Origin of the sequence: Rhizobium sp. NFR07 (genome assembly GCF_900111905.1) — a bacterium.
Lineage (GTDB): Bacteria > Pseudomonadota > Alphaproteobacteria > Rhizobiales > Rhizobiaceae > Neorhizobium.
Genome location: NZ_FOKM01000007.1, coordinates 166,829 through 224,499 on the forward strand (window position 1 = coordinate 166,829; position 57,671 = coordinate 224,499).

Here is a 57,671-nt window from a genome sequence, read left to right on the forward strand (position 1 = left end):
GCATGACCGGCACGCTCGACGTGGATACACAGGCGGCCCGACTTTCCGCGCGCGGCACGATCGACGAAGTTCCCGCCGAAATCTCGCTCACCGAACCTGTTGACGCGAACTCGCCCATCAAGCGGGAGCGCATCATCAAGGCAAATCTCGACAACCAGCAGCGTGAGAAGCTCGTCCCCGGCTTGTCCGACATCATCAACGGTACGATCACGGCGGAGCTTACCCGCGTCGACGAGAAGCGTCAGTCGGTAACGCTTGATCTCACCCGCGCGGTCCTCACCGCACCCATGGTCGGCTGGACCAAGGGCAGCGGGATCGGTGCCAAGGCGCAGTTTAGCGTCGTCACCGGAGACGCCAAGCAGACCGATATCCGCGACTTCCAGCTCAGCGGCGACAGCTTCGGTGCAAGAGGCGAGTTCCAGCTCTCCGGCGGCAACCTCTCGACGGCCAGCCTCTCGCGTGTCCAGCTCTCCCCGGCCGATGACTACAGCGTCAGCATCAAGCGCAACAAGGGCGCCTATGACGTCTCGATCACCGGTGACAGCGTCGATATCCGGCCGCTTATTACCAAGATGCGAGCGGCCAGCGGCCAGGGCGGCGGCAGCGGCGGTGACGGGCAGAACGACAGCGCCACGCTGCGCGCCAAGGTCGACCGCGCAGTCGGCTTCAACGACGAGGCTCTGTCCAACGTCAACGTCGCCTTCTCCATCCGTAACGACACCATCTCGCGGGCCGACATCACCGCGGTCACGGGAAGCGGTCAGGCGCTGGTGAGCGAAATGACCCGCGGCGACACCATCTCGGTCACCAGCGGCGATGCCGGTGCGATCGTGCGCTTTGCCGATCTTTACGACAATCTGCGCGGCGGCCTGTTGAACCTCAAGCTGAAAGCCCGCGGCGACGACTGGGACGGGGCGGTGGATATCCGCAGCTTCTCCATCAACAATGAAGAGCGCCTGCAGTCACTCGTATCGACGCCCGTCGGGCAAAACGGCCAGAGCCTCAATTCGGCGGTCAAGCGCGACATCGACGTCAGCTCCGCGCGCTTCCAGCGGGCCTATGCCTCACTCATCTATCGCAACGGCGCACTCGGCGTGGCCAATGGTGTCGTCCGAGGGGAGCAGATCGGCGCGACCTTCCAGGGCACCGTCCGCGACGCCAGCGGTAATATGGATTTGACCGGAACCTTCATGCCGGCCTATGGCCTGAACCGCCTGTTCGGCGAATTGCCCCTGATCGGCGCCATCCTTGGTAATGGCCGGGATCGCGGCCTGCTCGGCATCACGTTCAAGATGCAGGGTCCGTTCGACAAGCCGAAGCTCTCGGTCAATCCGCTGTCGATCATCGCACCCGGCGTCTTCCGGCAGATCTTCGAGTTCCAGTAAGAATTCCCGCAAACGAAAAAGGCCGCCCGTAGGCGGCCTCTGATATGTGAATTGCGTGCCGGTCGATCAGACAGGGCGCACGAGGATGTGCTTCTTCTTGCCGAGCGACAGTTTCACGACGCCGTCGGCCGTCACCTCACCCGTACCGATCGTCTTGCGCTCGTCGCTGATCGCAATGTCGTTTATGCGGATCGCGCCACCCTGTACATGGCGGCGGGCTTCGCCGTTCGAAGCTGCGAGGCCTGCCTTGACGACCAGCGCAAGCAGGCCGATGCCGGCTTCCAGCTCACCCGAAGCGATTTCGATGGACGGCAGGTTGTCGGCCAACGCGCCTTCCTCGAAGGTCTTGCGGGCGGTCTCGGCTGCCTGTTCGGCATTTTCCCGGCCGTGCAGCATTGCGGTGACCTCGGTGGCGAGGATCTTCTTGACCTCGTTGAGTTCCGCACCGCCAAGGGCCGAAAGCCGTGCAATCTCGTCCATCGGCAGCGTCGTGTAGAGCTTGAGGAAGCGAGACACGTCGGCATCCTCGGTATTGCGCCAGTACTGCCAGAAATCATAGGCCGACAGCATGTCCGGGTTGAGCCAGACAGCACCGTTCATCGACTTGCCCATCTTGGCGCCCGACGACGTGGTCAGCAGCGGCGAGGTCAGCGCATAGAGCTGCGGCGTCCCCATGCGGTGACCGAGGTCGATGCCGTTGACGATATTGCCCCACTGGTCAGAACCGCCCATCTGCAGCCGCACGTCATAGCGCTTGTTGAGCTCAACGAAGTCGTAGGCCTGGAGGATCATGTAATTGAATTCCAGGAAGGACAGAGACTGCTCGCGGTCGAGGCGCGTCTTGACGCTGTCGAAGGACAGCATCCGGTTGACCGAGAAGTGACGGCCGACATCGCGCAGGAATTCGAGATAATTCAGGCCGCGCAGCCAGTCGGCATTGTTGATCATCAGCGCGTCTTGCGAACCCTCGCCGTAGCTCAGGTAGCTGGCGAAGACACGCTTGATCGAGGCGATATTGCTCTCGATCGTATCCACCGTCATCAGTTGGCGCGCATCATCCTTGAACGAAGGGTCACCGACCATGCCAGTACCGCCCCCCATCAGCGAGATGGGACGATGACCGGTCTTCTGCATCCAGTGCAGCATCATGATCTGGATCAGTCCACCGGCATGCAGGCTGGGCGCCGTCGGATCGAACCCGATATAGGCCGTCACGGTTTCCTTGGCGAACAGTTCGTCGAGACCTGCCTCGTCGGAGATCTGGTGAATGAAGCCGCGCTCGTCGAGCGTATGAAGGAAATCGGACTTGAACCTGGACATCTCTTTACTCTGTGGATGTGTTTGACTGCGAGAGCGCAACTAGCACCGTTTCAGCTGATAATCACTCCAAAAGTGATGATATTTCGCCGACACGGAACTCCACGCGGCAAAGGGCGGCCGCCTAAATAAGCGTTCGTTAACCTTAAGGATGTGTAATCGCCGCGGACAAGCATCGGAATTGACTCGTCTTTCAGGAGCAAAACGTGGCGCAGGGTGCCGGAAACAAGGTCTTTGGCAAACGTACCCAGCAGCATGTCCTGATTCTGGCGAGTGGCGACAAGATCAGGCATCTGACGCTGCGCCCGTGGATGGTCGCCCTCGCCTTCTGCTTTGCGGGCGTGACGACGATCGGCTATCTCGGCGCCACCTCCTACCTCGTCATTCGTGATGACCTGATCGGTGCGACGATCGCTCGCCAGGCCCGCATGCAGCATGACTACGAGGATCGGATCGCCGCGCTGCGGGCGCAGCTCGACCGCATCACTTCCCGTCAGCTCCTTGATCAGCAGGTCGTCGAGAAGAAGGTGGAGAAACTGCTGGAGCAGCAGGACGCGATCTTCTCCCGCCACGGCAAGCTCGGGACGCTCCTCGACCGCGCCGAACAATCCGGACTGGACGCGCCAACGACCAACACACCGGCCTTCGCACCCACTGGCGAAGGACAACAGGCAGCTCTCAGCGGCGGCTCAGCCGCCATTGCCGGCATTCTCTCCGGCGCATCTGCCGCCGCGCCCCTGAATGCCGCGTCCATCATCGGCAATGCGAGCCTTCGCGAAGGCGCGGCGGACCGCGCCGACAGGATCTTTTCCAAGGTCACGCTCTCGCTAAAGGCGCTTGAAAGCCGGCAATTGGCAAAGATTGCCAACCTGACCACCGGCGCATCGGATACCGCCAACGCGATCACGGCGATCCTCAAGCGCAGCGGCGTGCAGGTTGAGAAAGTGGCGGATGCGGGATGGGAAACCCAGGCGGATCAGGGCGTCGGCGGCCCCTATCTGGCCCCGGAGCTCACCGAAAATCGTTTCGACACATCGCTTGGCGAGCTGGATGCGGCCTTGACGCGCCTTGAGAGCGTGCGCGAGACAGCTCGCGATCTTCCTTTTTCGAACCCCGCGCCCGGGAAAGGCATTACCAGCCGCTTCGGAAACCGTATGGATCCGTTTCTCGGCCGGCTCGCGCTACATGCGGGCATCGATTTCCAAGCCCGCACCGGTGACGACGTGAAGAGCACAGGTGCCGGAACGGTCGTGTCCGCCGGTCCCTCCGGCGGCTATGGCAACATGGTCGAAATAGATCATGGCCACGGCATCTCGACCCGCTACGGTCACATGTCGAGGATCCTTGTCAGCGTCGGCGACAAGGTGGAAACCGGCGACGTCGTCGGTCGCGCCGGCTCGACGGGAAGGTCCACGGGCCCGCACGTCCACTATGAAGTCCGGCGCAACGGCATGGCGGTAGACCCGATGCATTTCTTGAACGCCGGAATGAAACTCACCACATATCTCGAATGAAAGACGGGCATTTTGCGCGGCCAATCGCCGCCTGATTGCTTTCATTCACCAAAAAGACCTTGTGCAGGCCCGGTTTCCTTGACTTTCGGGCTTTTTGGTCATATGTCGCGCCCTGTTGTCGCCCCAATTCCGCGTGCCGACGAGTTGTGTTCTCCTTGAATGGAACGGAAACGTATTTCCTTTGACCACTTTTGCTGATCTTGGCCTGAGCCAGAAAGTTCTCTCTGCCGTCACGGACGCCGGCTATACAACGCCGACTCCCATCCAGGCCGGAGCTATTCCGCATGCCCTGCAGCGCCGCGATATCTGCGGCATCGCACAGACTGGCACCGGCAAGACGGCATCCTTCGTGCTGCCTATGCTGACGCTTCTGGAAAAGGGTCGTGCCCGAGCGCGCATGCCGCGCACGCTGATTCTTGAGCCGACGAGAGAACTCGCAGCCCAGGTCGCGGAAAACTTCGACAAGTACGGCAAGAATCACAAGCTGAATGTCGCGCTTCTGATCGGAGGCGTGTCCTTCGACGAGCAGGATCGCAAGCTGGAACGCGGCGCCGATGTCCTGATCTGCACCCCGGGCCGCCTGCTTGACCATTGCGAGCGCGGCAAGTTGCTTATGACTGGCGTCGAAATTCTGGTCATCGACGAAGCCGACCGTATGCTCGACATGGGCTTCATTCCCGATATCGAACGCATCGCCAAGATGATCCCGTTCACCCGCCAGACGCTGTTCTTCTCGGCCACCATGCCGCCGGAGATCCAGAAGCTGGCCGACCGGTTCCTGCAGAACCCGGAGCGCGTCGAGGTTGCCAAGCCCTCTTCCACGGCCAAGACCGTCACCCAGCGCCTCGTCGCAGCGCACAACAAGGACTATGAAAAGCGCGCTGTTTTGCGCGATCTCATCAAGGCCCAGGACGACCTGAAGAACGGCATCATCTTTTGCAATCGCAAGAAGGACGTGGCCGACCTCTTCCGTTCCCTCGAACGTCACGGCTTCTCGGTCGGCGCACTGCATGGCGACATGGACCAGCGCTCCCGCACGACGATGCTGGCCAATTTCAAGGATAACAACATCACGCTTCTGGTGGCATCCGATGTCGCGGCCCGTGGTCTTGATATCCCCGATGTCAGCCATGTCTTCAATTTCGACGTGCCGATTCATGCGGAGGACTATGTCCACCGTATCGGCCGTACCGGCCGCGCCGGACGATCGGGCAAGGCGTTTACCCTGGTAACGCGCGCCGACACCAAATATCTCGATGCGATCGAAAAGCTCATCGGCGAAAAGATCGAATGGCTGAACGGCGACATTTCCGCCCTTCCCGCCCCGATGGAAAGCCATGATCAGGACCGCGGCCGCAAGGGCCGTGATCGCGATCGCGGGCGGGACCGCAGCCGTGGCAGCCGTCACGAGCAGGCCGCCGCTCCCCAGGAAAAGAACACAGTAGTCACGGAAGAAGCAGGCGTGGAAGCAGCTGTAGAGAATACCAAGTCGGATCGTCGTTCTGACAAGAGAAACCAGCCTGCCGGCAACGGCAACCGCGATCGCAATCGCCGTTCTAACCCGAACCCGGCGAATGACGACAACCGCGACCGCCGCCGCCATCGCGACCACGACGATGGCCCGACCCCTGTCGGCTTCGGCGACGACATTCCCGCCTTCATGCTGATCGTTGCCAACGCCGTAAAAGCGTGACGCAAGCTACCCTACCCGGACAGGACTATCCCGGAATAGGGGTCGGCCTGATCATCCGTCGCGAAGACGGAAGGGTCCTCATGTGCCGGCGTCTCAAAGCTCCCGAGGCAGGCCATTGGAGCATTGTTGGCGGCAAGATCGATCTTATGGAACGTGCTGCCGATGCTGCCCGGCGGGAGGCAGAGGAGGAGACCGGCCTGAAAATCGGCCAGGTCAACTTTGTCGGCGTGGTGGAGGCGATCCTTGGGCAGGAAGATCAGCACTGGGTTTCGCTTATCTACCTCACCGAGAACTTCGGCGGGGAGCCGCGGCTAACAGAGCCGGACAAACATTCCGATCTTCAGTGGATCGACACCGATCACCTACCCCAGCCATTGTCAGTGTTCGCAAGACAAGCACTGGAACAATTGAACGGCAAATGAAAAAGCCGTCCTGGATGCCCAGGACGGCCTAGCCTTGATAAAAATCGCTTGCGAGTATCGTCGGATGCTGTCGTCGGCCCAACCGCAGCTGGACCACATCCCCCATTACTCGTGAAGGATACTCGCGCTGCAGCATTTTGCGCAATACGCGAAATCTTGCACTTGCAGCATTTAAATTGAGTGTCTCGATCAGCTTTGCTGACGCGGTGCCCGCCGCGCTGCCTCGAATGCGAGAACCGCCCACTTGCGCATCTCGTCCGGGTCGTCCAACGCCTCGTCGGGTATAGACCAGTAGGGCATCAGCACCGGTTTGCCCTTCTTGCCCTCGTAGGCCCATTGTCTGGCGCCGGCCTCCTCGAATGCCGGAGCGCTCGTAGTATCCGCTTTGAGCATGATCTCGTCCCTGAGGTCGATCGCAATGATCAGTCCCTGGTGATAGATGCCCTTGCCGCCGAACATGCGCTTGATGGTAACCGGCCCAAGCCCCTCGAACATCTCTTCTATTGCCGCGTTATCCATCCCCTGCCCCGATCATTCCTTCAGAACCCCGCCGGCCGCGATCACAGCCTCCGGCGTATCGACGTCTATATGCGCCGAAGGACCTATGTCGACATCGACCACCGGAATGCCGGAGCTTTCGATGATCGCCCTCGCACCGATATCGCCTTCGAGGCGCAGCACGGCCGCGTAGGTAGAACGCGGCAATATGATAGGGTTTCCGCGCTTGCCCTCAAACACCGAGCGCACTATCGACTGGCCACCTTCGTCGCGGAATGCCCGAACAAGCGCCGCAATCTGCTCGGCCGAGATCGCAGGCATGTCGGCAAGCATTACCAATATGCCGTCGTGAGTTACCACATCCCTATCGGAAAAGCCGCAGACCAGCGAGCTCGCCATGCCGCTTTCGTAATCCGAATTGAACTGTATGCGCAGCAGATCGAGGCCGGAAAGCGCCTGCTCAATCTCCGCCCGCCGATATCCTGTGACCGCAACCACCGAGGCCAGATCCGACTGCAGCAGCACTTGCGCCGAGCGCCGGACGAGCGGAATGCCGTCGAACTCAGCCAGAAGCTTGTGCGGCCCGCCGGCCCCCATGCGTCGCGCCTGGCCGGCAGCAAGAAGCACGGCGCCGACGGTGATCGGCCGATCCGCGCCCCCGTCCGTGTCGCGCGGCCGCGGCCTCGTCGGTATCTCCATCAGCAGGCCGCCGACGCCCATGCCGGTGATGTCGGCATCCGTCACCGTTTCGCCAGCCATGATGCGGCTCAGGATCCAGTCGAATCCGTTCTCCTTTGGTGAACGGGCACAACCGGGGGCGCCGATCACGGGCACATCGCCGATATGACCGATCACCAGGAGATTGCCGGGATCGACCGGCATCCCAACACGTTCCACGACCCCGCCGGCGGCGCGGATCGCTGCGGGAATAACATCCTCCGGATCGGCTACCGCGGAGGCCCCGAAAATAACAATCATAGCCGGCTCATTAAAATGAGATGCTGCAAGCTGCTGTAATTGTTCGGCGACCGCCTGCCGCGTATGAGGCACACGCACCTCGTTCACCAGCCGGCTACCGAAAATGGCCAGGCGTTGACGGAGAAGCTTGGCGGTCCGGTCCATGACCGAAGGCTTGAGCGATGGCAATTCGGTCGCGATCAAGGTCACCTGCCGGGGACAGTAGATCTTGACCTGAAAGGGCGTTGCTTCCCGCAGCACACTGACGGCTTCTTCCACCCGATCGCGGGCGACCGACAAAGGGATGATCTTGATCGTTGCGACCATGTCGCCGGCCCTGACCGCAACACGATCCGCAAGACAGGCCATCGTGATCGCCGGATCGACGCGGTTCAATGCATCGACGGCCGCTTTGTTGGCCACGAACAGCCCATCCACGCGGGCATAGATATTCACCCGACCGGTCGCGGCATCGGAGAAGCTTAGATGATCGAGCTCGATTGCGTTTGCGATCTGCGTCGCCGCATCGTCCTCGCCGAGATCATCCGCTTCGAGCTTGACCGCGACCACCGACCGGACGCCCTCGTCCCGCAGACGCAGGAGATCGTCCGCAACTAGGATGCGTCCCTTGGGCAGGCGCCCCTGCTGCAGGCGAATCGAATGGGCAAGCATCGCGCCTTCGGCATCCTCGATCTCGAAGTCGCCATACCTCATGGGCGTTTCCCGCGAGCCGCAAGCTCTCGCTTGCGAAAGGCCCCTATGATTTCGGCAAGCGTTCCGACGGCTATTTCGGCCGGACTGGCGGCTCCGATATCGAGCCCGATCGGCGCTGCGATGCGCGCGATCTCTTCCTCGCTTCGCCCCATTTCCATCAATCGCTCCACGCGCTTTGCATGGGTCTTGCGGCTACCGAGAGCACCGACATAGAAACAGTCGGCCTTCAGGGCCTCGGACAGAGGAAGGTCGTCGATTTTCGGATCGTGAGTAAAAGCCGCAACCGCCGTATAGGCGTCGAAAGGCTCGTTCTTCAGTAAGTCCTCCGGCCATTCCGCCACCACGCGCACGCCGGAAAACCGCTCCTCGGTCGCAAACGCCGTCCTCGGATCGACGATCATCAAGTCATAACCGGCGATCGGCGCCATTCGCGCCAGCGCCTGGCTGATATGGACCGCGCCGATGACGACGATCTTCGGCGGCGGCAGATGGGGATTGATGAAATAATTCGCCTCTTCACGCTCTACAGTCACCGCCTTGCCGCTGCGCATGACGTTGACGATCTCGTCCGATAGAGCCGAGGCGGGAATGGCTCCTTCAACGACGACATCGACGCTTTCGGTAGAGAGGTTCGTTACCACGACCGCGGCCCTGCGGGCTGCTCGCGCCGCATTCAAGGCCACCAGCGTATCGAGCCGCATCAGGCGAGCCTTTCCACGCGGACCCGAATACGCCCGCCGCAGCTGAGCCCGACGCGCCATGCGGTCTCGTCCGCCACACCGAATTCGAGCATCCTCGGTTCACCCGAGCCGATGACATCGAGCGCCTCCGTAATCACGGCGCCTTCCACGCAGCCGCCCGACACCGACCCTTCGAAATTGCCTTCGCCGTCGATCACCAGGTAGCTTCCGGCCGGGCGCGGCGCAGAACCCCATGTCTCGATTACGGTTGCGATCGCCACGTCACGTCCGGCCTCGCGCCAATGCTGCGCGATCAGCAACGGATCCGGAAGGGCGGCTGGGCTCATGACGATATCCTTACAGGAAATAGTGGAATGATTTCATACGAAATGGGGATCGGCGCGGGAAATGGCCAGAGCCTTCAGCATATTTTGATCGCCTAACCGACGGAAATCACACCGTCGTTTGATGCAGACGCCATCCCGAATGTCTCTTTAGCCTGTTACATCCGCAAAACACTTTGACGCCTCTGCCTTCATCGTTAAATGTGCAGCGAATGAAACCAGGGGCCGGCATGCCTTCACCGCGTACCAAACTCGTCGTCTTGCTTGCGTTATCTGTCGCCCTGCCCGGAATGACGCAGAGCGCCCTTGCGACAACGATCGGTGTCGTCGCGCCGAGATCCGGCCCTTATGCATTGCTTGGACAGCAGGTTTTTGACGGCGCGCGGGCCGCAGCTGAGGCCAATGGCGATACGCTTGTCGAAGTGGACGAAACCTGTGACGAGGCGGGCGGCAAGACGGCAGCCCAGGCGCTCGTCGACGGCAGGGCCGAAATCGCCATCGGCTTTCTCTGCGTCGAGACGCTGACCACCGCCATGCCCGACCTCGCGGCACAAGCCATCCCCGCGCTCAGCATCTCGGTGCGCTCGCCCATTCTCATGGAAGACGCACTTCGCAACGACTGGCCTTTTTTCCGCATGGCGCCTGCCGAAGCCGCGGAGGCGGAGCAGGTCGCGGCAGCCATTGCGGCGCGCTGGAAGGCAGATCCCATCGCGCTCGTCGACGACGGGACGATCTACGGGCGCGAACTCGTCAATGCGGTGCGGCAGAAGCTGGCTCCGATCGGCATCACGCCGGTCTTCACCGATACGTTACGCCCTGGCCAGGAACAGCAGATCGCGCTGGTGAAGAGATTGCAGAAGGCCGGTGCAACGCATGTCCTGATCGGCGCCGACCGCAACGATGTCGCGGTCATCATGCGGGATGCGGCTGCCGAGGCCATTCCCTTGGTCGCGCTCGCCGGCGATGTGATGCGCGGGCCGAACAGGCCTGTCGCACTTCGAGACGGCACGCTCGCCGTCACGCTCCCGACTTATCAGTCGCTGCCGGAAGCTGCGGAGGCAAGCGAAGCCCTCAGGCAGCGGGGTAGCGAACCTGAGGGTAACACCCTCCCCGCCTACGCAGCCGCACAGATCGCTCATCAGGCAGCCGCACAGGCGGGCAGCGGCAGACAGATCCGCGACATCCTGCTGGAAACACACTTCCAGACCGTGATCGGCGATATAGGCTTTCAATCTAACCACGAGCTGGCGGACAATCCCTATCGCCTGCTCGAATGGCGCGGCACCGACTTCACCGTTCCGTCGGCGGAAACCGAATGACGATTGCAGCCCGCGATCGGCAATGCTAGTCGGCGCATGACACAGGAGATCCAACAATGACGCTGCCGCTTCGCATCGCCCCCTCCATTCTGGCCTCGAATTTTTCAAAACTCGGTCAGGAGGTAAAGGACGTCGTCGATGCGGGCGCAGACTGGGTGCATCTCGACGTCATGGACGGCCATTTCGTGCCCAATATTTCCTTCGGCCCCGACGTCATCAAGTCGCTGCGGCCCTATACCGATGCGTTCTTCGACTGCCATCTCATGATCGCTCCGGCCGATCCCTACCTTGAAGCTTTCGCCAAGGCCGGTTGCGACGGCATCACCGTCCATGCCGAGTCGGGCGTCCATCTGCATCGGTCACTCCAGACCATCCGTTCCCTCGGCAAGAAGGTCGGCGTGACGCTGAACCCCGCGACCCCTGCGTCGGTCCTTGAAAATGTACTGGACGACGTCGACCTCATCCTGGTCATGAGCGTCAATCCAGGATTCGGCGGCCAGAGCTTCATCCCGGCCTGCCTCGACAAGATCAGTCGCATCAAGTCACTGATCGGTGACCGGCCGATCGAACTGGAAGTCGATGGCGGCATTACGCCAGCAACGATCGGCGATGCGCGCCGCGCCGGCGCCAATGTCTTCGTAGCCGGATCGGCGATCTACAAGGGCGGGGAAAAATCGGCATATGAGGCGAATATCGCCGCCCTGGTTTCGGCAGCGGGCGGGCGCGGCTGAAACCTTCAGCAGTCACCGTGAGCGGGCAGAACTTCTGCTTGCACCATGCCTGACTTAACAGCCTTATACACCTTCGATATCCTAAAAGATTGAGCTTCGCCGTTCTTCTTGATAGAGCGGCGGCAATTACCGTTTTTGTCTAGCAAGCGAGCTGCCCATGATCCCCCGCTACTCCCGACCGGAAATGGTCGCCATCTGGTCGCCGGAAACCAAGTTCCGTATCTGGTTCGAAATCGAGGCGCATGCCTGCGACGCTCTGGCCGCGATTGGCGTAATCCCGAAATCGGCAGCGGAGACGATCTGGGAAAAGGGCGGCAATGCCGTCTTCGACGTCGCCCGCATCGATGAGATCGAAGCGGTCACCAAGCATGACGTTATCGCCTTCCTGACGCATCTGGCCGAGTTCGTCGGTCCCGACAGCCGCTTCATCCACCAGGGCATGACGTCTTCGGATGTCCTGGACACCACGCTCAATGTCCAGCTCGTCCGCGCCACCGATATCCTGCTCGCAGGCGTCGACCGCGTGCTTGCCGCCTTGAAGACGCGCGCCTTCGAGCACAAGGACACCGTCCGTATCGGCCGCAGCCACGGCATCCATGCCGAGCCGACCACGATGGGCCTGACCTTCGCCCGCTTCTACGCCGAGATGGACCGTAACAAGACCCGTCTTCTGGAAGCCCGCGAGGAAATCGCCACCTGCGCCATCTCCGGCGCCGTCGGTACCTTCGCCAACATCGATCCGCGCGTCGAGGAACATGTCGCCGCCGCCCTCGGCCTGAAGGCAGAGCCGGTCTCGACCCAGGTCATCCCGCGCGACCGTCACGCGATGTATTTCGCCACGCTCGGCGTCATCGCCTCGTCGATCGAAAACGTCGCGATCGAAATCCGCCACATGCAGCGCACGGAAGTTCTGGAAGCGGAAGAATTCTTCTCGCCGGGCCAGAAGGGTTCGTCGGCCATGCCGCACAAGCGCAACCCGGTCCTCACCGAAAACCTGACCGGCCTTGCCCGCCTCGTGCGCATGTCGGTCGTTCCGGCCATGGAGAACGTTGCCCTCTGGCACGAGCGCGACATCAGCCATTCCAGCGTGGAACGCGCCATCGGCCCCGACACGACCGTGACCCTCGACTTCGCGCTCAACCGCCTCGCCGGCGTCATCGAGAAGCTGGTGATCTACCCCGAGAACATGTTGAAGAACATGAACAAGTTCAAAGGACTGGTCATGAGCCAGCGCGTCCTCCTGGCGCTCACCCAGGCGGGCGTCTCCCGTGAAGATTCCTATCGCCTCGTTCAGCGCAATGCGATGAAGGTCTGGGAACAGGGCAAGGATTTCCTGGAAGAACTGCTGGCGGACGACGAAGTACGCGCGGCACTCTCGGAAGAAGAAATCCGCGAAAAGTTCGATCTCGGCTACCACACCAAGCATGTCGACACGATCTTCACCCGCGTGTTCGGCGAAGCTTGATATCCAGAGCAGTCAGGTCCATCTAGGCCGCATGAAAGCATCAGAAGCCGATATCCTCATTATCCCGGGTTACACCAATTCCGGCCCGACACACTGGCAGACCCGTTGGGAGCAGAAGCTCGCAACGGCCCGCCGGGTGGAACAGGCGGAATGGGCAAAACCGGTGAAGGAAGACTGGGTCGACAAACTCGTGGAGGAAGTGAACGCCTGCACGAGGCCTGTCGTTCTGGTAGCGCATTCGCTTGGCGTTGCGACGGCCATTCACGCCATCCCCCGCTTTCGCCAGAATGTGGCCGGAGCATTTTTCGTCGCTCCGCCGGAGGTCGACAACCCGAAGATCCGGCCGAAGCACCTGATGACCTTCGGACCCTATCCGCGCGATCCTCTGCCCTTCCCGTCCCTGACGGTGGCCAGCCGTAATGATCCGTTCGGGTCTTACGAGCATGCGGACGATATCACCGCCGCCTGGGGTTCCATGCTGATCGATGCCGGAGAATCGGGTCACATCAACGCGGAATCCGGGCACGGTCCATGGCCGGAGGGTACGATGGTGTTCGCACAGTTCCTCAGTCGGCTGAAGGGCTGAGAATTTGTGGAGACCATCATCTCCACAACCTGTCGTGTGCACATCCATTTGCAAAGACAATTTTAAGGTAGGCTTAATTCAACCTTTCTAAGATACGCCCATGCTTCGAGCACAGGCGATCCGATGTCATCTCCTTCGAATACCCACGACAGTGTGCCGGCCTCTTCCGATATCGGGCTGCTGGTAGCCGTTTTCGAAGCGGTCCCATTCCCGACGGCGTTGATCGACAGGGAAGGCCGTTTGCTCCACCTCAATCGGGCATTCGAGGCAGCATGGGGCGAAGCGCGACCGGCTCTCCTTGCCGATCTTATTCACCACGATGATCGCGAGACGCTACAAGCGCGGCTAAGGGCATATCGGGAAGGATGGAATACCGCGATTGAGCTGCGTCTGCCCCAATCGGACGGAACCCTCCGCTGGGCCAGCGTCACGCTTGCGAGCCCAGCCTCGATACGGGACGAAGCTGCCGCGATCGCCGCATCCTTTGCCGACGTGACGGCTCTCAAGCGGCAGATCTCCGAACTTGCCACCCTGGAATCCCGCTGGAACAATGCCCTGGTAAGCTCCGTCACGGGCGTATGGGACCACAACTGGGCAACCGGACACAAATACTATTCTCCGACATGGCGCCGGATCCGCGGGATGTCACTCGACGATCCCTTGCCCGCCAGCACCGACGCCTGGCTGGACCTTCTCCATCCGGATGATCGCGATCGCGTCCTGCATAGCATCGAGCGTCAGAATGCTGGCGATCCGGACTATGCGGTTTTCGACTACCGAGAACGACACAAGGATGGCCATTGGGTCTGGATCGAATGCCGCGGCAATTGCGTCGCGTGGGATGAGAACGGCATGCCGACCCATATCGTCGGCACCGATACCGATATCACCGCCCGAAAGCTGGCGGAGGAGGATGCCGCCCGCATGTCGCGGCGGCTGGACATGGCTTTGGAGATTTCCGGCGTCGGCGTATACGAGTGCGACCTGACCACCGGTGTCGTTGACTGGGACGAACGAATGTTCCGCATCTACGGCCTATCGCGGCGCGAGGATGTCAGGGTCGGCGGTCTTTGGGAGACGTTGCTGCATCCGGACGACGCGGAGCGCGTGCTCGCCAAGGTCGACGAGCATGTCCGCGAAGGCACCCGTTTTTCCGATCAGTACCGCGTGCTCCTTCGCGATGGCTCCGAACACATCATTCGCGCCCGCACCATGTCCTTCATCGACGGCAATGGTCACGAAATGACCGTAGGCGCCAATTGGGACGTCACCGATGACGTCCGGATGCATCGCGATCTCGAGCGGGCGAAAATTCTGGCCGAAGCGCGCAATATCGAACTCGAGGCAGCCAAGGAGCGGATCGAGCACAGCGCCATGCACGACTATCTGACCGAGCTGCCGAATCGGCGCTATCTGGACGAGATGCTCGACCGCATGAGTGCTGAATGCCGCCGCAGCGGCGATGGCATCGCCGTCCTTCACGTGGATCTCGACCGCTTCAAGCACCTCAATGACAGCTTGGGCCACGGCGCCGGCGATGCCATGCTTCGCCATACGGCCGAGGTGCTGCGATCGGCGGTGCGCAAACAGGATTTCGTGGCCAGGATCGGTGGAGACGAATTCGTGGTCGTCCTGCCCATAGAGGCTTCGGAGGCGCCGCTCTCGGAATCGGCAGACCGCATCATCGAGCGTCGGCAGACCGGTACCTTACGAAGGCTGCCATTGCCGCGTCGGCGCAAGCATAGGCGTCGCCAGCGACTTCGGCCGCGCCATCGACGTGCGCCAGCTCCTGAGAAACTCCGACATCGCTCTTTATCAGGCCAAGCGTCAGGGCCGTAATCGCTGTGTCTTCTTTTCGCCCCAGGCGCAGGCCAGCTGACCACGCCGACGTGCGTTGCCCGCCCTACTCGTTTTCGACGTGACGCGCGGCCTCGTTCAGCAGATCGACCATTTTGATCCGGATGTCCGTATCCGCGATATCGAGACCTGCCTCGGCAAAATCGTCTCTCAGTTTGCGGAAAACGTCCTCGTCGCCCGCCACGATAAAGTCGGCGACAACGACATCACGCGCATAGGCATGCGCATCGGTCTTTCCGAGCAGTCCGGCAGCCCATAGTCCGACCAGCAGGTTACGGCGCGCGAGCACCTTAAACCTAAGCTCCTCATCGTGGGCGAACATGTTCTCGAACGCTTTCTCACGATCACTCATTCCGCTCATTGCGAATTCCTCCCTGAATTCCGGCGAGACCTATAACGCCCGAAGCCGCCAATCGCTCCGTTCGATACCAGGCACCCGCCGACATACATTCGAAACCGACAAATTGCCGACGCATTTCAATGGCTAAACCGCAGTATTGGCAATAGCCGCCGGCACGACAGGCCGCCTGATCCCTGCCGCGGGAGCCTTGGCTTGATGGCCCAAAGCAATAACTGTCGTGGAAAATCGAAAGCTGTCGGACAACACCCAACAAACCAATGTAGCTTGTATGGGCTGATTCTATGTCCGACCAGTATCCGGCAATTTGCTTGCTCTGAGACGCCCGCATTGTGAAAACGAATCTTTTCCGATATGGGACCGCCTCAAACACGATCCACAGCGGCCTCCTGGCCGCCCACAACGAGACAAGAACATCATGAACCGTCGCCGCCGTATTTACGAAGGCAAGGCCAAGATCCTCTATGAAGGTCCGGAGCCGGGCACGCTCATCCAATTCTTCAAGGACGACGCGACCGCTTTCAACAAGAAGAAGCATGACGTCATTGACGGCAAGGGCGTGCTGAACAACCGCATCTCCGAGTATCTCTTCACGCACCTGAACAAGATCGGCATTCCGACGCATTTCATCCGCCGGCTGAACATGCGCGAACAGCTGATCAAGGAAGTGGAGATGATCCCGCTCGAGATCGTCGTGCGCAACGTTGCCGCCGGCTCGCTTTCGGAACGTCTCGGCATCGAGGAAGGCACCGTCCTGCCCCGCTCGATCATCGAATTCTATTACAAGTCCGACCAGCTTGCCGATCCGATGGTGTCCGAAGAGCACATCACCGCCTTCGGCTGGGCCAACCCGGCTGAGCTCGATGACGTCATGGCGCTGGCGATCCGCGTCAACGACTTCCTTTCCGGCCTTTTCCTCGGCGTCGGTATCCAGCTCGTCGACTTCAAGATCGAATGCGGCCGCCTCTACGAAGGCGACATGATGCGCATCATCCTCGCCGACGAGATCTCGCCCGACAGCTGCCGTCTGTGGGACATCGAGACGAAGGAGAAGATGGACAAGGACCGCTTCCGTCGCGATCTCGGTGGCCTCGTCGAAGCCTATGCCGAAGTCGCCCGCCGTCTGGGCATCATCAATGAGAACGAGCCGATCCGCGGGACCGGTCCGGTTCTGGTCAAGTAATCAAGGGGTATTCTAGTGATCAAGGCACGCGTGACCGTAACGCTCAAGAACGGCGTCCTCGACCCGCAGGGCAAGGCCATTGAGGGCGCGCTCGGCAGCCTCGGCTTCGACGGCGTTCACCAGGCCCGTCAGGGCAAGGTTTTCGACCTCGAACTCGACACTGCCGACAAGGCAAAGGCTGAGACTGACCTCAAGGCCATGTGCGAAAAGCTTCTGGCAAACACGGTCATCGAGAACTACACTATCGCAATCGACTAAAGGTTGCGGAGCGTGTGATGTCCGAAGTCACAAAGGAAATGCTCTACGAAGAAATGCTCAAGCTTGACGCGCGCAGTCAGCGCACGCTGGAAGCCCTGGAAGAACTTGTCTTGTTCATGAAAGAGACAAACCGGGAGCTAGCGGAAGGTCGAGCCAAAACCGAAGCACTGAAGAAGAAGCTCTTTGGTGATCGATTTGGGGCAAGCGGAGCGGTTCTTGACTGACATTTCACACGAATTCCTTACTGAACTGCTCAGGCGGCTTCACCAACGCGCGGACAAATCGGATGCGGCCATCCGGAACTTGCGTGACGAGATAAATGCAATGCGCCTGAATATGCAGGCGCAGCAAAGCGACATAAGCAATCTCTACAATGTGGTGCATCAGTTGGATGCACGCATGGAGAGGATCGAAAACCGCCTGGAACTGCGCGAGTTTCAGGAAGCCCAAGCAAGGTTTGAACCACAGCCATGAAGTCAGCCGTCGTCCAGCTCCCAGGCCTCAACCGCGATCGCGACATGATCGCCGCCCTCACCAAGATCTCCGGCAAGGCGCCGATCACCGTCTGGCAGACGGAAACGAGCATTCCCGATGACGTCGACCTGATCGTCATTCCGGGCGGCTTCTCCTATGGCGACTACCTGCGTTGTGGCGCCATCGCCGCTCGGATGCCGGTCATGCAGGCGATCAAGGAAAAGGCTGACAAGGGCGTCAAGGTCCTCGGCGTCTGCAACGGCTTCCAGATTCTCGTCGAAGCCGGCATGCTCCCGGGCGCGCTGATGATGAACGCCTCGCTGAAATTCGTCTGCAAGGAAGTGAAGCTCGAAGTCGTCAATGCGGAGACGGACTTCACCCGCGCCTATGAAAAGGGCCAGGTCATCCGCTGCCCGGTCGCCCACCACGAAGGCAACTACTTCGTCGATGCCGACACGCTGAAGAGCATGAACGACCAGGGTCAGGTCGTCTTCCGCTACGCCGAAGGCACCAATCCGAACGGCGCCATCGAAGACATTGCCGGCGTTGTCAACGCTCGCGGCAACGTGCTCGGCATGATGCCGCATCCGGAGAACCTCATCGAAGCGGCCCATGGCGGCAATGACGGCCGTGGCATTTTCGCCTCCGCCCTCGATGTCATCGCTGCGGCCTGATAGCCCCTCAAAAAGATCCGGGAACGCCATGCGGACTTCACGCCGTCTTTCGACTGCCCTCTCCCTCGTCGTTCTCGGCGCCGCTCTTGCGGCATGCCAGTCAAAGCCCGTGGTACAATCGAGCCCATCGGCCCTGGACGTTATGGAAAAGGTCGCAGTCGCGGCTAACCGCTGCTGGTTCAAGTCCGGTGATGCCGCTTTCAAGTCCTATGCATTTGCACCGGAACTGACGTCTTTCTCCGGACGTCCACGCATTCTCCTGACCCGTAAGGGCTCGGCGGACATCCGGCCGCTTCTCGTCGTCCAGGCAGAGGGAAAGCCTGCCCAGCTCAGCGCCTTCGGACCGCTGATGAACGAGCCCGTCGCAGGCCGCATCAATGGCGATGTGAAGCGTTGGGCGGCAGGCAATTCAGGCTGCTAAAGGAACGGCCCATCCGGCGGTTGGGAATGCCGAATGGGCCGCGCTCACCTGCTTTGCCAGCAGGAACTTCCAGATACCGTCAGAGAAACCGGGACCTTGCAGCTTCCCTCTTTGCGTCGACGCGGCTGATGCCGATATCACGCAATTGCTCGTGGCTCATGTCGAGCAGGGCCTGCCGGCCTTTTCGACGCGCGAACCAATTCTCCAGCCTGTCGAACACTCCGCCGATCCTGCCGCGCCGCACCGACATGGCTGCCGGAGCCAGCAAGTCGCGGGCTACGAAGAATACGGATTCCCGCTGATAGGCGTCCGGATAGATTGTATCGATTGTCACCAGATATTCATCGAGCTTGCGCATGTCACACCTTCCTGTCCTGCGCTGCAGTTGGTGCAATCTAGATAGATTGACTCAAAGACGGATACAATGTAGTCAATTGTCACTATGACAACTTGGCTCCCCGACATAAGCGAAGGCTCCGGCCCGCTGTATATCCGTCTCGCCGACCAGATGGAAAAGGCGATATTCGACGGACAATTGCCTGCCGGCGGCAAGCTGCCGCCTCAGAGAAATCTGGCCTATGACATAGGGGTGACAATCGGGACAATCAGCCGAGCCTACTCCCTCCTGCACGAGCGCGGGCTTGTCAGTGGCGAGGTAGGACGCGGCACTTACGTGCTGGAGCACAACGAGGCAGCCCCTCAGGAACATCAGGATCCGGTCACCGCGAGCCTTGCCGGCACCCGGCCGCTCCATACGCCTGAAGACAAGATCCGCTTCGACAGCACCGCCGCCCCGGATGTCGGACAGAGCGAGATCATTTCCGCGCTCCTTCAGGACATCATGCGTGATCACCCGCTAGAGGTCGCAGGCTATACCCGCAGCTTCCCGGATCGCTGGCAGCAGGCCGGTGTAAGCTGGCTGGCTTATGGCGACTGGGCACCGCAGGCGGATGCCCTCGTGCCGACGCTCGGCGCCCATGCCGGCATCATGGCCATCATCACCGTCCTCACCAATCCCGGTGACCGCATCGTCTTCGAGCACATGACCTATTCGCAGGTCAGTCGCGCAGCGGGACTTGTCGGGCGCCGCATCTCGCTGGTCGCTTCCGATGAATACGGAGTGCTGCCGGATGATTTCGAGCGCGCCTGCGTCCAGCAGCATCCGAAGATCGCCTTCTTCATGTCGTCGGCGCAGAACCCGACGCTCGCCACCATGCCCGAAGACCGGCGCCGCGCGATCGCCGAGATCGCCCGCAAGCACAATGTCTGGCTGATCGAGGACAATCTCTATGGCGCAATGGACAAGAAGGACATTCCGCTGATCGCTGCGCTTGCGCCCGAGCGTACCTTTGTCATCGACGGACTGTCCAAATCCGTCTCGGCCGGAGTTCGGGGCGGCTGGGTTGCCTGCCCTCCCCACTTCGCCCAGCGTGTCCGCATCGCCCACAAGATGATCACCGGCGGCCTGCCGTTCCTGCTGGCGGAGCTCAGCTCACGGCTCGTGCTGAGCGGCGAGGCCGAGGCGATTTGGGACCGCTGCAGGATAGAGATCAACGCCCGCGAGGCCATGGCGCGCGACGTTCTCGCGGGCTATGACTTCAAGTCGAGCCCGGACATCCCGTTTTTATGGCTGAAACTTCCCGAGCCCTGGCTTTCCGCCACCTTCAAGAACGCCGTCTATGCTGATGGCGTGCTGCTGGATGACGAGGACGAGTTCAGGGCCGGCCGCTCCGACAGGATCACTCACCGGGTGCGCCTCGGTTTCTCGCAGCCGCGTTCGCGCCAGGAAGTGGCCCGCGGACTAAAGATCGTCAGAAGCCTTCTGGACAGCGGCTCGGCCGGCTACGACAGCGTCGCCTAGGCAAACCGCGGCCAGTTCCCGCCGCCCCGCCACGCCCTATCCCCGACCATTCCCCGTCACGGCTGATTTTCCTATCGCACTCGTGGAATAGTTAGGTTAAAGAGGCCCAAAAGCCCCGACCGGCAGCCATCCCAGGATAAAAGATGACGATCTCCAATTCCCGCCAGATCACCCCGGAACTCATCGCCTCCCACGGCCTCAAGCCCGACGAATACCAGCGCATCCTGGACCTGATCGGCCGCGAGCCGAGCTTCACCGAACTCGGCATCTTCTCCGCCATGTGGAACGAGCACTGCTCCTACAAGTCCTCCAAGAAATGGCTGCGCACGCTGCCTACCAAGGGCCGCCGAGTCATCCAGGGCCCGGGCGAAAACGCCGGTGTCGTGGATATCGATGACGGCGATGTCGTGGTCTTCAAGATGGAGAGCCACAACCACCCGTCCTATATCGAGCCCTATCAGGGTGCGGCGACCGGCGTCGGCGGCATCCTGCGCGACGTCTTCACCATGGGTGCGCGCCCGATCGCCGCGATGAACGCGCTCCGCTTCGGCGCTCCCGATCATGCCAAGACCAAGCACCTCGTCTCCGGCGTCGTTGCCGGCGTCGGCGGCTATGGCAATTCCTTCGGCGTTCCGACCGTCGGTGGCGAGGTCGAATTCGACCCGCGCTATAACGGCAACATCCTCGTCAACGCCTTTGCAGCCGGCCTCGCCAAGTCGGACGGTATCTTCCTGTCGGAAGCCAAGGGCGTAGGTCTTCCGGTCGTCTATCTCGGCGCCAAGACCGGACGTGACGGCGTCGGCGGCGCGACCATGGCATCGGCCGAATTCGACGAGTCGATCGAAGAAAAGCGCCCGACCGTCCAGGTCGGTGACCCCTTCACCGAAAAGTGCCTGCTCGAGGCCTGCCTTGAGCTGATGAAGACCGGCGCCGTCATCGCCATCCAGGACATGGGTGCCGCTGGCCTCACCTGCTCGGCCGTCGAAATGGGCGCCAAGGGCGACCTCGGCATCGAGCTTTATCTCGACAAGGTTCCTGTCCGCGAAGAGCAGATGACGGCCTATGAAATGATGCTGTCGGAAAGCCAGGAGCGCATGCTCATGGTTCTCGAGCCGTCCAAGGAAGAAGTCGCCAAGGCGATCTTCGTCAAGTGGGGCCTCGACTTCGCCATCGTCGGCAAGACCACCGATGACCTGCGTTTCCGCGTTATCCATCAGGACGAGGAAGTCGCCGACCTGCCGATCAAGGATCTCGGCGACCAGGCGCCGGAATACGACCGTCCGTGGATCCAGCACAACGGCCGCGAGCCGCTGCCCGCGTCCCAGGTCGCTGAACCTTCCGACTACAATGACGCGCTGTTGAAGCTCGTCGGTTCGCCGAACCAGTCCAGCCGCCGCTGGGTATGGGAGCAGTATGACACGCTGATCCAGGGCAATTCGCTGCAGCTGCCGGGTGGCGACGCCGGCGTCGTGCGCGTCGAGGGCCATGCGTCGAAAGCGCTCGCCTTCTCCTCCGACGTCACGCCGCGTTACGTCGAAGCCGATCCGTATGAAGGCGGCAAGCAGGCGGTTGCCGAATGCTGGCGCAACATCGTCGCCACCGGCGCAGAACCGCTGGCTGCGACCGACAACCTCAACTTCGGCAACCCGGAAAAGCCGGAAATCATGGGCCAGCTCGTCGGCGCCATCAAGGGCATCGGCGAGGCCTGCACGGCACTCGACTTCCCGATCGTCTCCGGCAACGTCTCGCTCTACAACGAGACCAACGGTATCGCCATCCTGCCGACCCCGACCATCGCCGGCGTCGGCCTCCTCGGTGACTGGCAGAAGATGGCAAAGGTCGGCTCCGCCAAGGACGGCGACGTGCTGATCATGATCGGCACAGATGGCAGCCATCTCGGCTCCTCCGTCTATCTGCGGGACGTTCTCGACACGATTGATGGTCCCGCGCCGACCGTCGATCTCGTCGCCGAGCGCCGCAACGGCGAATTCGTTCGCGCCGTCATCCGCAATGCCCAGGTCACCGCCTGCCACGACATTTCGTCCGGCGGCCTCGGCGTGGCACTTGCCGAAATGGCGATAGCATCGGGCAAGGGCCTGAATGTCAGCCTCAAGGATCAGCAGGGTCCGTCCCACGCGCTCCTCTTCGGTGAGGACCAGGCTCGCTACGTGATCGCGGTTCCTGCCGACCTTGCAAACTTCGTCCAGGCCAGCGCCGAAAGCGCCGGCGTTCCGTTCCGCACGCTCGGCAAGATCGGCGGCGACCGCCTCGTCGTCGAAGGCGTCATCGACGTCGCCGTTTCCGAACTGACGGCAGCGCATGAGGAATGGTTCCCGGCCTTCATGGCCTGACCGAAGTCCTCGGGCGGAACTCGAAACAAATACAATGCCGACGAGTACCACTCGCCGGCATTGTCGCTTTGACCGCGCGGCTCGTTTGGGGCAGTGTTCTTCCGAGCGACTGGTCTGGAACGATTCCAGGTCTTTGAGGAAAAGGACACAACAAAATGCCCATGCGACCCGGCGAAATCGAAGACATGATCAAGGCCGGAATACCCGGCGCCAAGGTGACCATCCGCGATCTCGCCGGCGATGGAGATCACTACGCCGCCGAAGTCGTCGCAGAAGCGTTCCGCGGCAAGACCCGCGTACAGCAGCACCAGATGGTCTACGAGGCGCTGAAGGGCAACATGGGCGGCGTCCTGCATGCGCTTGCCCTACAGACCTCCGCCCCGACGGATTGAAGCCATGAGTGATCTCGTCAGGCAGATTGTCACCGGCGTGGTCGAAAGCGTCGTCAAGGAACTTCTCGGCAAGTCCCACGGCAAGACGGCCAGCAAGCGCAAGAAGCGTCAGGCTCGTGCGGCGGAAGGCCGTTCGGCGACGACCGGGCGTTTCGTCAAGAAAACGACGCGTTCGCGCGCTGCGAAACCGGCAAAGAAACAGGTCAGCAAGCGCCGCACGGTCACAAGCCGCAGCAAGCAGCGCAGCCGCTAGACTTGCTGCCACACCATTTCGGCAAAGCGAAAAACAGCCTTCGCTTTTGCCGCGATAGCGCTGGAATTAGTAAGCTTCCCTTGCTATCTAGAGCAGGACAAGCGCAGCGGTCCTTGAAACCGCATGTGAAAGGATAAGATATGAGCGGTATTCACGATTTCATCGATAACGAAGTGAAGACGAACGACGTCGTTCTCTTCATGAAGGGCACCCCGCAGTTCCCACAGTGTGGTTTCTCCGGCCAGGTTGTCCAGATCCTGGATTACATCGGCGTGGACTACAAGGGCGTCAACGTCCTGGCCGACGCCGAAATTCGCCAGGGCATCAAGGATTACTCCAACTGGCCGACCATTCCGCAGCTTTATGTAAAGGGCGAATTCCTCGGCGGATGCGACATCGTCCGTGAAATGTTCCAGTCGGGTGAACTCAAGACCCATTTCGAAGGCCAGGGAGTGAGCGTGCGCGGCGCTGCCTGATCGCCACCGCACCCCTTATTGCCGCCAAGTTTGAAGGCGCCGCCCCCGCGGCGCCTTTCCCATTGTTTAGGAAAGAGCTGTGACAAATTCTTCACAAACTACGCCAGCCAAATTGCAGGGCATGGGCAAGGTGCAATTCATTGGAATGATGGCAGCTCTGATGGCGCTCAATGCGCTCGCCATCGACATCATGCTACCGGGTCTGCAGCAGATCGGCGCGGCGCTCGGTGTGGAGAATGAGAACCACCGCCAGTATGTCGTCTCGGCCTACCTCTTCGGCTTCGGCATAGCGCAGCTCTTCTACGGTCCGATTTCCGACCGCTTCGGCCGCCGCAAGCCGCTCCTGATCGGCCTCGGCATATACATCGTTTCGGCGATCTCCGTCGTCTTTGTCCCTTCCTTTGCGGGCCTGCTTCTCCTGCGCTTCACCCAGGGGATCGGCTCGGCCGCAACCCGCGTCATCTCCGTTTCGATTGTCCGTGACGTGTACGGCGGTCGTGCGATGGCGGAAGTCATGTCGCTGATCATGATGGTCTTCATGATCGTGCCGATCATTGCGCCCGGAACCGGCCAGCTCGTGCTGTTCTTCGGCGACTGGCACCTGATCTTCGTTTTCATCGCCATCGTCGGCATCATCGTCACGGCCTGGGTCAACAAGCGCCTGCCGGAAACGCTTGATCCTGCCGACGTGCGCCCGCTGACCGCTTCGTCCATTCTCGGCGGCTTCATGATCGTGCTGACCAACCGTGTCGCTCTCTGCTACACGCTCGCCAGTACCTTCATCTTCGGCGCCCTGTTCGGCTTCATCAATTCGGCTCAGCAGGTCTATGTCGGCATCTACGAACTCGGCGTCTGGTTTCCGGTCGCCTTTGCCGCGGTGGCACTGTTCATGTCCGTATCCGCCTTCCTCAACTCCCGTTGGGTCGGCAAGCTCGGCATGCGCCGGCTCTCTCACGGCGCGGTGATAGGCTTCGTCGGCGTCACGTTCCTGTGGCTTTCTGTCCAGCTCATCTCGTCTGAGCCGATGCCCTTCCTGCTGTTCCTCACCTTCTTCGCACTCGCCATGTTCCTGTTCGGCCTCATCGCGTCGAACTTCAACTCGCTCGCCATGGAACCGCTCGGTCATGTCGCGGGTACGGCCTCGTCCGTACTGGGCTTCATGGGCACTGTCGGCGGCGCCATAATCGGTGCGTCGATCGGCCAGGCCTTCAACGGCACGGCGACACCAATGGTGGCCGGTTTCTTTACCGTCTCGGTGATCGGACTGGTGTTCGTGCTGATCGGCGAGAGGGGAAAACTCTTCCAGCCGCACAATCCGCGGGTCTGACTGTAGCGACTACTTGCAAAGAAAAAGGCCGGAGCGATCCGGCCTTTTCTCTTTTTACTTGTCCGACCAGGATCAATGTCCGATAATCTCGTTGCGCAGTTCCTGCCAGCTTTCCTTGTCGGTTGCCGCCAGCAATCCGCCTTCCACATGATGGGGCAGATAGGGTGATCCGTCGAGCCGAGCGACATAACCACCGGCCTCCGTTGCGATCAGCGTGCCCGCAAGATGGTCCCAGGGCATCAGCTTGTTGTAGAGCACGAACTGCACATGGCCGCTGGCAAAGGTGCGGTATTCATGGGCCGCGCAGCGATAGCTCGCGAACATCCGCACCTTGGCGAGATTGGAGAGGATCCGCTCGCGTTCGTCGCCGTAGAAATAACCGGCGGATGCCATGCCGACCATATCCGCGATCGGCTTCGGCTTGTCGACCGACAGTCGGATGGCCTCGCCGCCCGGCCGGCGCAGGAATGCGCCTGCGCCCTTCTCCGCCATGATCCAGTCATCGCCCATCGGGTCATAGATGACCCCGGCAACCGTCTCGCCCTTCCAGACGACAGATGCCATGACGCCGAATGCCGGTATGCCGGACGCAAAATTGAACGTGCCGTCCACCGGATCGACCACCACGGCGAAATCCGTATCCGCGAGCTTGCCGAGCAGAGCCGGATCGGCCGCGACCGATTCTTCGCCGATGAACAGCGCGCCGGGCGCGAATGCATCGAGTTCGCGGCGGATCATCCGCTCAGCGGCCTCGTCCGCCTCCGTGACAAGGTCGGAAGGCTCGCTTTTCGCGCGAACATCATCGCCTCCCAGCCTGCGGAACCGGGGCAGAATCTCGGTCTTGGCGGCGAGGCGCAAAAGGTCGGCGAGCTTCGTGAAGTCGAGCGGCAAAGTCATTCGAAATCCAATCTTCTGTTCTTGAAATCAGTCGGCGGGATTGGCCGAGAGGCCGGAAAAGTCGAAGAGCTTGGGGTCCATGAGGTGGGACGGGTTCACATGTGAGAGCGCCCGCAGCATCGCGTCCTTGCGGCCCGGCATGCGGGTCTCGATATCGGCAAGCATCTCTTTCATCGCATTGCGCTGCAGACCGTCCTGCGAACCGCAGAGGTCGCATGGGATGATCGGGAATTCCATGGCGGCCGCGAATTTCGCCAGGTCGTCCTCGGCGCAATAGGCGAGCGGCCGCAGCACCATCAGGTCGCCTTCGTCATTCAGCAGCTTGGCCGGCATGCCGGCCAGGCGCCCGCCATGGAAGAAGTTCATGAAAAAGGTTTCGAGAATATCTTCCCGGTGATGGCCGAGCACCAGCGCCTGGCAGCCCTCCTCGCGCGCGATGCGATAGAGATTGCCGCGGCGAAGCCTGGAACAGAGCGAGCAATAGGTTCCGCCCGCCGGCACCTTTTCCTTCACGATCGAATAGGTGTCTCGGTATTCGATGCGATGCTTCACGCCGATCGATGCCAGATAATCCGGCAGGATATGTTTCGGGAAATTCGGCTGTCCCTGGTCGAGATTGCAGGCGAGCAATTCCACGGGCAGCAAGCCGCGCCACTGCAGGTCGAGCAGCACTGCGAGCAGCGAATAGCTGTCCTTGCCGCCCGAGAGCCCGACAAGCCAGCGCTTCTGGTCCTTCAGCATGCCGAAATCGTCGAAGGCCTGGCGCACCTGCCGCAGCAAGCGCTTGCGCAGCTTGTTGAACGAAACGGAGCTTGGCGCTTCCCTGAACAGCGCCGGCACCAGGCCGTCGACCACCTCATCCAACTCGTCCGCGATATTGGCGTTCACGCCCATGCCTGTCCCTCATTGCATCGGATCCAAAACCCTCAACCGGTTTCTCAAGATCTGATACGTAGTTCCTAATATAACGCGCCTTTCGCACATCGATATGAATGCGTAGCGCCATAAAGCGAAAAGCGGGCATCGCCCGCTTTTCTAAGTCACTCAGGCTCCGAGTGCGGCAGCCACTGCTTCCAGCGCTTCGTCCGCCTTGGCGCCGTCCGGCCCGCCGGCCTGGGCCATGTCAGGCCGTCCGCCGCCGCCCTTGCCGCCGAGAGCGGCAGATGCCACCCGCACCAGATCAACAGCGCTGAAGCGCTCGATGAGATCTGGCGTCACCGCCACAACCGCGCTGGCCTTGCCGTCTTCCGACACGCCGATCAGCGTCACGACGCCCGAACCGAGCGATGCCTTGCCTTCATCCGCAAGGCCCTTGAGGTCCTTGGCGTCGATGCCGGCCAGTGCCTTGCCCATGAACTTGACGCCGGCGATCTCGCGAACGTCATCGGCAGAACCGCCCTGCCCGCCGCCCATGGCGAGCCGGCGCTTGGCATCCGCCAATTCCTTTTCGAGCTTGCGACGCTCGTCGACCAGTGCCTCGACGCGGGCAACGACTTCCGACGGCTGAACCTTCAGCGCGCCGGCCAGCGTCTTCACGCGCTCATCCTGCTCGGAGAGATAGGCACGAGCAGCCTCGCCCGTCACCGCCTCGACGCGACGAACGCCGGCGCCGACGGCACTTTCGGAAAGGACGCGAACGAGACCGATATCGCCGGTCGCATTCACATGCGTGCCGCCGCAAAGCTCGATCGAGTAGGGCTTGCCGGCCTTCGGGCCATCGATTGCCTTGCCCATGGAAACGACACGCACTTCGTCGCCATACTTTTCGCCGAACAGTGCCATTGCACCTTCCGCGATGGCATCGTCGACGCTCATCAGACGCGTCGTTACCGGCGCATTCTGGATGATGATGGCATTCGCCATGTCTTCGACCCGCTGCAGCTCTTCCGCAGACATCGGCTTTGGATGCGACACGTCGAAACGCAGGCGTTCCGGCGCCACCAGCGAGCCCTTCTGGGCCACGTGGGTGCCGAGCACTTCGCGCAGTGCCTCATGCAGGAGGTGGGTCGCCGAGTGGTTGGAACGTAGGCGCGAACGGCGCGCATGGTCAACCGTCAGGGCCACGGCGTCGCCAACCTTGAGCGTGCCCTCGGCAACCTTGGCCACATGCACGAACAGGCCTTCGCCCTTCTTCTGCGTATCCAAGACGTTCACGTTGGCATGATCCGTCGAGATGACACCGGTATCGCCCATCTGGCCACCCGACTCACCGTAGAACGGCGTCTGGCTGACGACGATCTGGACATCCTCGCCGGCTGCAGCACTATCGACAGCCTTGCCGTCGCGTACGATCGCCTGGACCACGCCTTCGGCCGTCTCGGTGTCGTAACCGAGGAACTCGGTCGCACCGAACTTCTCCTTCAGCTCGAACCAGACGGTCTCAGTCGCCTTGTCGCCGGAACCGGCCCAGTGCGACCGCGCTTCAGCCTTCTGGCGCTCCATCGCGTCGGTGAAGCCGGCAATGTCGACGCCGATCTCGCGGGCGCGCAGCGCGTCCTGGGTCAGGTCGAGCGGGAAGCCGTAGGTATCATAGAGCTTGAAGGCGGTTTCGCCGTCCAGCATGTCGCCCTTGTCGAGATCGGTCGTCGCGTCGGAGAGCAGCGACAGGCCGCGTTCCAGCGTCTTGCGGAAACGGGTTTCCTCGAGCTTCAACGTTTCGGACGTCAGCGCCTCGGCACGCACCAGTTCAGGATAGGCGCGGCCCATCTCCTGAACCAGCGTCGGCAGGAGCTTGTACATGACCGGCTCTTTCGCGCCGAGCAACTGCGCATGGCGCATGGCGCGGCGCATGATGCGGCGAAGCACGTAACCGCGGCCTTCATTCGACGGCAGAACGCCGTCGGCTATCAGGAACGCGGAAGAACGCAGGTGGTCGGCGATGACGCGATGGCTGGCGCTGCCCTCCGCCTTGACGCCCATGACGTCCTCGATCGTGCCGATCAGCGTGCGGAACAGGTCGGTATCGAATACGCTCTGCTTGCCCTGCAGCACGCAGGCCATGCGCTCGAGACCCATGCCGGTATCGATCGACGGGCGCGGCAGGAGCGAACGCTCGCCTGGAGCCGTCTGCTCGAACTGCATGAAAACGAGGTTCCAGAATTCAAGGAACCGGTCACCATCTTCCTCCGGCGAACCCGGAGGGCCACCCCAGACGTTTTCGCCCTGGTCGATGAAGATCTCCGAGCACGGGCCGCAAGGACCGGTATCGCCCATCTGCCAGAAATTGTCGGAGGTCGCAATGCGGATGATCTTGTCGTCGGAGAAACCGGCGATCTTCTTCCACAGCGTCGCAGCTTCCTCGTCCTCGGAATAGACGGTGACCAGCAAGCGGCTCTTCGGCAGATCGAACCCTTCGGTGACCAGCTTCCAGGCAAGCTCGATGGCCTGCTCCTTGAAATAGTCGCCGAAGGAGAAGTTGCCGAGCATTTCGAAGAAGGTCAGGTGCCGGGCCGTGTAGCCGACATTGTCGAGGTCGTTATGCTTGCCGCCGGCGCGCACGCATTTCTGCGAGGTCGTCGCAGTGGTGTAAGGGCGCTTTTCCAGACCGGTGAAGACGTTCTTGAACTGCACCATGCCGGCATTGGTGAACATCAGCGTCGGGTCGTTGCGCGGCACCAGCGGGCTGGACGAAACGACCTCGTGTCCGTTCTTGCTGAAATAGTCGAGGAAGGTCGACCGGATGTCATTCACGCCGCTCATGCTACGCCCTTTTCAACCGCCGATGCGGTACCATAATTTCAAGTCCAGAGGCTTGTATCTTCCACTTCCACCACTGTCCAGCCGAACACAAAAAACCGGCCGCACATCTTCAGATGGCGGCCGGCAACCGTAAGCGGCTAGGATGTCTGGCGGATATCCCGAGTGCGGCGGAACCGCTTACTTATCTCAAAGATTACAGATCGTCGTCGGAGCCGCCTTCGGTCGCATCCGGACCGCCGTTTTCGAGGAAACGGTCGGCGATCAGGCCGGCATTCTGGCGCAGCGACATTTCGATCTCGCGGGCGAGTTCCGGATTGTCGCGCAGGAAGGTCTTGGCGTTTTCGCGACCCTGGCCGAGACGCTGGCTATTATAGGAAAACCAGGCGCCCGACTTCTCTACGATACCGGCCTTGACGCCGAGGTCGACGAGTTCGCCCGTCTTGGACACGCCTTCACCATACATGATATCGAATTCGACCTGCTTGAAGGGAGGCGCCATCTTGTTCTTGACGACCTTGACGCGGGTCTGGTTGCCGACCACTTCCTCACGCTCCTTGACCTGGCCGATACGACGGATGTCGAGGCGCACCGAGGCGTAGAATTTCAGGGCGTTGCCACCGGTCGTCGTTTCCGGCGAGCCGAACATGACGCCGATCTTCATACGGATCTGGTTGATGAAGATGACCATGCAGTTCGACTTGGAGATCGAAGCGGTCAGCTTGCGCAGCGCCTGGCTCATCAGACGAGCCTGAAGACCCGGCAGGCTGTCGCCCATCTCGCCTTCGATTTCGGCGCGTGGCGTCAGGGCAGCGACCGAGTCGACGACGAGTACGTCGACTGCACCGGAGCGAACCAGCGTGTCGGTGATTTCCAGAGCCTGCTCGCCGGTATCCGGCTGCGAGATCAGGAGGTTCTGCAGATCGACGCCGAGCTTGCGGGCATAGACCGGATCGAGCGCGTGTTCAGCGTCGACGAAGGCGCAGATGCCGCCCTTCTTCTGGGCTTCAGCAATCGTCTGCAGCGCAAGCGTCGTCTTGCCCGAGCTTTCCGGACCGTAGATCTCGATGATGCGGCCCTTCGGCAGGCCGCCGATGCCGAGCGCGATATCGAGGCTGAGAGAGCCGGTCGATACCGTCTCGATCTCGACGAGATTCTCATTCTGCCCGAGCTTCATGATCGAGCCTTTTCCGAAGGAACGCTCAATCTGCGATAGTGCCGCTTCCAGGGCCTTACTCTTATCCACGCCTTTTTCCTCTACGAGCCGCAATGTGTTCTGTGCCATGAGATCCCACCTTTAGGTTATTGCCGCCGCGCAAGCAATCAAGCAGCCGATGGGATATTCGTACTCATTTTGTTCTCATTTGGCAAGGGTCATTTAAACCCTTGTGGGAAAATCGTTATTTCCATTCCGTTCTACGAACGTTCACGTATAGCTGCCGTAATAGAAACATTCGCAAAATCAGAGAGTTCGCAACGATCCCGAGACGGCGATTCGCGCTGGGTGAACCTGCCATCTCATTCCGAATCGAGCATCTCCCGAACCGCCACCGCAAGCTGCTTCAGCGAGAACGGCTTCGGCAGGAAACCGAACTTGGCATCCGCCGGAAGGTTTCGCGCGAAAGCGTCCTCCGCATAACCCGACACGAAGATGAACTTCAGGTCAGGATAGGATTTGCGCAATTCGGTCAGCAGCGTCGGCCCGTCCATTTCAGGCATGACCACGTCGGAGACCACGATGTCGACCTTGCCCTCGAGCTCATCCATGATGTCGAGCGCCTCGGTGCCCGAACCTGCCTCGTGAACGGTATAGCCACGCGTTTCCAGCATCCGCTTGCCGCCCCGGCGCACGGCCTCCTCGTCCTCGACGAGGAGAACGACCGCAGAATTGCCGGTAAGATCGAGCGGCTCTGCCGTCGAGGCAGCGGGTGCAGCTTCGATTTTCGCGATGCTCGCTGCAGCGGCTTCCGCAGCAGGCGCCTGCGGCAGGATATCCGGCACATGACGCGGCAGGAAGATCCGGAAGCTGGTGCCCCGGCCCACTTCCGATTCGGGATAGAGGTAACCACCGGACTGCTTGACGATGCCATAGACCATGGAGAGGCCGAGACCCGTGCCCTTGCCGACTTCCTTGGTGGTGAAGAACGGCTCGAAGATCTTGTCCATGATTTCGGGCGGAATGCCGGTCCCGTTGTCCGAGACCTCGACCATGACGAAATCGTCTGCCGGCAGTTCCGCCTGCTGGAAGCCAGAAGCTTCCTGCGAGGTCACGTTGCGGGTCTTGATCAGGATCGTACCGCCGCCCGGCATCGCGTCGCGCGCGTTGACGCAGAGATTGATCAGCACCTGCTCGAACTGCGACAGATCCGTGCGCACCGGCCAGAGATCCCGACCATAGTCCACCTCCAGCTTGACGTTGGTGCCGGAGATCAGCCTGTCGACCAGCATGCGCAGGTCGCCGACGACGTCCGTCAGGTTGAGCACGGCCGGGCGCATGGTCTGCTTGCGCGAGAAGGCCAGGAGTTGGCGCACCAGCACCGCGGCTCGGTTGGCATTGCGCTTGATCTCCATCAGGTCGGCGAAGCTCGCGTCGGAGGGCCGCGCCTGCAAAAGGAGATGGTCGGAAGAAAGCAGGATCGCCGTCAGCACGTTGTTGAAATCGTGCGCGATGCCGCCTGCCAATGTGCCGACGGCATTCAGTTTCTGCGTCTGCGCCATCTGCGTCTCGAGCGCCTTCTGCTCGGTCGTCTCTACGGCGTAGACGATCGCCGCCTCTTCCGGCGCCTCGTCGCTCTCGTCGATCACCGCGTTGACGTAGAAGCGCACATAGCGGTTCTCGTCGGCGGGATGGCGCGATTCGATCGGCGCGATATCGCCCTGTCGGTCCTTGGCAGCGGCAAGCGCATCCATGAGCTGTTCGCGCGAGCCATCATGCGCGATCCGGTCGAGCTGCACGCCGGCATCGACATCGTCACGCGACACCGCGCCGGAAAACAGCCGCAGGAACGGCGCATTGATCCGAAGAATTTTGCCGTCGCCGTCGACAGACGCGATCGCCATCGGCGTATTGTTGAAGAAGCGTGTGAAACGCATTGCCGATGCCGACTGGTCGCCTTCGGCATTCTTCGACCGCATCAGCACGACGGTACGGCTTTCGCCCGGCGCTCCGTCCCGGGCGGCGCTAACGCTGTGAACCAGGCGTGCCGGCACGCTCTGGCCGTTGGTGCGGCGCATGTCGAGATCAAGCGTCTCGGTGCGCTTCAGTCCGGGGGCGGGCTGAACCGACTGGATCAGCGCCATCCCCTCGCCCGCCACAAGATCGGACATGCTCATCGAACGGGGCGTAAATTTCGTCAGGTCGACACCCAGCCACTCCGCCAGCGTCGCATTGATATAGAAGACCTCGCCCTTGCGACCTGCAGAGAAAAAGCCGACCGGCGCATGGTCGAGATAATCGATGGCATTCTGTAATTCGCGGAAGAACCTTTCCTGATCGTCCCGCTCCGACGTGATGTCGGTGATCTCCCAAATATCGAGGGCGTTCCTGCCGCCGCCCGTGCCGAGCAGCCTAGCTTTCAGGCGATACCAATGGGCTTCCGAATTGTTGCCATTGCTTCGGCCGAGCGGCTGCAGCAGCCGAAATTCCTCATGCCCCTCGCGCCCTTCGCGAAGTGCTGTCGTCAGGCGATAGAGCGCCTCGGTGGATTCGCGGGTCTTGGAAAGCAGCGTCTCGAGGGACTGCACGCTTCGTCCGCTCGCGGCTCCCGTCATGCGGCCATAGGCGGCATTCGCATAAACGACGCGGCCTCTGGCATCGGTAACGACGATGCCGTCCGGATGATTGGCGAGAAAACTGCGCGCCAGCTCGTCTGAACGAGATTGCGGCATCACTTCGACAAGGCCGATCAGTGACGACACGATGAAGAAAATGCCGACCATGGCAAGGATGCCGAGCAGGCCGAGCACCACCTCGTTGTCCAATGCGCGCTGGAAGACTACAAAGGCGATAGCAACGCCAAGCAGTACGACCGCCAGCAGGATGATCCGTACGGCAGTGCCGCCGCGCGCTCCGCGATTGACCAGCGGCGCTTCGTCGTTGCCGGCCTTCGGCGACCTCGTCATCAATACCTCACGTTCCGCAGCGCTCAAGGCGCCGAAGCCGCGGTGCGCACCGAATGTGAGCCCGCGATTCTCTCTTAGCAATTTGCGGATGTCGCAAAAAGCTCCACGACTTGATAAAACACGGGACAGGCCGGTTCCGCGCCCTATCTGTGCAGCCTCAGGGTGATAATTAACGAAGGCAAACGGTCCGCGCGCTTGCCTCCGCGGTCAAAAAATCGTCTGCTCGACAGTATAGTTCGCATGAGGAGTAACAAGACATGTTCGAAGATCTGATTGGCGCCTATGGCGGACGGCTGGTCGTGGCCGTCCTGGGCGTCGGCGCAGCACTCCTCTGCCTCATCGGAATCCTGTGGATAGTGCGCGGACGGCGCGGCCCTTCGCCATTCGTCCGCGGCGGCCGCAATCGCAATCCGCGTCTCCAGGTCCTGGATGCCGCCGCGGTCGACACCCGTCGCCGCCTCGTTCTGGTTCGCCGCGACGACGTCGAACATCTGATCATGATCGGCGGCCCGACCGACATCGTCATCGAAAGCCGTATTTCACCGTCCCCGCAGACCAAGGGGGCCGACAGCCAGCCGCACGACACGCCACACACGCTGGCCTCGGGTGGACCCGCTCCCCTGGCAGCACCTGCGAAATCCATTCCGGCCCCGGCCCAAGCCCCGGTAACCAGGCCGACTGCCACTGCCGAATCGGCTGCAATTCCGCAACCGCGCACCGAACCGCAACGAGAGCAGGTGAAAGAGCCCCCTGCCCGCGACATCCGAGCGGCACAGCCTGCCGCCGACGTTGCGCCAGTCAATGCAGCACCGTCCTCCGTGGCCATGAGCACGCCGATTGTCGCCGCCCCGGCAGGACCCGTCATTCCGGAGATCGCGACCCCGGCGCAGGCGCCAATCGCGAATGGCCCGGCTGCGGCCACCGTCGTTCCCATCCAGCGCACGCCGGAAATCATTGTAACGCCGTCCGCTCCGGCGCTCGACGACGCGGCGAAGCTTCTCGACAGCGCTCGCGACAGGGTCTTCGCCGAACGGCCCGCTCATGCCCAGGCTCAAACACAGGCGCAGGCATCAGCACCAGCCGCTCGTCCTGCACCGCCTGTCGGCCAGCACCCGACGGCGCTGGGCAGCGATTTCGAAAGGATTCTGGAAGAGGAAATGGCGACCAATCTTGCCGCCCGCGACGCCGCCCTCATCGGCCGCGGCAGCCGTCCGCTTCCCCACCCAGCTCCGGCAGGTGCCCCCACCGTTGGCCCGACCGTGCCGGTTCCCGGCGCATCCCGACAGGATCCGCCGCTGCAGGCGGAAGTTGCTCGCATCTTCGGAGAAATGTCGGCGAGCCGAGACAAGTAACGAATGGCCGGTATCCGGCCATTGCCTCAGCAACAAAAAAGGCACGCCCTCAAGCGTGCCTTTTTTGTTTGTGTCTGCGCCGACTATTCGTCGCGATAGACTTTTTCCCGTCGCTCGTGGCGCTCCTGCGCCTCGATCGACAGCGTCGCGATCGGTCGTGCGTCGAGGCGCTTGAGCCCGATCGGCTCGCCCGTCTCCTCGCAATAGCCGTAGGTACCGTCGTCTATCCGCTGCAAGGCGGCATCGATTTTCGAAATCAGCTTGCGCTGGCGGTCTCTGGCCCGGAGCTCGATGGCCCGGTCGGTCTCCGAGGAGGCGCGGTCGGCAAGATCCGGATGATTTGCGCTTTCCTCAGCCAGGTGGTCGAGCGTTTCGCGCGCTTCCCTGAGGATGTCATTTTTCCACGCAATCAGTTTAGCTCTAAAGTATGCCTTCTGATTTGCATTCATGAACTCATCGCTTTCCGAGAGTACATAATTGCTAAGATCGATCTTCTCACTCAACGCGATTCTCCTGAAGAACATCTCGTGCGGCCCCTATACCCTATTAGCGGGGGACGATTCAAGCCTCATGCCCCTGATTGAGGCAGTTTTAAAATTGTCACAAAAATCAGCTAAGTGGCTATTTTTTAACCGCTTAACAGCGCCGATGAATTTGTCCGGCTATCTTTCTCCACAACTCTAGGGACCTTTTGAAGGTTGACGTTCACCCCCCGGCAACGCTAGGCGTTTTATTGCTTTCTCATCTATGGGGGCCATGATGATCGAACCTCATCCATCCCGGATTTACTTGATGCGTCACGCTCAGGCGGCGTCGAGCGCGGCCAGCGGCCGGGATTTCGATCGCACGCTCAGCGACCAGGGTTATGCGGAAGCCGAGCTTGTGGCCGACAAGGCCATCGACCTTGGCTACGCTCCTGACTGCCTAATCAGCTCGACGGCAATTCGTTGCCGGCAGACGGCGGAAATCGTTCGCAGAACCGTCAGGGAGAGCCTCGAGATCGAGTTCGTCGACGCGCTCTATAACAGCATGCCGGAAATCTACGCGACGATCATTGCCGGACAGTCGTCCAACGCCTCCGTCATGCTGGTCGGCCACAACCCTTCGATAGACCAGCTTCTGGAAGGCCTTATCGGTAGTGCGGCTCGCCGCTTGGCTCTGGCCGGCGGCTATCCGACGGCCGGTATCGCGGTGCTCGATTATGCGCCGGATCGCTCGCAGGAGGGCTCCGGCTGGATCCTGCACGATTTCGTGAAGCCCTGACGAATGGCGGCATGAGGGGCCGTTGCATGCCCTCGGCGGCGTCCTATATAGGGAAAAACACTTCTCCGGGATCATGCATTGGCGCCATCGCTGACCAGTTTTACCGACGACGCTCGCATCGCACTCGACAACATCGCGGATCGGGCATCCGCGCTGGTCAATCCGACGATCAGGCTCGGAGTGACCGGCCTGTCGCGCGCGGGCAAGACCGTCCTGATCTCGTCCATCGTCCACAATCTGCTGAATGGCGGAAGGCTTCCGCTGTTTGATGCCATGAGGTCCGGTCGCGTCTCCGACGTGCGGCTGGAACCGCAGCCGGACGATGCTGTTCCGCGGTTCCAGTATGAAGACCATATCCAGGCACTGGTGCGCGACAGGATATGGCCCGACTCCACCCGTGCCGTCTCCGAACTGAGGCTGACGATCGACTACCAGAGCGCAAGCGGCTGGAACCGCCTCTTCTCCCCTGGCCGCCTCTCTCTCGACATAGTCGATTATCCAGGGGAATGGCTGCTCGACCTGCCATTGCTGACGCAGGATTACCGGGCCTTCAGCGCGGCTACCATCGAATTGGCGGCGACCGGCATCCGCCGGGAACTTGCGAGCGACTGGCTGCAATTGTCATCCGGTATCGAGATGGATGCGCCGGCGGACGAGATGACCGCCCGGCGACTTTTCGAAGCCTTTTCGGCATATCTGCGCGCCTGCAAATCTGACGAACGGTCACTGTCGACCCTACCGCCCGGCCGTTTCCTGATGCCCGGAGACCTTGAAGGTTCACCGGCGCTGACCTTTGCGCCTCTTGCTGGCATTCCCGACAGCCCGGCGCCGAAAGGGTCACTGAGGGCGATGATGGAGCGTCGCTACGAGGCCTACAAGTCCGTGGTGGTCAAACCCTTCTTCCGGCACCACTTTGCCCGTCTGGACCGTCAGATCGTGCTGGTCGACGCCCTGCAGGCGATCAATCGCGGGCCCGAAGCCTTGCTCGATCTCGAGCGTGCGCTTGCCGATGTGCTTGCCTGCTTCCGCCCCGGCCACAACAGCTTCTTTTCGTCGCTCGTCGGCCGCCGCATCGACAAGGTGCTGATCGCGGCCACGAAGGCCGACCATCTGCATCACGAAAGCCATGATCGCCTGGAACGGCTGACCAGCCGCCTCGTCGATCGCGCCATCCAGCGCATCGGCATGTCCGGCGCAGGGCTGGAAGTGATGGCGGTAGCATCCGTGCGCGCCACGCGCGAAGCGCGGGTCAAGGAGGACAGTCATCTTCTCCCAGTCATCGTCGGCACGCCGATCGCCGGCGAGACGATCAATGGCGAGCGCTTCGACGGCATCAAGACGACCGCAATCTTCCCGGGCGACCTGCCCGAGGACCCGGATCGCATGTTCCGCAGCCTCGACAGCGACGCACCGGACCTGCCGGACATCAATTTCGTGCGGTTCCGCCCGCCTGCAATCGATGACGCAACCGGCGCAATGAAGATCGCCGTACCCCACATCCGGCTCGACCGGGCACTTCAGTTTCTCCTGGGGGACCGCCTCGCATGAGACCGACTAGCACCCGCGATCCCGATCGCCGTCGACCCTCTGCCTTCCAGGTGGAAGATGAAACGCCTGCGACCGCCGTAAAGCCCGTTCCGCGAGGCCCCAAGAGCTTCGACCGGCCCGAATCCGTTATTGCCGAAACGGATGATCCTTTCGCCGCATCCGCCGAACTCGATGCCGCCGCATTGCCGGTGGCGACCCCGAGGCCGCGCAGGCGCTTTTCCTTTGCCGGTCTCGCCGCCGCAGCGCTCGGAACGTTCCTGTCACTGGCATTCGGCCTCTGGGCAGACCAAATCATCCGCGATCTCTTCACGCGAGCCGACTGGCTGGGTTATGCCGCGATCACCGCGCTGTCTCTGGCGGGCCTCGGCCTGCTGGTCATCGTCGGGCGTGAGATCAGCGGCATCGCCAAGCTCGCCGCCGTCCAGTCCCTGAAGGCCGAAGCCGAGGAAGCAGCGGCATCCGTTCTGCCGGGGCCGGCCCGCAAGGTCGCGGATAGATTGTCTTCCCTTCTCAGTCACCGCGCGGAGACCGCGCGTGGCCGCGCGTCCCTGGACGCCACCAAGGATGACATCATAGACGGCCCGCACCTGCTCGACTTCGCCGAGAAGGAACTGCTTTCGCCCCTCGACCGCAAGGCACGTGGCCTCATCCTCAACGCGTCGAAACGGGTTGCAGTGGTCACCGCCATAAGCCCGCGCGCGATCGTCGATCTCGCCTACGTGCTTTTCGAGGTAACCCGTCTCGTGCGGGCGATGGCCGAGCTTTATGGTGCCCGCCCCGGCAAGCTCGGACTGCTCCGTCTGATCCGCGACGTCATTGCTCACCTTGCGGTGACCGGCTCGATTGCAGTCGGCGACGGCCTCGCACAGCAGGTTCTCGGCCATGGACTGGCATCGCGACTGTCTCGCCGACTGGGCGAAGGTGTCATCAACGGACTGTTGACGGCTCGAATCGGAATTGCCGCCATGGACCTCTGCCGCCCGCTGCCGTTCAGGGCGCTGCCGCGGCCCGGGATCGGAGATTTTCTCTCGGATATCGTTGCCGCGGGTGGCGGAAAACAGGACGATTAGACCACCCGCGAAAGATCGCACGGAGCCAAAAGATACGAACCATTAACCATTTTCCCCTAATTTCGGACTCACTAAACATTGCCCATTCGGCAAGAACGTCCCCAGGGGAAAGCCTATGTATTCTCGCATCTTTTCGCTTTTCGGCGGGCTCGCCGCGTTGACGCTAGCGACCGCTGGAACGGCACTTGCGCCCCAGGCGGAGGCTGCCTCCCGCGACCAGATGTTCTTCCAGCAGGTCTCCGGCGTCTGGAAAGGCCCGGGCGAAATCGTCGCCGGCAAATACAAGGGCACGAAGTTCAGCTGCAACCTGACAGGCAGCCCGGCCCCGGGCGGCGACACAGGTATGAAGCTCGACGGCACCTGCCGCGTCGGCGTATTCCAGCAGCCTATGTCGGCGGTCATCAGCCAGAAGGGTCGTGGTTACACCGGCAAGTTCCTGGACGGCGCCGAGGGCAAGGGCCTCGATATTATTTCGGGCTCGGTCAATGGCGACAAGGTCGTCATGGGCATCAACCGCGCCCAGCTCAACGGCGCCATGGTCGCCAGCCTGCGCGGCGAGAACAAGATGAACATCACCATCTCGGTGAAGGTTGCCGACCAGATGGTTCCGGTCATCGGCCTGTCGCTCGACCGCGATCTCGATTCGATCGCCGTCGGCTCAATCAAGGAATAATCTGCCGGTCAGGCTGCCGGCAACCGCCACCAGAGGCCGTCGCCTTTCGCAATGCGGATGCCGGTGGAATTCAGGCTGCCGGCCCAGGTTTCGGCCTTTTTACCCGAAATCATCATTTGCGGCGCGAGATCCGCGAGCGGCAACATGACGAAAGCCCGCTCCGTCATCCGCGGATGCGGCAACTCCAGCTTCTCCGTTTTCAGCTCCCGCGTGCCATAGGCCAGGATATCGATATCCAGCGTGCGCGGGCCCCAGCGCTCGTCGCGCACCCGCTTCATGTCCTTCTCGATCGCAAGACAGAGGTCGAGAAGGTCTTCCGGCTCGAGCCGGGTCTCGACCAGCGCACAGCAGTTGAAGAAATCCGCCTGATCGGTCTTTCCCCAAGGCGGGGTCAGGTAGAGCCGCGAAACGGCCGTCACATGACAGTCCTGATGGGCGTCGATTGCCCGCAGCGCATGGCTCATCGCAGCCGGCGGGTCGCCGATATTGCCGCCGAGACCGAGAGCGGCGATCTGCAGGGATGGGTCAGGCGTGGTGTTCAATGCGAACCTCTACATAGTCCAGGATACCGGCGATCGGAGCGCTCGGCTTGCGGATCGCGACCTCCACCCGACGGATCAGCGGCGACCAGTCGCACAGCGCCACTGCCACATCCTTCGCCAGCGTCTCGATCAGATTGCGGCGCGTGCCGGTCATCACCTTTTCCACCAGCTCATAGGCCAGGCCGTAATGCACCGTCTGTTCGACGTCGTCCGACACTACCGCATCGCCACCGTCCACATCCATCAGGACGTCGACGAAGAAGCGCTGCCCCAGCGCCGTCTCCTGCTCGAAGACGCCATGTCGCGCGAAAAACGCACAGTTTTTTAAAGTGATCTGGTAGATGGCCATCAGTTTGCCCCCGTTTCGAGCATTCGCCGGCGGCTCTCGAGCACGGCATCCGCCATCTTCAGCGCATCGAGATTTCCGGACACGTTATGGACGCGGAATATCGTCGCCCCTGCCAGCCGCAGCATCGCCGTCGTCGCCGCCGTGGCGAAATCCCGCTCGGCGGGCACCTCGCGCGATGCAAGCGCTCCGACGAAACGCTTCCTCGATGTTCCGACTAGAAGCGGAAAGCCGAGCCCGTGAAGTTCCCCAAGCCGCGCCATCAGGTCAATGTCGTTGACCTGGCTGGCGACGAAGCCGAAACCGGGATCAAGCACGATCGCCTCTTCGGCTACGCCCGCCGCCTTCGCGGTATCGAGCGAGCGCGTCAGAAACGTCATCTCGTCTGCGACGATATCGGGATGGTGATCGTCCCGCCCGCGGGCGGTGTACATGATACAGACACCGGCGCCGGTCTGCGCAACGACACCGGCCATGGCCGGATCATGCCGCAGTCCCCAGACGTCGTTGATGATATGGGCCCCCGCCTCGACAGCGAGTTTTGCGGTTTCGGCACGGTAGGTATCGATCGAGATCAGCGCATCGGTTTCCCCGCGTAGCCGCTCGATCACCGGCAATACCCGATCCTGCTCCTCGGCCGCGCTGACAGGCGCAGCACCCGGTCGCGTCGATTCACCTCCGATATCAACGATGCCGGCTCCCTCGGCGATACAGGTCAGTCCATGAGCGACCGCTCGATCGACATCGTCAAAGCGGCCACCATCGGAAAAGCTGTCGGGTGTGACATTGACGATCGCCATGATGTGGCTGTTCGTCCCGAGCGCCAGCTTTCGCCCATGCGCCAGGCGCCAGGTGCTGTTGCGCGATGATGTCACCGGCCATCCATCTTTCTGAAAGTAACGCAATTTTGGCTGCCTCTGTGTTGCGCTTGCCGTGGCTATGCCCCAAGCTTGGGTGAAGTTCAACGTACCAGGTTCGAGAATGTTATTGATGCGCAGGGTCCGCCGGTTTTTCGGCGCAGCTTGTCTCCTCTGCGTGATCCCGTTGGCGGCCCATGCCGAACCTGTCATCACGAAGACCTATTCCTACTTCCGTATCGGTGGCCGCACGGCCGAGGATCTCGATCGCGAACTCGAGCGTCGCGGGCCTGTGACGCACACCACCGGCCATCGCCATCCCGGCGCGACCGAGATCAAGTTCGGCGGCGAGGTCACCTATATCGAACGCGGTGGACGGTGTTCGGTCGGCGGCGCCAAGGTGACTTTGCGCACCAACATCATCCTGCCCCGCTGGAGCAACCAGAGACGCGCAGCAAAGGACCTGCGCTTCATCTGGGATACGCTGTCGGCCGATATCAAGCGCCACGAGGAACGCCACGCCGAAATCGCCCGCAATTATGCCCGCAGGCTCGAACGCGAACTGCTCGGTCTTCCAAGCCGGCGCAATTGCGACGACGTCGAAGCCCTTGTGTCGGATCTGACCAAAACCATGCTTGCAGAACACGATGCGCAGCAGGTCCGTTTCGACCGGGTGGAGGCAAAGAATTTCGACGCCCGCATGACGCGCCTTCTTAAATACCGCATCGACCAGCGCATCGACTGATCAAACCTTTCATCCACGACGCCCGAAGCTTGCGCAAGACTTGCACAGGCGCCGGTGAATGATGGATTAATTATTAGAATATTCTAATTGAATTGTTCCGGCTATTTATTGGACGTTGATGCCGGATTCTGACGGTCATCGGATATCCGCAGCCGTCCCATACAAGGCAGCCTGGAGCGCGGAAGATATACAGGTCCGCGCAGATATGAATTGCCTCGCGTTCCCCCCCGGCGCGTGTTGAAGGCCTGCAGGCGCTCCCTCCCGCGCCTGCGCGCCATGCGCCCGCCTCGCCTCGCTCGCACGCCTGCGGCGAGGCATTTTTTTGGGTGACGACCAGGAAAGCTTAGGCCTGGCGCTCCGGCACGTTGACCACGAGGCCATCGAGATCGGCCTTGATCTTGATCTGACAGGAAAGCCTGGACGTCGGCCGGACGTCGAAGGCGAAGTCCAGCATATCCTCTTCCATGGCAGCCGGCGGGCCGACCTTTTCGGTCCAGGCCTCGTCGACATAGACATGACAGGTGGCACAGGCACAGGCGCCGCCGCATTCGGCTTCTATACCGGGCACGGAATTGCGCACGGCATTCTCCATCACCGTCGAACCGTTATCCGCGTCGAGTTCGAAGCGAGTTCCGTCGAAGGCTACGATGGTCAATTTCGTCATGATGGGAAAATCCGAGAGTTGGGGGAGAGACCGGCAAAGGTAGAGGCCTCGTAAAGAGCCGTCTCTGCCACCAAAATGCCCGGCCAGTCAATCGCGCTGGCGACGCCGGCTATGCTACCGACGCCGGGACGTCGTTTACCCAAGCCCCGGCGCGATCATACTGCGCGCCAGAAGCTCATATTGACATGCTGAGAGGCCGTGTCTTCAGTTTCGGAAATCGGCAAGGATTCCAGTTCGCTGCCCTAGCGGCACAGTCCCATGATGAAATTGTCAGCTTCGATCACGGCGGAATGAACTGAAGCCAGCAGGCCCGCATCCTCCGGATTGGCTTCGAGGCGCTCGGCCCTGGCTGCGACAGTGAATGCGCCGACGGCCTTGGCTGCACCCTGCAGGCGGTGGGCGACGGCGGTCATGCGCGCCGCATCGGCGGTTACCATTTCCTGCACCAGCGCGCGGGCCTGGCGGGCAAACATCTGCAGCACTTCAGCCTCGAGCGCCTTGTCCCCCATCGTCTGGTTGGCCAGGTGGGCGAGATCCACGGGCCGCGACTGGGACGGACAGGATATCTTGTGGTTGTCGGGCGCCTCGAAAGCGATCTTCGCCGCTGCCATTGCCATTTGCTCGTTCCCTTGCTTTATAGTGTTGCCTTGTCCGGATCATCCGGCCGAGCCATGGCTATCCCGTTAAATTTCGGCACAATCGCGGCGCAAATCTTCGCGAATGGTTAATTTGCGTTAAACTCCCGTGATCACAGGGATTTCGCCCGAAAACATGGTTTAATTCCTGTTAACAAGCAACCGACCGCCGTGCCATCCAAGGCCGATTCAATTGTACCCAATGCACAGATGTGCCACTACAGTACGGTTTAGTCGGCTGTCTGAGACACCTGGCGGCCGGTGTCGGAGGAATGGTAAGCTTTCATTATCTTCCGTTTGAAAGAACGGCTCTCCGACTGGAACATGAATGGGCAATTGGGCTTGCCGTGAGGCATCTCGATTTCCCCCAAGAGTATCCCGCTGTTTCGCTCTGCAGGCGGCAGCACGTAGAGCGGGGTGCCGGGCGAGTATGTAACGAGGCGTAACCGCATGGCGAAGAACACCAGCAGTGAATCGATCGACGAGACTGCATTCCAGGCATTGGAAGATGCGCTGAAGATCGACTTCAACGAAGAGACGCCCCGCGAGAAGTCCGCACCACCTGCCTCGGAGGCCAGAGTGTCAGACACGTCACGTACCCGCCCTGCCCGCTCCCGCCAGCCCCAGGCAGAGCCCGCACGTCCTGCCGCAGAACAGGCGCCACGTCAGCCGAGCTTCGAGCCGGCCAATGACGCAGGCCGCCGCAACCCGGCATCCATCCTGCGCTCTCTGGATGGCGGCTCGATGCGCGGAGCGATCCGCAATGCACTGATCATGTCCGTCCTTTGGGCGATTGCCGGTATCGGCCTCGGCCAGCTCATCTATGGCAACCAGCTCTGGCAGGTAAATTCCGTAGCCGGCGTCCTTGCCGCACCGGGTCTCGTCGCTCTTGCGGCCGGCATTCTTCTGCCGATCCTGCTTTTCTTCGCCTTCACAATCATGATGGCCCGCGCCCAGGACCTGCGCAATGCCGCCCGCTCCATGGCCGAGGTTGCCTTGCGCCTGTCCGAGCCGGAAACGATCGCCTCCGAACGCATCATGAGCGTCGGCCAGGCGGTGCGCCGCGAAGTGTCCGCCATGAACGAAGGCATCGAGCGCACCATCGCCCGTGCCGCCGAACTGGAGACGCTCGTGCATTCCGAAGTGAATGCGCTCGAGCGCAGCTATACCGACAACGAGCTGCGCGTCCGCGGCCTTGTCCAGGAACTCGGCTCCGAACGGGACGCCATCGTCAATCATGCCGAGCGCATCCGCTCGTCGATCGTCGGTGCCCACGACCAGTTGAAGGAAGAGCTGTCGCTCGCCACCGAGGAAATCTCGATCCGTCTCGCGACATCAGGCGAGGCCTTCGCCTCGATGATCGACATGCGCGCCGCCTCCCTCATGGAGAAGTCCGACGCTGCCGGCGATGCCATCGCATCGCTGCTTGCCGCGAAGACGGAAGGCCTCATCGACACTCTGACCACGTCGGGTATCGCCCTTTCGACCGAATTCGACATGCGCCTCGAAAGCCTCGGCTCTACGCTCAGCGATCGCGGCAACGCGATCCTCAGCGAATTCGAGACCCGCGCGTCGACCCTCGACGCCAATACCGACAAGCTCAACGCCGCGCTGGCCGACCGCACGCGCCAGCTGAACGAAACCCTGCTGGCCCGTACCCGCGAGATCACCGAGGGGCTTTCAAACAGCGAGCGCACCCTGACCGGCTCGCTCGACGGCATCCTGTCGAGCCTCAACCACTCGCTCGACGAACGCGGCGCGTCCTTCCGCCAGAGCCTGCAGAGCGCGTCCGACGATGCCATCATGGATATGGACCTGCGTTCCGGCCTGTTCGAAGACCGTTTCCAGGCGACCGTCGGCCAGCTCAGCACCACTTTCGACGAAGGCCTCACGCAGTTCGCTACAGCCTTCGATCAGCGTGCCGGCAGCCTCGACAGCAAGCTTATGGAAAGCCTCGCACGCATCAATGAGACCGTCGCTGGCGGCTCCGATGCTATCGAAGGCATCCTCTCGACCAGCATCGAGCGCATCGGCAACGCGCTGACCGACCAGCAGTTTGCAATCGCGACGACGCTCGGAACCGGCCAGGAAGTGCTTGATTCCATGCTGGAAAGCCGCTCGAAGGAATTCTCCGACGCGCTTGCCGCCCGCAGCAGCGACATCGCGGGCGCCTTCGGCGATGCCCATAACAAGATCGACATGGTCATGGCGGCCCGCGGCGGCGAGATCTCCGCCAGCCTCGCCGACAGCCAGAAGCGTTTCGAAGACAGCATTTCGAGCCGCACCGCTGCGATCATCGAATCCGTCACCGACAGTCATGAGCGCTTCGCCGGCGCTGTCGACGAGAAGGCATCCGCCCTTCAGTCTCTGATGGCCGACACGCCGGACCGCCTCGCCTCGATCCTCGACACGAAGAGCGAAGCCATCGCCCGTGCGCTTTCCGAAAGCGAACTGCGCCTGACCGACGAGATGGATCGCCGCGCGACCGCGCTCGACACCACCTTGGCGTCCAACCGCGACCGGCTCTCCGAAATCCTCGACGACAAGTCGATGGAGATCGCAACCTCGATCTCCCTGCACGAAGATCGTCTCAACACCACGCTCAACGAGCACGCGACGAGCCTCGTCAAGACGGTCTCGGAAGCCGATACGCGCCTGGAAGAAGCCTTCGCCAAGCGTGCCGATGTCATCCGCGACGCCTTTGCCGATAACCAGCTCAATCTCGACATCTCGCTTGAAAGCCGCACTGCGGAACTTGCTCGCCTGCTCGAACAGGGTGGCGATCGCCTTGAGCAGACCGTCAGTGGCGCAGCGACGCGAATCGAAGACTCCTTCGACAAGCGTGCCGAAATCATCCGCGACGCCTTCGCGGACAACCAGCTCAACCTCGACATCTCGCTCGAAAGCCGCACCTCTGAGCTCGCTCGCCTGCTCGACAATGGCAGCGACCGTCTCGAGCAGACCGTCGGTGGCGCAGCCGGTCGCATCGAGACTGCGCTCACCCAGGGCACCGATCGCTTCGATGCCACGATGGGCGACGGCCTACAGCGCATGGAGACCTCGCTCGAGACCGCGCACCGCCAGATTTCCGACACGTTGACGGCCAATGGCGAAGTCCTGGGCGAAACCGTAGGCTCCGCGCATCTGCGTATGGCCAACGTTCTCGGCGAAGCCAATCGCGACATTTCGGAAACGATCGACGCCGGCCACGACCGCCTGCGCACGACGCTGGATCAGCGCACCGGTCTGATCTCCGCGACCATTTCGGACGCCCAGGATCAGCTCGGCAACCTGCTGATGGACCAGGCCACTTCGATCGGCACGACCATTGCCTCCAGCGCCGGCATGCTTGAAATGTCGCTGGAAGGCCAGCAGGAAGCCCTGCGTGAGACGCTCGACAAGGCAAGCGAAACACTTGCCGGCAGCTTGCAGAACGATATCGGTTCCATCGCCGGCCAGATCAGCGATGCCGCCCGCGAAATCAGCCAGTCGACCGAAGCCTTCACCTCGCGCGTCGAACAGACCGTGGGCGGCGTCTCCACGGCGCTGAACGACGCAGGCAACCGGATCGAAGTCACCTTCGGCGGCCTCGAAGACCGCATCCGCGGCGAAATCGGCAATGTCTCCGCAATGGTCGACAATGCCGGCAGCAATCTTGCCGACACCCTCGGTGCTCGCACGGCCGACCTGGAGCGCGTATCGAACGCCGCAGCAGATCGCATCTCCGAAGTCGTCAGCAGCAGCAGCATGGGCATTGAGCTTGCCTCCAGCCAGGCTGCCGAGCACATCGCCCGTACGCTCAACGAGCAGACCGACGCTCTTCAGAACGCATCCAATGCCACGGCCGACCGCATTTCGGAATCGGTGACCAGCAGCAGCATGGGTATCGAGCTCGCAGCCAGCGAAGCCGCCGAACACATTGCTCGTACGCTCAGCGAACAGACCGAAGCGCTCGAACGCGCTTCCAGCGCCACCGCCGACCGAATCTCAGAATCGGCAAGCAGCAGCAGCATGGGCATCGAGCTCGCCTCCAGCGAGGCCGCTGAACATATCGCACGCACGCTCAATGAGCGCACCGACGCCCTCGAGCGCAGCAGTGCCGATGCGACGCTCCGCATCACGGAAACCCTCGACGGACGCACGGCTCATATCGAAGAACGCTTCGGCACCATGGACCGCGCGCTTTCGATCGGCCTCGACAACGTCTCGAAGACGATCGAAGGCAAGGCAGTTGGCCTCGCTGCATCGCTCCGTGACGCGGTCTCGACCGCCGCACATCAGATGGATGTGGAAGCCAACCGGTCTGCCGAAGCCCTTACCCGCGCCGGTTCCGAGTTCACCAACGAGCTCAACAACCGCAACACCGAGTTCACCCGGGCCATCGAGGAGCGCAGCAACGAGATCGTCGGCCGCATTTCCGAGACGCAGAACCGTCTCGCCGGCCAGGCTGCAACTGTCGCCCAGGCATTCTCCGAGGCCGGCAGCGCGATCGTCAGCAAGGTCGCCGAAGCCGACAAGCTGGTGAAGCAGCAGGTGGACGCAATTTCGGCCGCCCTCGGCGAAGCCGAGACGACGCTCGATTCTCGCGGCCAGTCGATCCGCGCCACCCTGACGGACACGGCCGGTGACCTTGGCCAGGCCATGGATGCGGTTGACCGTGCGCTCGCCGCCCGCGGCGACGCCATCCGCACGGCTCTCGACAGCCGCTCGCGCGATCTCAACTCCATGCTGTCGAGCCGCTCGGAAGAGCTGTCGCGACTGCTGGACGAGAAAGCCAAGCCGCTGGTCGAAGCTTATGCCGAGACCGGCCGCACAGCTGCGGAACAGCTCGCCAATGCCGCCCAGGAAACCTCGGCCCGCATTCGCCAGGAAAATGCAGCGCTCGTCGATGCGATCGCAGCCCGTGCCAACGAAACGCTGGCCGCCATCGGTCAGCGCAGCGAGGCCGCATCGCAAATGATGCGCGGCGCCGAGCAGAGCCTGCTCTCCAATGTCGACGGCATCATCGAGCGCCTGTCGCACAGCAACGTGAACATTGCCTCGCTCGTCGAACAGGCTGCCGACCAGCTCGCCGCAGCCGACCAGAAACTCGACGACACGGCCGCCCGCTTCGCGCACTCGGCCGGCTCCGCTGCCGATCTCGTTTCCGGCTCCAGCCGCCTTTTGGAAAACAACATCGACCGCCTGGTCAACATTTCCGGCCAGACGCTCAGCCAGGTCGGTGGGATCGTTGGACGTTTCGAGGAACATTCCAAGGTTCTCGGCCAGGCGTCCGAACTTCTCGGCGCCGCTCAGTCCAACCTCGCCAGCACGCTGGATGAACGCCAGGATGCACTGCGCAGCCTCTCGGCCGGCCTCGTGAAGCGTTCGGACGAAATCGAGGCGACGCTGCGCCACCTGACAGGTCTCGTCGACGGTGCCTTCGAGCGTGCAGAAGAGCGCACCGCCCATGTCGGCGACAAGCTGCGTGACGGCCTCCAGGCCTCCTTTGCCGATATCGGCCGTCGCCTGGGCGAAACCCAGCAGCGCGCCGAACAGACCGCCAGCGCCATGCGCGCAGCGCTTCTGGATGCCGGCGGCGAGGCCAATCGCGCCATCGAGGAAACCCTCTCCGACGCCGAACGGCGCGCCCGTGATCTCGCCGAGCAGATGCGCGGCAATCTCTCCGGCTCTCTCTCCGAGGTCGAGCGCGTCCTCGGTGAGGCTTCGCAGCGTTCGGACACGGCGGCAAACCAGCTGCGCGAAACGCTTCGCGTATCGGTCGAGGACGCTGTCGGCCGCTTCTCCGGCGCCACGGACGAAATCCGCCGTTCGGCCCAGGATATCCGCCAGGAACTCGATGCGACCCGCACCGAACTGAAGCGCGGCGCCTTCGACCTGCCGGAAGAGGCAAAGGAGAGCGCGGCCGCCATGCGCCGTGCCGTCAGCGAGCAGATCAAGGCTCTCCAGGAAATCTCGCAGCTCGTCGGCCGCTCGTCGCAGCAGCTCGAAGTCGCAGAGGCATCCCAGCCGAAGGCGCCAGCAGCGCCCGTGGCAACCCCGGTACGCCAGCCGCAGCCTTTGCCGCAGCCGCCCCAGCAGCAGGCGCCTCAGCAGCAAGTGCCCGTCCAGTCCGCCCCCGTTGCCCCGCGTAACGATCCCTACGGCGCAGGTCTTCTGCGTGGCGGCCTGTCGCTCGACAAGCCCGCCGCCCCATCATCCCCGATCCGTCCGGCACCCGAGCAGTCCGCTCAGGCTGGACAGACCGGCCAGGGTGGCTGGATCAGTGATCTCCTGCGCGGCGCATCGCGCGACGAGCAGCCCGAACAGGCACCGGCTCGCGCCCCTGCCCGCCCGGCTCCGGAAGCTGCGCCCGCTCCGCGGACGGCCAATGGTGACAACCGCAATCCGCGGCACATGGTCGAATCGCTGAACTCGCTTTCGGTCGATATTGCCCGTGCCATCGACCACGATGCGTCGGTCGACCTGTGGCGCCGTTATCAGCGCGGCGAGCGCGACGTCTTCACCCGTCGCCTCTACACGCTGAAGGGCCAGCAGACATTCGACGAGATCAAGCGCAAGTACGACCGCGAGCCGGAATTCCGCACCGCTGTCGATCGCTACATCGCCGATTTCGAGAAGCTGCTCGCAGACGTCGCCCGCACCGATCGCGACCGCACGGTGACGCAGAGCTACCTGACCTCGGACACGGGCAAGGTCTACACCATGCTCGCCCACGCAGCAGGTCGCTTCGGTTGACCGGCGGAATAACGATGAGACACAAAAGGCCGCCCTCGAAGGCGGCCTTTTTCGTGATCGGACATCAATGCAGTTCCGAAGGTTGATCTACACACCCCAGGCCCTAAAACTACGAAAGACGGATCAGACACTATCAACGGCCCCATTCGTGACCGGAAATCACCTTGTCCCCATCCATCAACCGTTGGTCGGCGCGCGCCGCCAGTCTGCTGGTCCTTGCTCTCGCTTTATCAATTTCATTTTTCCCAATGTCTATTGCGCACAGGAGCCGCCGATGAACCTGGTCGAAACGACGGAATTCTCCATCGAAGCCAATCCGATGTTCGAAAATGCCCGTATCTTCGCGGGTTCGATCGGCCTGCGGCATCACCCGGAAACGGCGTTTTCACCGAGCATGAGCATCTGGCCTGCCGAACCGGAAGACAAGATCTCGGCGGCGGATTGGCTCAGCGACCACCTTGCCCATGAGACCAAGCTCATCGAGCGCAAGGCAGTCACCTTTGCAGGCATGTCTGGCGAGATGAGCAAGGTGAAGGATCGCCTTGAGGATTGGGATACGAAGGAGAAACGCGACTGGTATCGCTTGCGCGCGCTTCTGGTAACCGCGGATGGCTCCAGGTGGTACCACGCTACGGCAATGGCAAGCGGGCCTGATCTTGCCGGGATCGAAGCGGACTTCGTCCGCCTGCTCGGCTCCATCCGCGTCAAGCTCGAAGGTGACGCCGCCGAGGAGGCAATAGCGGCGGCCGAGGTGGAAAAAGCAGCCGTACTCGGAAAGCTGAAGGATGACATGGACCGGGCATCCGCTATCCGCAATCAGCAGGCCGAGAAGGAGCGCAGCATCGAAAGAGCGGCGAAGGCGAAAGCGCCCCTCGCCGATATCGAGGAGCGTTTCGATGTGGCAGTGGCCGAGGCCGGGTACGAAGACAAGCGCGACGCCCTGCGCCGGATCGTAATTCCGACCGTTGCCATGATCGAACTCGACGTTGCCGACACGTCCATCAACGGACAAAGCCGTGTCGGCGGCGGACCGGATCTTCCCGCCAACTTGGACTGGCCGCGCGATGACGACGGCCTCCACCTGAATTTTCTCGCGCAGATCAACCTCTGCGATCTGCCGGACCGCCCGGAGACACTGCCGCAAACCGGTCTCATCTCTTTCTTCACCGGCACGGATTACACCGACTGGCGCGTCCTCTTCACGCCGGCTGATGCCACGCTCACGCCCCGCAGCCTGCCTGAGGACGCGATGGACACAGCGATCTCGGCGTCGCGGATGATCACTTGGGATAGTGATCTCAAGCGGCTCGTCTCCAACGGACAGGCCGTAGACGGACTATCCGTCGAAACGGACGATGCCGGCCGCATGACATTCACCCGCGACGGCAAGCACGTCATGGCCTTCGCCTCTGAATACGAGTTCAGCCGTTCGGTGAAGACGCTGCGCTTCGAGCGCTCTCTCAGCGCTCCCTATGGCGCGCCTGGCCCCAACAACAACCCGCAGGCCTATGCCGACATCGGCATCGAAGACCCCTCGGATTTCGCCATTGCGCTCCAGGAGAGTTTCAGGATAGGCGATGGTCCGCAACACCAGATGTTCGGGATCACCGGCATACGGGAATTATCCTCCATCCAGAAACTGGCAGCCGACCATGCGGCCAAACAGGGCTGGTCCGACATAGCGGCGCCGGAGGATTGGTTCATCCTGATCAAGCTGGCCTCCGGCGGCGAGGCCGACTTCAGCTTTTCCGACCATGGCGACTACATCTTCATGATCCATCGCAAGGACGCGGCGAAGGGAGATTTCTCGCGCGTTTATGCCTTTGTCGAATCCGGCTGATCCATTGCCTACCTGATCGACCAGACGTGTCTCTGGACCGCTGCGATATCTATATCGCCTTCAGCGACCAGTCGACGATCTCTCCGCCAACCTTGGCGAACGCGCGATCGAGAGCTTCGACGAAATCGTTGTTCGAAGCGCCGGAAACCGGCGAGGTTGCCTTGAACACGCTGCTGGCGCGAACCGTGCCGTTGCGATCGTTGAGGATCTTTGCCGAGATTTCGACTGTCGCAACGCGGCTGCCGTCGGTAGTCACTTCGAATGAGCGAATGTCGGTCACGACCTGGTAGTCGATCGCCAGGCCCTGTCCCGGCTTTCCGACACCGCCGAGGCGGCCGGAATTTTCGAATGCCTCGACGAGCTTGGACTGCACCAGACGCGGCAGACGATCACCCCAGCGGGAATTGGCAAGGTACTGCACTTCCGATGGCGACACGCGTACCACGACCTGCTCGCTGTCCAGCATCTTCACGGCCGTCGGCTCGGGCACGAGGATCTGCCGATTGCGGGCGGAAGGCCCCTGACTGGCAGGCGTCATCGACAGGTCGAACGTATCGTTGTTCGCCTTCGTGCCGCAGCCGCTGACGAGCGCGGCGATGACCGGCAATGTCAGCAGCAACGTGCGGCGGCCGGCTGGCAGTCCTCGGTACTTGAAAACGCTCATGAACTGCTACCCCTGCCTTTAGCGCCTTGTCCTGCCGTCATATTCCTTGACGGTCTCGCCGCCGAAGATAAGCCGCTGTGGATTGTCGTCGAAATTGGTGATGGTCTGATTGAGGTTGTCCACGGTCCGACGCGTGTCGGTCACCAGGGTCTGGATATCCCTCAGGCCGGTCGCGGAGAAACGCTGCAGGTTCTCGGCAATCGGGCCAACCCGGGCGTTGATGTTATCTGCGACGGTGCGGAAGGATTCCAGCGTCTTGCGCGCCTCGGCAAACAGGCCCTGGGACTCGTCACTGGAAACCAGCCCGTCAACCTTCGCCAGGATACCGTTGACCTGCGTCGAAGCATCGTTGAGCTTGGTGGCGAGCTGCGTGAAATCAGTGATCGCGTTGTTGATGTCCTGCGAACGATGCGCCACGTCATCGACGACGCCTCGCGCCGATGCGAGTGTCTGGCGGGCGTCTTCGGAAGCCGCCGAGATGTTCTGGATCGCCTTGCCGACCTGATTGGGGTCGACGGCGGCAAGCAGGCCGTCAGCCCGCCGCAGCACGCCCTGGGCATCGACGCCGACCTGGGCGAAGCTTTCCGCCGCCGTCCGCACATTCGCGACCAGCGGACCGAAATCCTCCGACGCATTGGCGACGTTGCGCGATACCCGCTCTGCGTTCGTGACGACCTGGTTCACCCGCTCGGCATCGATTGCCCGCACCAGCTGATCGGCAGCTTCCAGCGTGGAATTCAATGTGCCGGAAACGCGGTCCACCGTGGCGGAAAGGCTGGAGAGGCTATGCAGGAACTCGTCGATACTGCCGGAATTGTTGCTGAGCGCAGCCGTGAAGGTCTCCACGTTGCGGATCGTCTGCGTCAGCGGTCCTCGGGCGTCACCGACGAAGCCCTGGATATCGCCGATCGCCTGGTCGGCCCTCTCGAGGATCTTGTCTGCGGTGGCAAGCAGGTTCGTCACGCTCGACTGATCGGCAATCAGCACAGCCGGACGACCCGCCTCGATCGCCTTCTGGAGGATGTTCTCCTCGCCCTTGGCGCCGCCGGAAAGCTCGATATAGGCAGCACCCGTCAGGCCCTGCACTTCAAGAACGGCCTTGGTCGACTGATAGACCGGCGCATCCGCCCGCACCTCGGTAAAGGCGATCGAATAGCGCGGATCATCGGGATCGATCGTCAGATTGCGTACCGAGCCGACAGGGATGCCGTTGAAGCGCACCGGCGAACCGACAGAAAGACCGTTCGCCGAACCGGGAATGCGAATCGCCAGCTCCGCCGTCGGGCCGCCGCGACCGGACTGCGCCATCCAATAGACGAAGCCGAAGGCGGCCGCGATCACCAGCAGCGTGAAGAAGCCAACAAGGGCATAATTCGCTTTGGTTTCCATGGGTTACTTCACTTCCCTACGTCTACCGGGGTATCATTTTCATTCACTACGACGGAACGCGCGCGTTTTCCCCGGAAATAGGACTGAACCCACGGATCATCACAGTCGAACATATCCTGCAGTGTGCCTTCCACCAATACCCGTTTCTCTCCGAGCACGGCAATGCGGTCACAAACCGAAAACAGGCTGTCGAGGTCGTGCGTCACCATGTAGACGGTTAGTCCCAGCGTGTCCCTGAGCTTGGCGATCAGCGCGTCGAAATCAGCCGCGCCGATCGGATCGAGGCCCGATGTCGGTTCGTCGAGGAAGACGAGATCCGGATCGAGCGCCAGTGCGCGCGCCAGTGCCGCGCGCTTGATCATGCCGCCGGAAAGCTCCGACGGGTACTTGTCCGCCGCATCCGGCGGCAGGCCGACCATTTCCAGCTTCACATAGGCGAGTTCATCCATCAGCGACTGCGGAAGGTCGAGATATTCGCGCATCGGGAGCTGGATGTTTTCCTTCACGGTCAGCGCCGAAAACAGCGCGCCGTGCTGGAACAGGACCCCTAGCCGCGCGTCGAGCGCCATGCGCTCCTCCTCGCTGGCCTTCTCGTAATTTGTGCCGAGGATCTCGATCGTGCCCGACCGATGGGGCAGGAGCCGCAGCACGGTGCGCATCAGCACGGACTTGCCCGTGCCCGAGGCGCCGACAAACCCGAGGATCTCGCCGCGGTAGATGTCCAGCTGGAGCTTGTCGAGAACCAGCTTGTCGCCGAAGCCGACAGTCAGATCGCGAACGGAAAGCACGACCTGACGCTCTTCCTTTGCATTTGCCGGCGTCTTTTCCATCGTCTGTTGCTTTTCGTCTGACATCTTCTGCTCCCTAAAAATCGATTGCGGAGTAGAAGATGGCGAAAAGCGCATCCATCAGGATGACGGCGAAGATCGCTTTGACCACGGACGTCGTGACGTGCTGGCCGAGGGATTCGGCGCTGCCGCCGACCTTCATGCCCTCGACGGCGGCAACGATCCCGATTGCCAGCGCCATGAACGGCGCCTTGATCATGCCGGACGCGATCGACGTGTGGTCGATCGCCTCGTGCAGACGCGACAGGTAGGTATCGAACGTGATGCCGGAATAGAGATAGGCCACCACCGCGGCACCATAGAGGGCGGCGAAATTGGCGACGATGGTCAGAAGCGGCAGCGCGATAGTCAGCGCTACCAGCCGCGGGAAGATCAGGACACCCACCGGATTGAGGCCGATGACGGTCAACGCGTCGATTTCCTCACGCATCTTCATCGAGCCGATCTCGGCCGTGATGGCGCTGCCCGAACGGCCGGCAATCATGATTGCGGTCAGCAGGACGCCGATTTCACGCAGCTGCAGGATGCCGACGAGATCGACAACGAAGATTTCCGCACCGAAATAACGCAGCTGGAAGGCGCCCTGCTGGGCGATAATCGCGCCGATCAGGAAGGACATGAGCACGATGATCGGTACGGCGCGCACGCCCATCCGGTCGATGTGGGTGACGACCGAGGCCGGGGATACGCCGGCACCTCGGCCGAATTTCAGCTGTGCGCCGCGCACCGCCGAGCCGAGAATGTGCATGGCTGCATAGAGATCGCTGCCGAGCTCCGCAATGAGCTTGCCCGGAGGCGTGAACACGCGCTCGAACAGGCTTCGCTTGTCCGGACCCGGGCCGGGAGGCGCTGGTGTCTGCTCCGGCAAGGCCCCGACCAGTTCCTCGATATTGCCATTGCCACCGGACAGCGTGGGCTCGCGCCCCTCGCCGCCCTTTGCGGTCATCAAACGTCGGATCAGCCAGGCGCCTGCTGTATCGATGCCTTCGACGCCGGAGACATCAATCTCCACGGCGCCCTGCCCGCCGGTTTTCCCGGCGGCATCGAGATCCTTCAGGACATGCGAAACGGAATGGTTGCGCCAATCGCCCGTCAATACGTAGCGCTGACCGCCGCCCGGCAGGTCTTCCGTCTGGATTTTGGCGATATTGGAATTCACAGGTCGCGGGCGCTCGTTTCAATCGGTCGAATCTGGCAATGCGTTGATGGCACTCCAGGAAAGCGCAATATAGACGGCTCGTGCCGATTTGCCACAAGAGGACATCCGAAAGCCATGAGCCGTCACCTTGAAGCAACAATCGAGACCTTCCCCATCGCCGGAAGCTTCACGATCTCGCGAGGTTCGAAGACGCAGGCGGACGTTATCGTCTGCACCATTTTCGAAAACGGCTTTTCGGGCCGCGGAGAATGCGTGCCCTACAGACGCTACGGCGAGACCGTCGATGGTGTCCTGAGCGATATCCTCGCCATCGTGCCTGCTGTGGAAAACGGCCTTTCGCGGCAAGATCTACAGGCGAAAATGAAGCCCGGCGCCGCGCGCAATGCCCTCGACTGCGCCCTCTGGGACCTCGAGGCCAAAAAGTCGCGAAAACCGGTAGCCGATGCGATCGGCGCAACCTCACGCGAGCCTGTCGTCACCGCCTTCACCCTGTCGCTCGCCGACCCGGCCACCATGGCGGAAGATGCCCGCAAGAACAGCGACAGGCCGCTCCTCAAGGTCAAGCTCGGTACGGAAAATGACGAGGAACGCATGCGCGCCATTCGCTCCGGCGCGCCGCGGTCGAAAATCATAATCGATGCCAATGAAGGCTGGACCGAAGCCAATATCGAGACCCATCTCGCCATCGCCCGCGAACTCGATATCGCCCTGATCGAACAGCCACTCCCCGCCGGCAACGACAGCTTCCTGTCGCGCATCGAGCGACTGGTCACCGTCTGCGCCGACGAGAGCGTCCACTCAACCGCCGACCTCGCCGCCTTGCGCGACCGCTATGACGCCGTGAATATCAAGCTCGACAAGACCGGTGGCCTGACCGAAGCGCTGAACATGAAGGCGGAAGCGACCCGACTCGGCTTCCAGCTGATGATCGGCTGCATGGTCGGCACCTCGCTCGCCATGGCGCCGGCGGTGCTGCTCGCCCAGGATGCGCAGTATGTCGATCTCGACGGTCCCCTGCTGCTTGCCGAGGATCGACCCGGCGGATTGCGCTACGAGGGATCTCTGGTCTATCCGCCGACCGCCGATCTCTGGGGCTGAATCCGGGCAGCGAGC

General features: G+C 61.8%; 52 protein-coding genes and 1 pseudogene (2 of these 53 running past the window's edge). 30 read left to right on the plus strand and 23 right to left on the minus strand.

From position 1 onward, the window contains the following. A protein-coding gene (locus BM216_RS16500; RefSeq protein WP_093000296.1) for a YhdP family protein crosses the window boundary here: on the plus strand, positions 1–1,385 show its 3' portion. It extends 2,023 nt beyond the left edge of the window; only the last 1,385 of its 3,408 coding nucleotides appear in the window; its start codon lies beyond the left edge, outside the window; its stop codon occupies positions 1,383–1,385. A 66-nt stretch (positions 1,386–1,451) separates the two neighbouring features. On the opposite strand, the gene tyrS is transcribed toward BM216_RS16500, so the two are convergent. Continuing rightward, positions 1,452–2,705 (minus strand): tyrosine--tRNA ligase, encoded by a 1,254-nt coding sequence (tyrS, locus tag BM216_RS16505; protein WP_093000297.1) that lies wholly within the window; start codon positions 2,703–2,705, stop codon positions 1,452–1,454. Positions 2,706–2,908: 203 nt separating this feature from the next. On the opposite strand from tyrS, the gene BM216_RS16510 reads away from it, so the two are divergent. From BM216_RS16510 to BM216_RS16520, 3 genes are all read left to right on the plus strand, one after another. Beyond that, on the plus strand, positions 2,909–4,216 hold the full coding sequence (locus BM216_RS16510) for a M23 family metallopeptidase (RefSeq protein WP_244530203.1): 1,308 nt from the start codon (positions 2,909–2,911) through the stop codon (positions 4,214–4,216). 181 nt (positions 4,217–4,397) lie between these two features. Then, positions 4,398–5,909, plus strand: coding sequence for a DEAD/DEAH box helicase (locus BM216_RS16515; RefSeq protein WP_093000298.1), 1,512 nt, complete (start codon positions 4,398–4,400; stop codon positions 5,907–5,909). Beyond that, complete coding sequence (locus tag BM216_RS16520) at positions 5,906–6,331, plus strand: NUDIX domain-containing protein (RefSeq protein ID WP_280141685.1); 426 nt, start codon at positions 5,906–5,908, stop codon at positions 6,329–6,331. The genes BM216_RS16515 and BM216_RS16520 overlap by 4 nt, the downstream gene beginning before the upstream one ends. 189 nt (positions 6,332–6,520) lie before the next feature. On the opposite strand, the gene BM216_RS16525 is transcribed toward BM216_RS16520, so the two are convergent. The 4 genes from BM216_RS16525 to BM216_RS16540 are packed head-to-tail and all read right to left on the minus strand — an operon-like array spanning position 6,521 to position 9,527. After that, positions 6,521–6,850, minus strand: a complete 330-nt coding sequence (locus BM216_RS16525; protein WP_093000300.1) for a TfoX/Sxy family protein — start codon at positions 6,848–6,850, stop codon at positions 6,521–6,523. A gap of 12 nt (positions 6,851–6,862) precedes the next feature. Beyond that, positions 6,863–8,500 carry an NTP transferase domain-containing protein gene (locus BM216_RS16530; protein ID WP_093000301.1) on the minus strand — a complete coding sequence of 546 codons (1,638 nt, stop codon included), beginning with the start codon at positions 8,498–8,500 and terminating at the stop codon, positions 6,863–6,865. Continuing rightward, the gene (locus BM216_RS16535; protein WP_093000302.1) at positions 8,497–9,201 is read right to left on the minus strand and encodes an XdhC family protein; all 705 of its coding nucleotides are present in this window, start codon (positions 9,199–9,201) and stop codon (positions 8,497–8,499) included. Before BM216_RS16535 ends, BM216_RS16530 begins: the two co-directional genes overlap by 4 nt. Continuing rightward, entirely contained in the window at positions 9,201–9,527 is a 327-nt protein-coding gene (locus BM216_RS16540) for an XdhC family protein (RefSeq protein WP_093000303.1), read from the minus strand. Before BM216_RS16540 ends, BM216_RS16535 begins: the two co-directional genes overlap by 1 nt. 227 nt (positions 9,528–9,754) lie before the next feature. Here BM216_RS16540 and BM216_RS16545 point away from each other — a divergent pair, with 227 nt between their 5' ends. The 5 genes and pseudogenes from BM216_RS16545 (at position 9,755) to BM216_RS16565 (ending at position 15,504) form a co-directional block, all read left to right on the plus strand. Continuing rightward, the gene (locus BM216_RS16545; RefSeq protein ID WP_093000304.1) at positions 9,755–10,843 is read left to right on the plus strand and encodes an ABC transporter substrate-binding protein; all 1,089 of its coding nucleotides are present in this window, start codon (positions 9,755–9,757) and stop codon (positions 10,841–10,843) included. A gap of 56 nt (positions 10,844–10,899) precedes the next feature. Then, a complete protein-coding gene (gene rpe / locus BM216_RS16550; RefSeq protein ID WP_093000305.1) occupies positions 10,900–11,574 on the plus strand; it encodes a ribulose-phosphate 3-epimerase in 675 nt (224 codons plus the stop codon). Between the two features lie 157 nt (positions 11,575–11,731). Beyond that, on the plus strand, positions 11,732–13,039 hold the full coding sequence (gene purB, locus BM216_RS16555; protein ID WP_093000306.1) for an adenylosuccinate lyase: 1,308 nt from the start codon (positions 11,732–11,734) through the stop codon (positions 13,037–13,039). A gap of 31 nt (positions 13,040–13,070) precedes the next feature. After that, positions 13,071–13,625 (plus strand): RBBP9/YdeN family alpha/beta hydrolase, encoded by a 555-nt coding sequence (locus tag BM216_RS16560; protein WP_093000307.1) that lies wholly within the window; start codon positions 13,071–13,073, stop codon positions 13,623–13,625. A 123-nt stretch (positions 13,626–13,748) separates the two neighbouring features. Beyond that, positions 13,749–15,504: pseudogene (locus BM216_RS16565) on the plus strand (diguanylate cyclase). A gap of 24 nt (positions 15,505–15,528) precedes the next feature. Here the strand turns inward: BM216_RS16565 and BM216_RS16570 are convergent. Further along, positions 15,529–15,843: a DUF1476 domain-containing protein gene (locus BM216_RS16570; protein WP_093000308.1), complete on the minus strand. Its 315-nt coding sequence runs from the start codon at positions 15,841–15,843 to the stop codon at positions 15,529–15,531. Positions 15,844–16,258: 415 nt separating this feature from the next. Here BM216_RS16570 and purC point away from each other — a divergent pair, with 415 nt between their 5' ends. The 6 genes from purC to BM216_RS16600 are packed head-to-tail and all read left to right on the plus strand — an operon-like array spanning position 16,259 to position 18,850. Next, entirely contained in the window at positions 16,259–17,023 is a 765-nt protein-coding gene (purC, locus tag BM216_RS16575) for a phosphoribosylaminoimidazolesuccinocarboxamide synthase (protein WP_093000309.1), read from the plus strand. A 15-nt stretch (positions 17,024–17,038) separates the two neighbouring features. After that, on the plus strand, positions 17,039–17,281 hold the full coding sequence (gene purS, locus BM216_RS16580; RefSeq protein WP_093000310.1) for a phosphoribosylformylglycinamidine synthase subunit PurS: 243 nt from the start codon (positions 17,039–17,041) through the stop codon (positions 17,279–17,281). A gap of 17 nt (positions 17,282–17,298) precedes the next feature. Then, positions 17,299–17,505 carry a hypothetical protein gene (locus BM216_RS16585; RefSeq protein ID WP_093000311.1) on the plus strand — a complete coding sequence of 69 codons (207 nt, stop codon included), beginning with the start codon at positions 17,299–17,301 and terminating at the stop codon, positions 17,503–17,505. Continuing rightward, entirely contained in the window at positions 17,498–17,755 is a 258-nt protein-coding gene (locus BM216_RS16590; RefSeq protein WP_093000312.1) for a hypothetical protein, read from the plus strand. The genes BM216_RS16585 and BM216_RS16590 overlap by 8 nt, the downstream gene beginning before the upstream one ends. Next, positions 17,752–18,429, plus strand: coding sequence for a phosphoribosylformylglycinamidine synthase subunit PurQ (gene purQ / locus BM216_RS16595; protein WP_093000313.1), 678 nt, complete (start codon positions 17,752–17,754; stop codon positions 18,427–18,429). The genes BM216_RS16590 and purQ overlap by 4 nt, the downstream gene beginning before the upstream one ends. Before the next feature lie 28 nt (positions 18,430–18,457). Then, positions 18,458–18,850 (plus strand): hypothetical protein, encoded by a 393-nt coding sequence (locus tag BM216_RS16600; protein WP_093000314.1) that lies wholly within the window; start codon positions 18,458–18,460, stop codon positions 18,848–18,850. A 79-nt stretch (positions 18,851–18,929) separates the two neighbouring features. Here BM216_RS16600 and BM216_RS16605 read toward each other — a convergent pair whose 3' ends face one another. Then, on the minus strand, positions 18,930–19,208 hold the full coding sequence (locus BM216_RS16605) for a DUF1127 domain-containing protein (RefSeq protein ID WP_093000315.1): 279 nt from the start codon (positions 19,206–19,208) through the stop codon (positions 18,930–18,932). Positions 19,209–19,292: 84 nt separating this feature from the next. Here BM216_RS16605 and BM216_RS16610 point away from each other — a divergent pair, with 84 nt between their 5' ends. The 6 genes from BM216_RS16610 to BM216_RS16635 all read left to right on the plus strand — a co-directional run bounded on the left by BM216_RS16610 (position 19,293) and on the right by BM216_RS16635 (position 25,510). Next, positions 19,293–20,711, plus strand: a complete 1,419-nt coding sequence (locus tag BM216_RS16610; protein ID WP_093000316.1) for an aminotransferase-like domain-containing protein — start codon at positions 19,293–19,295, stop codon at positions 20,709–20,711. 143 nt (positions 20,712–20,854) lie between these two features. Continuing rightward, positions 20,855–23,062 (plus strand): phosphoribosylformylglycinamidine synthase subunit PurL, encoded by a 2,208-nt coding sequence (purL, locus tag BM216_RS16615; protein ID WP_093000317.1) that lies wholly within the window; start codon positions 20,855–20,857, stop codon positions 23,060–23,062. Positions 23,063–23,217: 155 nt separating this feature from the next. Continuing rightward, the gene (locus BM216_RS16620) at positions 23,218–23,454 is read left to right on the plus strand and encodes a BolA/IbaG family iron-sulfur metabolism protein (protein ID WP_093000318.1); all 237 of its coding nucleotides are present in this window, start codon (positions 23,218–23,220) and stop codon (positions 23,452–23,454) included. A gap of 4 nt (positions 23,455–23,458) precedes the next feature. Further along, positions 23,459–23,707: a hypothetical protein gene (locus tag BM216_RS16625; protein ID WP_093000319.1), complete on the plus strand. Its 249-nt coding sequence runs from the start codon at positions 23,459–23,461 to the stop codon at positions 23,705–23,707. A gap of 140 nt (positions 23,708–23,847) precedes the next feature. Then, positions 23,848–24,183, plus strand: a complete 336-nt coding sequence (gene grxD / locus BM216_RS16630; RefSeq protein ID WP_093000320.1) for a Grx4 family monothiol glutaredoxin — start codon at positions 23,848–23,850, stop codon at positions 24,181–24,183. Positions 24,184–24,304: 121 nt separating this feature from the next. Further along, positions 24,305–25,510, plus strand: a complete 1,206-nt coding sequence (locus tag BM216_RS16635) for a multidrug effflux MFS transporter (protein ID WP_093000321.1) — start codon at positions 24,305–24,307, stop codon at positions 25,508–25,510. Positions 25,511–25,582: 72 nt separating this feature from the next. Here the strand turns inward: BM216_RS16635 and BM216_RS16640 are convergent, their stop codons facing one another. From BM216_RS16640 to BM216_RS16660, 5 genes are all read right to left on the minus strand, one after another. After that, complete coding sequence (locus tag BM216_RS16640; protein ID WP_093000322.1) at positions 25,583–26,407, minus strand: inositol monophosphatase family protein; 825 nt, start codon at positions 26,405–26,407, stop codon at positions 25,583–25,585. Between the two features lie 27 nt (positions 26,408–26,434). Then, entirely contained in the window at positions 26,435–27,301 is an 867-nt protein-coding gene (ttcA, locus tag BM216_RS16645; RefSeq protein WP_093000323.1) for a tRNA 2-thiocytidine(32) synthetase TtcA, read from the minus strand. Positions 27,302–27,451: 150 nt separating this feature from the next. Next, a complete protein-coding gene (gene alaS, locus BM216_RS16650; RefSeq protein ID WP_093000324.1) occupies positions 27,452–30,106 on the minus strand; it encodes an alanine--tRNA ligase in 2,655 nt (884 codons plus the stop codon). A 193-nt stretch (positions 30,107–30,299) separates the two neighbouring features. Further along, the gene (gene recA, locus BM216_RS16655; RefSeq protein ID WP_093000325.1) at positions 30,300–31,388 is read right to left on the minus strand and encodes a recombinase RecA; all 1,089 of its coding nucleotides are present in this window, start codon (positions 31,386–31,388) and stop codon (positions 30,300–30,302) included. A gap of 233 nt (positions 31,389–31,621) precedes the next feature. After that, positions 31,622–34,225 (minus strand): cell cycle histidine kinase CckA, encoded by a 2,604-nt coding sequence (locus BM216_RS16660; protein ID WP_093000326.1) that lies wholly within the window; start codon positions 34,223–34,225, stop codon positions 31,622–31,624. Between the two features lie 257 nt (positions 34,226–34,482). Between BM216_RS16660 and BM216_RS16665 the strand changes: the two genes are divergently transcribed. Then, the gene (locus tag BM216_RS16665) at positions 34,483–35,577 is read left to right on the plus strand and encodes a flagellar biosynthetic protein FliO (RefSeq protein WP_093000327.1); all 1,095 of its coding nucleotides are present in this window, start codon (positions 34,483–34,485) and stop codon (positions 35,575–35,577) included. 83 nt (positions 35,578–35,660) lie between these two features. Here BM216_RS16665 and dksA read toward each other — a convergent pair whose 3' ends face one another. Continuing rightward, positions 35,661–36,080, minus strand: a complete 420-nt coding sequence (dksA, locus tag BM216_RS16670; RefSeq protein WP_093000328.1) for an RNA polymerase-binding protein DksA — start codon at positions 36,078–36,080, stop codon at positions 35,661–35,663. Positions 36,081–36,333: 253 nt separating this feature from the next. Between dksA and BM216_RS16675 the strand changes: the two genes are divergently transcribed. The 4 genes from BM216_RS16675 (at position 36,334) to BM216_RS16690 (ending at position 40,131) form a co-directional block, all read left to right on the plus strand. Next, the gene (locus tag BM216_RS16675) at positions 36,334–36,840 is read left to right on the plus strand and encodes a SixA phosphatase family protein (protein ID WP_093000464.1); all 507 of its coding nucleotides are present in this window, start codon (positions 36,334–36,336) and stop codon (positions 36,838–36,840) included. 78 nt (positions 36,841–36,918) lie between these two features. Next, positions 36,919–38,388, plus strand: coding sequence for a YcjX family GTP-binding protein (locus BM216_RS16680; protein WP_093000329.1), 1,470 nt, complete (start codon positions 36,919–36,921; stop codon positions 38,386–38,388). After that, positions 38,385–39,458, plus strand: a complete 1,074-nt coding sequence (locus tag BM216_RS16685) for a YcjF family protein (protein ID WP_093000330.1) — start codon at positions 38,385–38,387, stop codon at positions 39,456–39,458. The genes BM216_RS16680 and BM216_RS16685 overlap by 4 nt, the downstream gene beginning before the upstream one ends. 115 nt (positions 39,459–39,573) lie before the next feature. Continuing rightward, positions 39,574–40,131, plus strand: a complete 558-nt coding sequence (locus BM216_RS16690) for a hypothetical protein (protein WP_093000331.1) — start codon at positions 39,574–39,576, stop codon at positions 40,129–40,131. Between the two features lie 8 nt (positions 40,132–40,139). On the opposite strand, the gene folK is transcribed toward BM216_RS16690, so the two are convergent. Genes folK through folP form a run of 3 tightly spaced genes read right to left on the minus strand, consistent with a single transcriptional unit; the run spans position 40,140 to position 41,894 of the window. Next, a complete protein-coding gene (folK, locus tag BM216_RS16695; RefSeq protein ID WP_177230809.1) occupies positions 40,140–40,673 on the minus strand; it encodes a 2-amino-4-hydroxy-6-hydroxymethyldihydropteridine diphosphokinase in 534 nt (177 codons plus the stop codon). Beyond that, positions 40,657–41,022, minus strand: a complete 366-nt coding sequence (folB, locus tag BM216_RS16700; RefSeq protein ID WP_093000332.1) for a dihydroneopterin aldolase — start codon at positions 41,020–41,022, stop codon at positions 40,657–40,659. Before folB ends, folK begins: the two co-directional genes overlap by 17 nt. Further along, a complete protein-coding gene (gene folP, locus BM216_RS16705) occupies positions 41,022–41,894 on the minus strand; it encodes a dihydropteroate synthase (RefSeq protein WP_244530204.1) in 873 nt (290 codons plus the stop codon). The genes folB and folP overlap by 1 nt, the downstream gene beginning before the upstream one ends. A gap of 115 nt (positions 41,895–42,009) precedes the next feature. Here folP and BM216_RS16710 point away from each other — a divergent pair, with 115 nt between their 5' ends. Beyond that, a complete protein-coding gene (locus BM216_RS16710) occupies positions 42,010–42,621 on the plus strand; it encodes a DUF922 domain-containing Zn-dependent protease (protein ID WP_244530205.1) in 612 nt (203 codons plus the stop codon). Positions 42,622–42,964: 343 nt separating this feature from the next. Here the strand turns inward: BM216_RS16710 and BM216_RS16715 are convergent, their stop codons facing one another. After that, entirely contained in the window at positions 42,965–43,285 is a 321-nt protein-coding gene (locus tag BM216_RS16715; protein ID WP_093000334.1) for a 2Fe-2S iron-sulfur cluster-binding protein, read from the minus strand. A 242-nt stretch (positions 43,286–43,527) separates the two neighbouring features. After that, a complete protein-coding gene (locus BM216_RS16720; protein WP_177230810.1) occupies positions 43,528–43,902 on the minus strand; it encodes an Hpt domain-containing protein in 375 nt (124 codons plus the stop codon). 468 nt (positions 43,903–44,370) lie between these two features. Between BM216_RS16720 and BM216_RS16730 the strand changes: the two genes are divergently transcribed. After that, positions 44,371–50,658 carry an apolipoprotein A-IV repeat region-like domain-containing protein gene (locus BM216_RS16730; RefSeq protein ID WP_093000336.1) on the plus strand — a complete coding sequence of 2,096 codons (6,288 nt, stop codon included), beginning with the start codon at positions 44,371–44,373 and terminating at the stop codon, positions 50,656–50,658. A 274-nt stretch (positions 50,659–50,932) separates the two neighbouring features. After that, entirely contained in the window at positions 50,933–52,498 is a 1,566-nt protein-coding gene (locus tag BM216_RS16735) for a DUF1963 domain-containing protein (RefSeq protein WP_177230811.1), read from the plus strand. 49 nt (positions 52,499–52,547) lie between these two features. Here the strand turns inward: BM216_RS16735 and BM216_RS16740 are convergent, their stop codons facing one another. The 4 genes from BM216_RS16740 to BM216_RS16755 are packed head-to-tail and all read right to left on the minus strand — an operon-like array spanning position 52,548 to position 56,558. After that, positions 52,548–53,162 carry an ABC-type transport auxiliary lipoprotein family protein gene (locus BM216_RS16740; RefSeq protein ID WP_093000338.1) on the minus strand — a complete coding sequence of 205 codons (615 nt, stop codon included), beginning with the start codon at positions 53,160–53,162 and terminating at the stop codon, positions 52,548–52,550. Positions 53,163–53,180: 18 nt separating this feature from the next. Beyond that, a complete protein-coding gene (locus tag BM216_RS16745; protein ID WP_093000339.1) occupies positions 53,181–54,551 on the minus strand; it encodes an MlaD family protein in 1,371 nt (456 codons plus the stop codon). Positions 54,552–54,559: 8 nt separating this feature from the next. After that, entirely contained in the window at positions 54,560–55,381 is an 822-nt protein-coding gene (locus tag BM216_RS16750) for an ABC transporter ATP-binding protein (protein WP_093000468.1), read from the minus strand. A gap of 34 nt (positions 55,382–55,415) precedes the next feature. Beyond that, positions 55,416–56,558: an ABC transporter permease gene (locus BM216_RS16755; protein ID WP_177230812.1), complete on the minus strand. Its 1,143-nt coding sequence runs from the start codon at positions 56,556–56,558 to the stop codon at positions 55,416–55,418. A 114-nt stretch (positions 56,559–56,672) separates the two neighbouring features. Here BM216_RS16755 and dgcA point away from each other — a divergent pair, with 114 nt between their 5' ends. Beyond that, a complete protein-coding gene (gene dgcA, locus BM216_RS16760) occupies positions 56,673–57,656 on the plus strand; it encodes an N-acetyl-D-Glu racemase DgcA (RefSeq protein WP_093000340.1) in 984 nt (327 codons plus the stop codon). Here dgcA and BM216_RS16765 read toward each other — a convergent pair. Next, positions 57,626–57,671: the final stretch of an MFS transporter gene (locus BM216_RS16765; protein WP_177230813.1), read on the minus strand. 1,118 nt of this gene lie beyond the right edge of the window; the window shows 46 of its 1,164 coding nt (coding positions 1,119–1,164); its start codon lies off the right edge, out of view — the gene reads right to left on this strand; its stop codon occupies positions 57,626–57,628. The genes dgcA and BM216_RS16765 overlap by 31 nt on opposite strands.

Coding starts and splice junctions, on each gene's coding strand:
- rpe (WP_093000305.1), top strand. CDS start 10,900: ATGACGCTGCCGCTTCGCATCGCCCCCTCCATTCTGGCCTCGAATTTT.
- BM216_RS16735 (WP_177230811.1), top strand. CDS start 50,933: ATGAACCTGGTCGAAACGACGGAATTCTCCATCGAAGCCAATCCGATG.
- purQ (WP_093000313.1), top strand. CDS start 17,752: ATGAAGTCAGCCGTCGTCCAGCTCCCAGGCCTCAACCGCGATCGCGAC.
- BM216_RS16740 (WP_093000338.1), bottom strand. CDS start 53,162: ATGAGCGTTTTCAAGTACCGAGGACTGCCAGCCGGCCGCCGCACGTTG.
- BM216_RS16685 (WP_093000330.1), top strand. CDS start 38,385: ATGAGACCGACTAGCACCCGCGATCCCGATCGCCGTCGACCCTCTGCC.
- BM216_RS16530 (WP_093000301.1), bottom strand. CDS start 8,500: ATGAGGTATGGCGACTTCGAGATCGAGGATGCCGAAGGCGCGATGCTT.
- BM216_RS16690 (WP_093000331.1), top strand. CDS start 39,574: ATGTATTCTCGCATCTTTTCGCTTTTCGGCGGGCTCGCCGCGTTGACG.
- BM216_RS16665 (WP_093000327.1), top strand. CDS start 34,483: ATGTTCGAAGATCTGATTGGCGCCTATGGCGGACGGCTGGTCGTGGCC.
- BM216_RS16540 (WP_093000303.1), bottom strand. CDS start 9,527: ATGAGCCCAGCCGCCCTTCCGGATCCGTTGCTGATCGCGCAGCATTGG.
- BM216_RS16730 (WP_093000336.1), top strand. CDS start 44,371: ATGGCGAAGAACACCAGCAGTGAATCGATCGACGAGACTGCATTCCAG.
- folB (WP_093000332.1), bottom strand. CDS start 41,022: ATGGCCATCTACCAGATCACTTTAAAAAACTGTGCGTTTTTCGCGCGA.
- BM216_RS16715 (WP_093000334.1), bottom strand. CDS start 43,285: ATGACGAAATTGACCATCGTAGCCTTCGACGGAACTCGCTTCGAACTC.
- purC (WP_093000309.1), top strand. CDS start 16,259: ATGAACCGTCGCCGCCGTATTTACGAAGGCAAGGCCAAGATCCTCTAT.
- BM216_RS16710 (WP_244530205.1), top strand. CDS start 42,010: ATGCGCAGGGTCCGCCGGTTTTTCGGCGCAGCTTGTCTCCTCTGCGTG.
- BM216_RS16525 (WP_093000300.1), bottom strand. CDS start 6,850: ATGGATAACGCGGCAATAGAAGAGATGTTCGAGGGGCTTGGGCCGGTT.
- BM216_RS16675 (WP_093000464.1), top strand. CDS start 36,334: ATGATGATCGAACCTCATCCATCCCGGATTTACTTGATGCGTCACGCT.
- BM216_RS16585 (WP_093000311.1), top strand. CDS start 17,299: ATGTCCGAAGTCACAAAGGAAATGCTCTACGAAGAAATGCTCAAGCTT.
- BM216_RS16560 (WP_093000307.1), top strand. CDS start 13,071: ATGAAAGCATCAGAAGCCGATATCCTCATTATCCCGGGTTACACCAAT.
- BM216_RS16640 (WP_093000322.1), bottom strand. CDS start 26,407: ATGACTTTGCCGCTCGACTTCACGAAGCTCGCCGACCTTTTGCGCCTC.
- grxD (WP_093000320.1), top strand. CDS start 23,848: ATGAGCGGTATTCACGATTTCATCGATAACGAAGTGAAGACGAACGAC.
- BM216_RS16745 (WP_093000339.1), bottom strand. CDS start 54,551: ATGGAAACCAAAGCGAATTATGCCCTTGTTGGCTTCTTCACGCTGCTG.
- tyrS (WP_093000297.1), bottom strand. CDS start 2,705: ATGTCCAGGTTCAAGTCCGATTTCCTTCATACGCTCGACGAGCGCGGC.
- purL (WP_093000317.1), top strand. CDS start 20,855: ATGACGATCTCCAATTCCCGCCAGATCACCCCGGAACTCATCGCCTCC.
- BM216_RS16600 (WP_093000314.1), top strand. CDS start 18,458: ATGCGGACTTCACGCCGTCTTTCGACTGCCCTCTCCCTCGTCGTTCTC.
- BM216_RS16750 (WP_093000468.1), bottom strand. CDS start 55,381: ATGGAAAAGACGCCGGCAAATGCAAAGGAAGAGCGTCAGGTCGTGCTT.
- purB (WP_093000306.1), top strand. CDS start 11,732: ATGATCCCCCGCTACTCCCGACCGGAAATGGTCGCCATCTGGTCGCCG.
- BM216_RS16535 (WP_093000302.1), bottom strand. CDS start 9,201: ATGCGGCTCGATACGCTGGTGGCCTTGAATGCGGCGCGAGCAGCCCGC.
- BM216_RS16570 (WP_093000308.1), bottom strand. CDS start 15,843: ATGAGCGGAATGAGTGATCGTGAGAAAGCGTTCGAGAACATGTTCGCC.
- BM216_RS16610 (WP_093000316.1), top strand. CDS start 19,293: ATGACAACTTGGCTCCCCGACATAAGCGAAGGCTCCGGCCCGCTGTAT.
- BM216_RS16635 (WP_093000321.1), top strand. CDS start 24,305: ATGGGCAAGGTGCAATTCATTGGAATGATGGCAGCTCTGATGGCGCTC.
- BM216_RS16605 (WP_093000315.1), bottom strand. CDS start 19,208: ATGCGCAAGCTCGATGAATATCTGGTGACAATCGATACAATCTATCCG.
- BM216_RS16620 (WP_093000318.1), top strand. CDS start 23,218: ATGCCCATGCGACCCGGCGAAATCGAAGACATGATCAAGGCCGGAATA.
- BM216_RS16625 (WP_093000319.1), top strand. CDS start 23,459: ATGAGTGATCTCGTCAGGCAGATTGTCACCGGCGTGGTCGAAAGCGTC.
- BM216_RS16545 (WP_093000304.1), top strand. CDS start 9,755: ATGCCTTCACCGCGTACCAAACTCGTCGTCTTGCTTGCGTTATCTGTC.
- dgcA (WP_093000340.1), top strand. CDS start 56,673: ATGAGCCGTCACCTTGAAGCAACAATCGAGACCTTCCCCATCGCCGGA.
- BM216_RS16660 (WP_093000326.1), bottom strand. CDS start 34,225: ATGACGAGGTCGCCGAAGGCCGGCAACGACGAAGCGCCGCTGGTCAAT.
- recA (WP_093000325.1), bottom strand. CDS start 31,388: ATGGCACAGAACACATTGCGGCTCGTAGAGGAAAAAGGCGTGGATAAG.
- alaS (WP_093000324.1), bottom strand. CDS start 30,106: ATGAGCGGCGTGAATGACATCCGGTCGACCTTCCTCGACTATTTCAGC.
- ttcA (WP_093000323.1), bottom strand. CDS start 27,301: ATGGGCGTGAACGCCAATATCGCGGACGAGTTGGATGAGGTGGTCGAC.
- BM216_RS16720 (WP_177230810.1), bottom strand. CDS start 43,902: ATGGCAATGGCAGCGGCGAAGATCGCTTTCGAGGCGCCCGACAACCAC.